Consider the following 57,671-nt stretch of genomic DNA (forward strand, 5'->3'; position numbering starts at 1 on the left):
TGGAGACCATTTCCGGCTGGATCGAGCCCGCTGCCCACCTGGTCTCCTACAATGGCAAGAGCTTCGATGTGCCGTTGCTCGCTACCCGTTACCGGCTGGCGCGGCAAACCGATCCCTTTACGGGTAACGCTGCCGGTAAAAGCACCGGCGCAGGTGCAAGCAAGGGTCATATCGACCTGCTGCATTTGACGCGCCGTGCCTACGGGCATGGCTGGGAGGATTGCCGCCTGCAAACAGCGGAGCAGCGATTGCTGGGATTTATCCGCGAGGATGACTTCCCCAGCCACCTGATTCCTCAAGCGTGGATGGACTTCGTGCGGGGTGGCCGGGTGGAACCGTTGTACGCCATCGCCGAGCACAATCAGCGCGATGTTTTGTCGCTGGCGGCATTACTGGCGATGGTAGCCAGAACTTACACCGAACCCGGCCATGAGGCAGTCAATGCGCTTAAAGTCGCGCAGGTCCATGCGGACCGGGGCGATGTCCAGCACGCCATTGATCATCTCACCGGCGCCTGGGGTGTACTGGATGAAGCGGCACTTTTATTTCTGGCTAAACTGCACCGGCATCAGCGGCAGGATGGGCGGGCCGTCGCCATCTGGATGCATCTCAGGGAGAACAGCCGCGCCCGGGGGGTCGAAGCGCTGGCTAAATACCATGAGCATGTCACGCAAGAGCTGGAGGCCGCCCTGGAGCTTGCCGAGGAGTTGCTGCGGCTGGAGCCGGCGGTGAATATCCACATCAGGCGTCAGGCCCGGTTACGCCAGAAGCTGGGGAAATTCAACCCCGGGAAAAGAAAAAGAAAGGAGCGAGTCATCCTGCGAGCCGGTTGCCAGGGCGCTGACTGACAAGTGAAAGCTCAGCTGCCGGATTCAGGCTCAAGACTATCCCTGGTTATCCTGCGGCAACCGCAGAGTTGCCTCGGGGATGACCTCGGGCGGCGGCTGGGGAGCGGGTTGGGGTGCTACCTGCTGCCAGCCATCGGGGCAATCCTTGACCTCCGGGTAGTAGCCCTCCGGTGCGCGGCAATAATGCCAAAAACCGGTTTGTGAATCAGGAGCGGGCTGGCCGGCATTTTGTTGCTGGAGGTAAACGGGCGGAGCGGTCCGAGCCATCGCGGACGGATACGCGTAATAAGGGAACGGATAAAAAGGCTGCATGAAGCCGGTTGCGCCAAATCCGCCAAAGCCGGGGCCGAAACCCAGCAGCCCCAGGCCCGGACCCGGCCCCCATCCGTCATGATGAGAGTGACCCGCCCGGTGGTCTTGATGATGGCCACTCCCATGATGATCCTGTCCATCAGGAGTATCCGCTCCATTGTGGGTTTCTCCTTCGTCCGGGTCTTCTCCTCCATCGTCGGACCCACCCTCATCACCTCCGCCATTATCACCCCCGCCGTCAAAACTCCATGCCGGGTTCATGGGAACCAGTGCCAGCAGGCATGCGAACCATAGTAACCTGATCTTTTTCATGTAAGCCGTCTTTCCACGCAAAGCGTTTTGCGAAGGTGAGCCTGTCTCGATCCTGTCCCCAGTCATTGAATTCCTTCCATGCATAAACGCACGGCCCTGTTATTCGATGACATCATGCGGAAACGGGATAATGGATTCGGGTCCTATAAACGGACGATGGAGGAGGGTGGGGGAGCCACCCCGACCCTAAGGGATTCCCTTAACATAAAACCAGGGTTTCCCCAATATACTCATAGTGTTGACTGAGGTAGGATGAAGCCACTTTGATTCTAAATGGGTTCATTACTATCATGAAGACACAATCAGGAAACATCTTTGCGGCGTTATCGATAGTATGCCTGCTGGCTTCGCTGAGCCCTTCCGTGACCGCGGCCCAGTCCGTTGACACCCCGGAGATTCGCGCAGCCGCCCAGAATGCCACAACCCGGAGCGAGCATGAAGCGGTAGCGAAGCATTATGAAGATGCGGCTACGCAGATGCAGGCAAAAATGGAAGAGCAAAAGGAACTGCTTGAGCATTACGAGGATAAAAGCTATCTCTATGGCAGGCGGGCCCAGGACCTGCAATCGCATACGGCGGCGCTGGTACGCCATTACGAGAAGGCCGTCAAGGCTAACATCCGGGAGGCCGCCCTGCATCGTCAGATGGCTTCGAAACTCGAAGAAAACCATGCTGTGTCCGGCACTCAAACGGCTAGCGCCGAGGATGGACTATAAGTACATCGATACGCGTCTGATCTCTCAGGATCAGATTCCCTGCCGCTTGCCGTGTCGTAGATTGAACAAACATCATGTCCGACAGGCTATTCCTCCACTGGGGACGGGGTAGCCTGTTTTTGCGTCCGGATCGCTCCTGATTCTACTGAGCCCGGTGGTCGGCCAGCATTAACGCATCCGCAGGACTTCACCGCTGATGCCGGAGAGTCGGCGAGAACCGGCTATCCATCGCTGGGTGCGCTCAGTCCCGGCTTTTGATGCGTGTAATCAATTTTCTTAGTTCGCTCAGCCATAGCACCGAACTTGCCACCAGCGTGCAAAGGAGCCAATCTTCCAGGCCCAGGCTTACCGTGGAAAATGCCTGTTGCAGAAAAGGCACGTAAATCACCGCAATTTGTAGAAGGAGCGCGAGCAGAACCGCGCCCCAAAGCCATTTATTCGAAAATAGTCCAACGAATGCGCTTTGATCGTCGGACCGCGCATTGAAAACGGTGAAGAGCGAAAAGAATACGATGGTCGTGAATGCCATCGTCTGGGCATAGCGCACACTGCCCGAGCCTTCTATGAGACCGCCGGGCAAGCTGGCATCCAGCACCAGCAGCGTACCTGCGGCCATTACTACGCCTACGGAGACAATGCCGGACCACATTTGGTGCGTAATCACACCTTCGCCTTGGGGCCGCGGTGCCTTGCGCATCGCTTGCGCATCCGGCGGATCCACGCCCAGCGCGAGCGCCGGGGCGCCATCCGTGGCGAGGTTTATCCACAGGAGCTGTGTCGCCAGCAATGGCAGTACAACGGCCTGCTCTTCAGCCTTGAGCCCGATAGTATCTGCCAGCAGCACACCAAAGAACATGGTGAGCACCTCGCCGATGTTCGACGAGAGCAGGTAGCGCAAGAACTTGCGGATATTCGAGAAAATGGAGCGGCCTTCTTCGACCGCCGCGACGATGGATGCGAAATTGTCGTCCGCGAGCACCATGTCGGCGGCTTCCTTGGAAACATCCATTCCAGTGACGCCCATGGCTATGCCGATATCCGCGGTTTTCAGCGCAGGTGCGTCATTTACGCCGTCGCCTGTCATGGCCACGATGGCGCCGCCGCGCTGCAAGGCTTTCACGATCCGCAGCTTGTGCTCGGGATTGACGCGCGCATAGACCGACACTTCCTTGACCGCCTGATCCAGGGCTTCGTCGGACAATTTCTCGATTCCGGTGCCGCTAAGCACGCGCTTGTTCCCGGATATTCCGAGCTGGGCGGCAATGACAGTGGCGGTTACGGGATGGTCGCCCGTGATCATTATCGGGCGGATTCCCGCCATCTGCGCGCGGGCCACGGCTTCCCTGGCTTCGGCACGCGGCGGGTCGATCATGCCGATCAATCCGGCGAATACCAGGTCTTGCTCGACCCGTTCATCGACTTCATCGGCTTCGGGTGCGTCAGCAGGCAGGTAGCGGAAGGCGACACCGAGGGTGCGCAACGCTTCACCCGCGAGTTGTTCGTTCGTTTGCAAAATTTCCACACGCCGATCCGCGGTCAAAGGTTTTGTCTCTTCCCCCACCAGTTCGCGCGTGCATCGCCCGAGCAACAGGTCCGGCGCGCCTTTGGTGAAGACGAGCAGATGCTCCTGCTTGTGGGCATCGGTATGAAGCGTCGTCATCAATTTGCGCTCGGACGAGAAAGGGATTTCTCCGACGCGTTCGAAACGGGCATTAAGCGCTTCCGCTTCCAGTCCCGCCTTGCGCGCCGCGACGATAAGCGCGCCTTCGGTCGGATCACCCTGTACTGTCCAGTGCCCGTCATGCTTTTGCAGTACGGCATTGTTGGCACGGTCGGCGACAGCGAGCGCGCGTTCCAGCTCGATCCGCAGCGGGCCGGCGATGATTGCTGTCTCGTTATCGGTCATCGCGCCGTCTTTGTTGCGACCTGCTTCGCGGCGCACCTCTCCTTCCGGCGCATACCCCTCGCCGCCGATACTTACGCGTCCGCTCGCTGTTACGACCGCACGCACCGTCATTTCATTCTTTGTCAGGGTCCCGGTTTTATCGGAAGCAATGACAGTCGCCGAGCCGAGCGTTTCGACCGCCGGGAGATTTCGCACGATGGCGTTCCTGTGCGCCATGCGCTGCACGCCAAGAGAGAGGACGGCTGTTACCACCGCCGGCAAGCCTTCGGGTATTGCCGCTACAGCCAGGGCCACACCCAGGATAAGCACATCGAAAATGGCTGCAAATCCCGTCACATGTTCCACCAGGATGATCGTGGCAATCATCACCACGGCAATCGCGATGACGATTATTCCCAGCAATTTGCCGACGCGGGCGAGTTCCTTTTGCAGCGGCGTGGTCTCCGCCGGTGTTTCCTCCAGCATGCCGGCGATGTGCCCCATCTGGGTCTGCATGCCTGTCGCCACGACCACGCCGCGCCCCTGCCCAAACGTCGCGGCCGTGCCGCTGAAGATCATATTGTGGCGGTCACCGAGTGTGGCTTCTTCGGCAATCGGCAGCGTATCCTTTGATACCGGCAGGCTCTCGCCGGTGAGGGCGGCCTCCGCGGTTTGCAGCGTGGCGGAATGAATCAGCCGCGCATCGGCGGGGATTGTGTCGCCGGGTTCGATGTGGATGATATCGCCGGGCACGAGTTCGGCCGCCGGAATACTCCTGCGCGCCCCATTCCGGATGACGCTGGCATGAGCCGCCGACATCTGGCGCAATGCCGCCACCGCTTCCTCCGCCCGCGCTTCCTGAATGTATCCCATGATGGCGTTGAGCAGCACGACCGCGAAGATGGCGATGGCTTCATAAGGCAATGCCGCATCGCGCTCATACCACCATAGTCCGGCTGAGATTGCCGTTGCGACCAGCAGCATGATGACCAGTACATTCTGAAACTGGGCAAGAAATTTACGCCATCCGGGGAGAGGCTTCTTCGCCGCCAGCTCGTTCCTGCCATATTTTTCAAGCCGCGCCCGGGCGCCGTCCTCGCTCAAGCCGTGCTGCGCGTCCGTATCGAACGCGGCCAGTACTTCATCGACCGGCCGCCGGTAAGACGTTACCGGGTCTTGCTGAAGGGTTACGGGGGTCATCTCGCTATCCCCGGCGCTTTCGTGACGGCGTGCGTTTTCGCATGATGAGTTTTCCGAATAATTAATAGCGTGCAGGTTTGCGCCGTTGTCAGGGAGGTATTGGAGACTTGTCAGCCAGGGAGGCGCTGGAATTGGTGAAGTCCCCTGCCGACGAGGCGGTGCCCGCTCGATGCTGTCGTGCGCGCCCGATTCAGGGTTTCCCTCAACGTCGGGTGTTTTGGTACACGAGCTCAGCCATTTCGTGCTAGCCAGAGCTACAAAAAACCCCGATATTTACGGTCCCAATGCGGCCAATTCTCTTGCTCTCTCGAATCCCCAAAGAGCAAAATCCAATTGTAAAAAATAAAACAATTGTTTCATTAAAAGAGGCGGTAAGCAGCGCTCGATCAGGCGTCCACTCGTGCCTATCCATATTATGGTAACGCCTCACTAACGCTTATTGATTATTTTTGGAAGGCCCCGACCCTTGATCATACCCAGCGAGATTTCTGGCTCACTGAAACCGGGGACTCACCGCGCTTGCGCAGGCGGGGCGGCGGCCGCCAAGCTCTTATTCAGTTCACTACTGTATTCGAGGATTTGCCTTGCTGGCCGATTCGGAAATGGACGTGTCGCCGCGCAAAGCAGAACAGTAGGCGGAAAACATCATTTGTTCGAGATAAAGCCTGTCCGCTCCGGGAAGCTTTCCCATAAGTCAGTCGTCGCTGATTTCATGCGTGTTTCCAGTTGCGAACCTGTCACCGGACCGATCTTTGCAACCTCGGCTCGCACAGCCATCACCCAGTCCCTGTTTGCCTCCACCGGTGGTGCCGGGCAGTCCAGCGCAAGCACGTTGAATGCGGCAGCCAGCATTCCCATAGCGGAACCCGCGAACAAAAATAATCCACAGCGCGCGATGGTCATTGTGCCCCCGCCTTCTTCAGAATCCGCATCATATCCATTTTTTCTTGCCCTTTCAGATCTTCTTCCGCGTAGTTCAACACTGTCTTGCCGTTCGCATCCTCGTCCTTAACCTTGGCACCCCTGCGAAGTAACGTCTGAACGATTTCGACACGACCGTATGAGACCGCCAGCATGAGCGCGGTACTGCCCTCAGCATCCTTTGCGTGCAGATCGGCTCCCGCGTCAAGCAGTGTCCCTACATTTTGCACCGGGCCGTTTGCGGCTGCCAACATGAGCGCTGTTAACCCGTTGTTGTCCTTGGCATTCACGTCAGCATGCTTCTCAAGCAGGGCACGAAGAAGCTCAACGGCATCTGTCTCGGCCCTGGACGCCCCCATGAGCGCTGTTGATCCTTTGGCGTCTCTGGCATTCGCATCGGCCCCCTTGTCCAGCAAGGCGCGCACTATGTCGATATTGCGAGATGCCGATGCTAAGATTAGGGGCGTCTGGCCCACATTATCGGCAAGATTGGGGTCCGCGCCCCGTGCGAGCAGGATTTTCACTATCGGGGCCTTCGTATCATCCCACGCGGCCATCCGCAGGGCCGTCGACCCTCCTTTTTCTTGCGCGTTGATGTCAGCGCCGGCATCCAGCAAGGTCTGCATGATCAGGATACGCCCGTGGGTCACCGCTTTCATCAGGGCTGTCTTGCCGTCATCATCCCTGGCATCGACGTTTGCCCCTTGTTCCAGCAGGAACTGGACCACATCATTGAGATCCGCTTCACTCACGACAATTTGCGATTCGGCGGTACGGATGAGCGCCTTATTGAAGAGGCCTTTGTCCGCTCCCTGTTTCAGCAACATGCGTAACACTGCCGCTTGTCCGCTCTCCGCAGCGCTCAGAAAGGCATCGTTGATCGCAGCGTTATCAGATCCGTGATCGAGCAAAATGCTGAGTATATCCTTGCGGCCAGCCGAGGCGGCCCAGGAAAGAGCGGTACTGCCGTCCGGTTGGTAGTTCCGTTCGTTGACATTAGCTTTCGCTTTCAGCAAGGCTTTGACAATCTCGATGTGGCCGCCTCCGGAAGCATACATTAGAGCAGTATCGTAATCTTCATCTTTCGCATTGGGGTTCATTCCTGCTGCCAGAAACAACCTTACTGCGGAGAGGTTTCCATCGCCTGCGCTCTTGATAAAAGCGTCCGGCGTATACGGCAGCGGAATCCGCGCCAGTGCGGCGCGTGCGGCGTCTTTGGAAGAGGTGCCGCGCTGACCCGAACCGTCTTTTCCCTGGACTGCCTGCAGGGTTTTCTTTAGCTCAAGGTTATAGGCTTTGATGCGAGCGCTCTTCTGCGATTCGTTGAGCGCAGGGTCATCACGCAATGTCGAGCAATAGGTCGCGTACATCATTTGTTCAAGATAGACCTTGTCGGCTTGCGGCAGCTTACCGAGAAGGTCGCGGGTAGTGTCGCGAGTAAGCGTTTCAAGTTCGGCACCCTTGGCAGAGCCAATCCTACCCACCGCGGCCCGAACCTCAATCTGTAAGTTCTGGTGCGCCTGCTCGGGGATGCCGGGGCAGTCCAAAGCATGGCTTTGCAACGGCAGCAGAAGCGCAGCCAACCAAGAGTAAACAGGAATTTTGGTATTTCGCACCTTCAAAATATTCACCGACTTCATTCTTACCGGGAAACGGCAACGGAGTCCATGGTTTCAAGATATTCACGCCGGGCACTTTTTACCATTTCACAATCTCCTTTTCAGTAACCTGTAATATGACGCAACGTTATTTCTTAAAATACCTTTCGGTTACATCTAATGTGGCGCAATTCGTCCAGTCACTGGCAATTGAAACCGTGGTGCTAACCGATGGCCGTTGCCATCGTGGCCGGGTCGCCGGCCGCCGCAAGTGCACCGGTTCGCTTGCTCCAGTCATCGTGATAAAGCTGGTTGGTCGGTTCATCGTAGAAGATGTGGTGGACGGCACCATTGTTGTCACGATAAAAGACGTGTTGCTGGTTGGGCGTAACCATCGTGGCCGGGTCGCCGGCCGCCGCGGGTGCCCCGGTCCGCTCCGTCCAGCTGTCCTGATAGAGCCGGTTGGTGGCCTCATCCCAGAAAATGTGGTGGATGTCTGCGTCCGTGCCGCGATAGAAAATGTGCTGCTGATTCGGGTTGGTGGTCGCCATCGTGGCCGGGTCGCCAGCCGCCACTGGGTGAGCATCCATGAGCCGCTGCAAATCGATAATATACGCCGTATTACCGCCGCAAATGAGCACCCGCGGAACATAGTTGGGCGGCGCCAACGGAAGCAGAACCAAACTCGCGCACTGAGTAAAGAAATTACCCCAATACACGCCGTTCGGCATCACCGGATCTGTGGTGACAGTGTCTTCTGGAGGAGCCGCAGCTGCAAATCGTCTCGATCCGGTCTTGGGATCAATGACTTGGCTTTGGGCTATGCTTCCGAGAGGCGTGGTGCAAAATACCCAGCCATTTGGCAGCACCGTCGCTCGGGGATAGAGTCGAGGTATGTCAATTACCTCGAATTCGACAGGCGGAACGGAGAGGGAAACCCAAGAGCCCGAAGAGGGGATAAACCGCTCAGGTATGTTATTGTTGTGCCGGATGTCGTGGCTGCTGGGATGACCCGACATGGCAAGGATCGACCCATCGCCCAGAGTTAGCAGAGTCGGGTACCAGCGTCCCCCCTCGGGGCCGGGATTCCCAGGGTTAACATACTGTGGAGTTGGATCAGACATCGCCGCAACCTCGTGCCAGACCCGAGTGAACGGATCGTAAATCCACGCGTTGCGCAGACCAGGCATGTGGTCGTGATGAATTGTAGGATCCTGGTGGAAAAAGATCTCTGTTCCACCGGCGACAAGAAGCCGTCCATCAGCCAGCATGGCGTGGCCACAACAGAAGACATCGTTGGTTGGCGAATGGGGGTTGTATGCTTCCACCTGCAAGGTCGAACAGTCGAACAATCGAGTATTGTCGATGTGCCCGCTTTGCCAAAGTTGCTCATCGTGCTCATCGCCGCCGAAATAGATGATTTCGCCGGTCGGAAGCAGGGCGGCGTGGATTGCGAGAACCTGCGCGTAGTTTAACTGTAACTCAGGATCTGCGTCTTCGGGTAAGATAATCCAACGCATAAAAAGTTTGAGCCTCCTTGACTCTTTACTTTACAACCGCTGAAGTTCATCTTTACTAGTATATTTCGCCAAGAATACGGTACGAACGACACGGCCAACCTGCGAAATGCGAAATACAGTTTGTTTTTCTGGCCCGGCGGTTCCTCGCTTACTAAGAGGGTCAATGGTGAAATTCGTCCGGCCCGAATCGATTTCCCCAAGAATAGCTCAGGGTCAGACTCGATATTTGACTTGAACGTATGTAACAGAAAGCGAAAAACATAATCCTACCTACTGACGACCAGTCAAGAAAAAACTTCAAATCTTGATTAGTAAAATATGCCCTATAAGAAACTCGTCGAATAAGCCCTATGATAACGATATTAAAACTGCGATTAGTCAGTTAACCTAACCTTATTTTATTTTTAGTTGGAGAATAGGAAAAAACAAGAAGTATTGTTTTTACGCTTGATGTGCTCCCAATAAAACGTGCCAATAGAATCTGGGTGTTTAGTCCCGCTGTATGCTGGTATAGAATATTGGCAGCTACGGAGGGGGGAATTATGGGACAAATATTCAAGTATCGCGTTTCGGAACATCGAATCCGGAGAAATGCTGGAATACAGGCTCAAATTTAATCATGAAGGAGGTATTTCATCGGATAGCGCAGCGGCATTCGAGCCCGACTTCAATAATTTCGCCTATTCGAATTATGTGAATTGGTGTGGCAGGTGGAGAGGCCGCAGGCGGTTGTGGCGGGTATGCACCGGAGAGGATTGCGCGCTCGGTTATGGAATTTGTTTCCAACGGCGCTTGCCGAACCTTTAGCACGGCCAGAAGGCTGTTGAATCGTCTGGCGGGCGCGTAAGACCGGCGGTTCAATCGCCGGAAGACTCGGAATATGGGTTGCCCGGCCAATCCTGGTATCCGGCTTCCAGTGAAACCATTCACCGTCCCCCGGCATGATGGATGCTGCTCATGCTCCGCGGGCCTACGTCAATATCAACGGCCGCTCATCGCTTCCATTGCCTCCAGCCGTGCCCGCAGGGTTTCGACTTCATCCAGCAGTTGCAGGGCCAGCGCGACCCCGGGAAGGTTGACGCCGAGATCGCTTTGCAGGTGCGAGGCTATCCTGGCCTGGCGTATATGCGTTCCGGTGAAACGCCAGGCATGGGGCTCATCTTTCCCGGTAATGACTTCCGGGGGTTTTTCCGGGGCGATCAAGCCCTCTTCCACCAGCTCGACAATGTATTCGGTTTGCACCGCACAGATGCGGCTGATTTCGGCAATGGTCAACAGATTTTGCTCATCCAGGAGGGTGCCGCTCAGTTCGTCCGGTGTCTCGTCTGTCATGTTTTCACTCCCAGTCTGGCGCGCGGATTGAAAGATTTGAATTGCTCGGCCATGTTGTGGTAGAACTCCCTGGCGGTCTCATTGGCCGCCGGCGGCACCACGATCTGAAGCACTACAAAAAAATCCCCCGGCGTCTTGCCTGGAATGCCACGGCCTTTCAATCGCAGCTTCCGTCCGGTGGCTGAATCGGCGGGTATCTTTAGCTCGACGACTCCATCCGGGGTGGGTGTTTTCACTGTCCCGCCCAAGGCGGCTTCCCATGGCGCCACCGGCAGATCGAGATACACATCGCTTCCATCGACGCGGTAGTGCGGATGGGGCCTGAATTCGATCTCCAGATACAGGTCTCCCGCCTTGCCCTGCCCATGACCCGGGGCGCCTTGTCCCGCGAGGCGAATTTGCTGCCGGGCGCGGATGCCCTTGGGAATCCTTACGTTGAGGCTGTGTTCGCGCGTCGATACATGTCCGTGCGCATCGACCCCGGGCACTTGCAGCGTGATGGCGCGGGTTGCACCCGTGTACGAGTCCTCCAGGTCGATCAGCACCTTGGCATAATGATCCTCGCCTGGACGATGGAATGCTGCCCCGGCAGCGCCATGCCTGCCGGCGGTTCCCTGGCCGCCGCCGAAGCGGGCGCCAAAACCCTGGCCGAACAATGATTCGAAAAAATCGCTGTACTGCGATGCATCGCCGCCGGAAAATTTTTGTCCGGAAAACTCGAAACCCGTATTCCAGTCGGGTGGCGGGCGGAATTCCTGGTTTGCTTTCCAGTTGGAGCCGAGCTGATCGTAGGCCGTACGTTTTTCCGGGTCTTTCAGCACTTCGTAGGCTTCACCCAGGTCCTTGAAGCGAGCTTCCGCGTCTTTCTCCTTACTCACATCCGGATGATATTTGCGTGCGAGTTTTCTATAGGCGCGCTTGATGTCGTCCTGGGACGCGTCACGTGCAACCCCCATTATTTTGTAGTAGTCCTTGAATTCCATCTATGTTCCCGATAAGGAGATGCGGTAAAGGGCAGTAAAAGCAAGCATAACCTTTAATTCTCGCTTGTGACAATCGCTTGCTCGGCAAAACGCCGCCGGCGGGCCCTCAAAGATTCCTGAATTCGCCTGGATGCCATAAAAAAACAGGAGAATGTCAGCGGTCAGGGCATTTTCCGGCGCCGCGCTTGTCTTATGTGCAGTTGCCAGTTTCCGTTGGTCGAGTCACGGCGCATGGGCGAGGACTATTAACTTAATATCAGTTCAGGACTATGACCCGTAGGGAATTCTGTATCATTTGGTTCTTGCCTTTTGGGCGAGTCCGTCCAGCTACCGGATTTAGGTGGAAATCATGCTTCGGACACGCGGCTGTAGAACAGGAGCGCATGTGAAGACAATCAGATTGATGTGGTTCACTCTCTTTATCCTTGGGCCGCTTTCCGCAGGTTCAGCCTGGGCGCGGGATGGGGGAGGTCACCACGGCGGAGGCCACCACGGCGGGGGGCATCATGGGGGTGGCGGACACCACCACGGCGGGCACCATCACCATGGGGGAATAGGTTTCGTTGGCATGGGAGGTTTCTATCCCGGTTTCGGTTTCGGCGGGTATGGGTTCGGTCCGGGTTATTATGGCGGCTATGGTTATGGTGGCTACGGTTTCGGAATGCCTTATTATTCCCCCTATTACGGGTATCCTCCGGTGGTTGCCATGCCGCAGGCGCCACCCGTGTATATTCAGCAGCAACCCCCGCAGGCAGCGGTGCAACCGTCGCCGCCACAGGCACAAACCAATTACTGGCATTATTGCAGAAACCCGGAAGGGTACTACCCGTATGTGAAAAAATGTCCCGATGGCTGGCTGCAGGTGGCTCCTCAGCCTACCCAATAAAGGAGTGTTCATGCTAAAAAACTATGGAAGCTTTTCGTTGTTACCGGTGTTTTTCCTGGCGGCTTGCGCGAGCATACCCAGCGGTCCCAGCATGATGGTCCTGCCGGGGTCCAGCAAGACTTTCGATCAATTCCGGGGAGATGACGCCTACTGCAAGCAGTATGCCAGTGAACAAGTGGGGGGAACGACACCCAATCAGGCAGCCGTCTCCAGCGGAGCCGGAACCGCCGCCATCGGTACAGGGCTTGGCGCGGCGGCGGGTGCCGCTTTTGGGGGCGGAACCGGTGCGGCGATTGGCGCGGGCAGCGGCCTGCTGGTAGGAGGGCTGATGGGAACGAATACCGCCCGCTCGTCAGGCTATGTCGCCCAGCAACGCTACGATATGGGCTATATCCAATGCATGTATGCCAAGGGTCATCGTGTCCCTGTATCAGGCCAAATCGTGGACAACTATCGTGGTCAGGCATACGGCGGCAATACTCCGCCACCTCCGCCGTCCGGCAATCCTCCGCCTCCACCCCCGCAATGAAGTGAAGTGGCCGCTGGTCACGAGAGCCGTCGATTTCGACGGGAGTGAAGCTGTCGTCATATTCATGGAAGATGCCCCTTCCCGCTTATCGCCGGTGCGCAGGTGATGCGATTACGTTTGAGGATGCCGCCCAAGTGTGACATTGGCATTTGCTCGACAGGGACCCTAACGGGTGTGCATTGCGCCTGCAAAAAAGATTATCATCGGATCTTGAGAAAATGGTGTGCGAAACGCAGTGCTGCATTATCCAGGTGTAATGACATATGCATAAAGCGCCATGGCTGTCAACCCGCACCCGTTCATGATCGATGTGCCAGGTTGTGCACGGGTCTCCACGGGTTACGCTACGCTTATCCATCCTGCTCAAATCGTATTAAGGGATACTATTTATGAGTCAAGCCAATTCCGACCATAGCGTGACGGCACACGATACCGCTGTCATGCCTGCCATAGCCGCCATCGACGATAGTCCGGCTCTTGCCGATCTGTGCGACATGCAATTCGACAACAGCTTCGTGCGCGAATTGCCGGGCGACCCGGAGATTCACAATATTCCCCGCGCGGTGCGCAATGCCTGCTATACCCGGGTTGATCCAACCCCGGTGCGGGCGCCACGGCTTCTGGCCTGGGCAGACCCGGTGGGTGAACTGCTTGGCGTTTCGCGCCCGGATTCGCCGGTTGGCCCGGCAGTCGAGGTACTCGGCGGCAATCGCGTCCTGCCCGGCATGCAGCCGTATGCGGCGCGCTATGGCGGGCACCAGTTCGGTCACTGGGCAGGGCAGCTCGGCGATGGCCGCGCCATCACGCTGGGCGAGATACGCGGCCCGGATGGTAAGCGCCGGGAGCTGCAGCTCAAGGGAGCGGGCAAAACGCCATACTCGCGTACCGCGGATGGCCGCGCGGTCCTGCGCTCATCGGTACGCGAATTCCTGTGCAGCGAAGCCATGCACTACCTGAGGGTACCGACTACCCGGGCGTTGAGTCTGGCGGCCACTGGCGAAACAGTGGTGCGCGACATGTTTTATGACGGCAATCCGCGCCCCGAGACGGGGGCCATCGTCTGCCGCGTGGCTCCCTCTTTCGTGCGCTTCGGCAATTTTGAGATCCTTGCGGCACACAATGAATTGGACACGCTCAGGCGTCTGGCCGATTATGTGATACGCGAGCATTTTCCTGAACTGGGTGCGCCTTCACCGTCAACCTACGCGCGCTGGTTCGAGGAAATCTGCCGCCGTACCGGAACGCTGATTGCTCATTGGATGCGGGTGGGTTTTGTCCATGGCGTGATGAATACCGACAATATGTCGATACTGGGGTTGACGATCGACTATGGGCCCTACGGGTGGCTGGAGGGTTTTGACTTTCAATGGACACCCAACACTACGGATGCGCAGGGACGGCGGTATTGCTTCGGCAATCAGCCGGAGATCGCGCACTGGAACCTGACCCGTCTTGCCACTGCCCTTGCTCCGCTGATCGAGGATCACGCGGCGCTGGAGTATGGCTTGGCGGTCTTCGGCGAGACATTCCAGACCGCATGGCGTGGTATGCTGGCGGACAAGCTGGGACTGGTTTCGCTGGCGCATGAAGAGGACGACGCGCTGGTGAGTGACCTTTTCAACCTGCTGCAGCAAGTTGAAACGGATATGACTTTGTTCTTTCGCGGGCTGATGGCGGTTCCGGTGGATGTGCAGGGTGACAGCCCGGCGGATACCATGGATGACGCCGCACTGGCTGCGCCGCTGCGCCGGGCGTTCTATACTGAACCGGCGTCCGCGCAGATGGCCAGGCTGGCCGGCTGGCTGCGCCGCTACATTGCACGGGCGCGCCTGGATGCGGAGGCCACCAGTTTGCCCGAGTTTGCGGATGTGCGTCTGGAGCGCATGAGATGTGCCAATCCCAAATACGTGCTGCGCAATTATCTGGCGCAGCAGGCCATCGAAGCGCTGGAGCAAGATAATGCATCAGTCATTACGCGCCTGATGGAGGTATTGAAACATCCCTACGACGAACAGCCCGGACATGACGAGCTCGCGCACCGGCGGCCTGAGTGGGCGCGCAACAAGCCGGGATGCTCGGCACTGTCATGCAGCTCCTGAACTTCCGGGTAGCGAGAGCATGGGACAGGTACGATAGAATCACGCTATCGAGCAATTGCGCCTGATTCGATAACGGGATTGGGTTAAAGCGGATAAATGGCCCGATAACTTCGCGACGGTATCAGCGCTCAGCCGCCGCCGCATCCACCGCATCCGCCGCAACCACTTTCGCCACCCCCTTCACCGGATGCTGTATCCGCATAGTTATTGTCCAGCGCATGCTTGAATCCGTCAGGAATTTCCAATGCCGTATCAATGGCGAACAGGAATGGCAATCGCAAAGGTGTTTTTTCATCGATTCCTTCCCACTCGCAAGCCAGCAGCCACGCTTTTCCCTTGCCGGCTTTGAGCGTACCCGCTGAGGGAGCCAGCGCCTCAGCCGGCGTATGATGGAGAAAGCGACCCATTCCGTTCTTGCAAAATTCCTCGTAGGCGCGCGTGAGCAGGATGAATTCATGCCATGCAGCATCCACAGCTTGCGAAGGCATCGATACCATTGCAGGGCCAGCCGCATTGCACAGTATAAAATACTGCCGGAGTCCCAGCATGACCAGCGACAGTTGCTCATCCGTGAGGTCAGGATAATGTTTGCCGACTCGGTCTTTGACAAGGGAAGGGAACTGATAGCCCTTGAGAAAGCCGTGTTGACGCTTCTTGCGTTGCGCTGCAGACCATTCGAGCAGGAATATGGGAACAAAAATCAGCGCAAGTAATAGCAATCCCGTCATCTCCTGCCTTGCAATAAAAATATATAGTGGCCAGCCTGCAATACCGCCAAGGATCAGCAAGCCGAGAATTGTTCTACCAACAGACTCATTCTTCAGCTTGTCCAGCGGCGGCGGGCTCAGCAGAATTCCCGTGCCTGCAGATGAGTACTCGTGAATCTCCATGATTTCTCCCCGGTGTATCGCCGGATATTGATAATCCAGCGCAAGCTCTTCGGCCCTCCTGATTTTCCGCTATAAAAATCGCTTCGGGCGAACGGATGCTTTTTGCATGAGTGAGTGCAAGTATTGGGTAGATGCGATTCCCTCGCAACGGTAAAACTACGCCGTGCCGACCCGTAGAAATACGTAGTGCCCTATCTGGAGTGAGTCTCCTGTGTCAATGAAAGCCAATAATTTTGTCCACACTGAAGTACTGGAGGATGACTATCCATTAAGCATGATTTCAAAGGCAAGCATGATGCAATCGCACTGGGCTGAGGAAGGTTTAACCTAAATTCGGCGGTTGGACAGTATGGGGTGCGCGGTTTTGGGGTGCAGAGCAAGCCGCAACAACGCGGAACAGCGCGCCGCCACGCGGGCCGAAGCAGTCCCTTTTGTAGTAAAGGCGTGACTCCGCCCGCGGGATGCGGGCGCCCCATTCCAAAGCGTTGCAACGCTGCCATGCCGGTATTTGGCATCTCGAAGGTGTTTGTGCGCGCGGCACAGGCAGTTCCGCCGCCATAGAAGCGCCATTTGAACCACTGTCCATCGAAACGGCACTCCGAGTATGGGGTGCCCGTCCGTGCTAATCAAAATTACCGGCATTACCAGAGCGGCGCGCTATCTCGGGCGGAGCATGCGACTGACGGCAGACGTGCCCGAATGAGGCCCGTCATGTCCTATCAGGAACGCTTCTGCGACGCTTGGCACGGCATGGTGGAGAGGTTGTCCGGTGTCGCCGGGATTGAAGGGGCCAACCGGGTAGATGGCGCATTACGTACTTTTACGTAGCTTTTAGACGTAGTTATACGGATTCGAATGAAAGTGAACATGACTAAAGTTCAACCTGAACAGGAAGTGAAGTCGACACAAAACCAGTTCTTTGAACCTTAGCCCAAGGAGACTTTCATGACACACCAGAAACGGAATCAGATTTTGCGCGTTGTGTACGCTGCGCTAAACGGCGGCCTGCTGGCAGGCTGCCTGTCATTGGGGACCGCCGCCCATGCCGGGATCACCTTCCAGTTCCAGTATGACGATCCCGCGGGAACCGGGTTCCTTGATCCCGTCTACGGAACGAGCCGGCAGACCGCTCTGGATACAGCGGCCGGCACCTTTTCCAGCATGTTCGGCAGCCATTTCAGCAACTCGGCCACGATCATACTGACGGCAAAATCACAAAACGATCCCTACAGCGGAATGCTGGCATCGGCGGGCAGTTATCTCACCAACCCCGGTAGTGCGGGATTCAACCTTGGGGAGGTCGTCCGGACCAAACTTCAAACCGGAGTGGATCTGAACGGGGACCATGCGGATGGAGTGGTAACCGTCAATTTTGGCGCAAACTGGGAACTTGATTTCAATACGCCACCCGTGTGGGGATGGTATACCGGCACATACGACTTCTACAGTACGCTGTACCACGAATTTACGCATACCCTTGGTTTCAACCCGGCAATGACGCAATCCGGAGCGAGCATATTCGGCACGAAAGATGCGGGGAGCTGGAGCACTTTTGCCAGCTTCATTGTCGACAAGAACGATATCCCGATCATCAATCCGGATACCTTCGCACTGGATCAGGCGGCGTGGGATACCGGCAGTGTCGGCAATTGGGGCGGAGGCGGTTCTGAGGGATTATTCTTTGACGGGCCCAATGCCGTGGCCGCAAATGGCGGGTTTCTGGTCACGCTCTATACGCCGGATTTTTGGAACCCGGGCAGTAGCGTTTCCCATCTGGACGACAGGATGCCGGGCATTTGGGGGACGCTGATGGCACCCGCTGCGGACGTGGGACCGCAGATGCGCGACTACAGCGCGATCGAGGTGGGCATTCTCAAGGATCTCGGCTATGTGGCGGTCGTGCCGGAACCCCAAACCTACGCCATGCTGCTTGCGGGACTGGTCGTTCTTGGTGCGATTGCGCGGCGCCGCACTTCCGGCTTCACCATTGGCTAACGGTTCGGAGTCCGGACGCCGGATCTTCAATTTTTCGTCCGGCTAAGATTGCTGGCAACATTTTTCCAGAAGAGGTGAACGCAAGTGATATCGAAAATCGATACGGATCATGGGGTTTATCAAATGGGTGAGCTTGGGAATGAGAAACTTGTTGCAGGATTCAAGCTCAAGCGTGTTGCTTCCATACGAACACCGTACGGACTCCTCGCAGCCATTCTGCTGATCGTTATCGCGTGCCTTGGGATGACAATGTCCATAGCCGCAGAGCGCAGCCTTGGACCGGGTGGTCCGCCACTGACCTATGGTATCGACGAGGTGCGTATCCGTCTGATTCGTCATCCTGGCAATGCCGCCCTTCCGGCTCAACGGGTCAGCTTGTCCGGCTCCGGCAGCGCAACACTGGAACAGGATGGCAAAACCCTATCCTTCACTTATGAGGTCACGGATTTGCTGGCCGTGATAAACGCGCTCTACAAGATTCGTTTTTTCGACCTGCCTGGTGATTATACCAATCAGTATTCGGTCTTCCTGAAGGATGGCAAAACGGTCGAAACGACCGCACTTCGCATGCTCGATGTCAACGTCATGAATATCTGTTTCACCGTAGCGGGCTATGAAAAATGTGTCAGTTACAGCGATGGGCAACTTCCCGACCTGGAGAATATTGCCAAACGGATTTTCTCCGGAGCCAACGAGTTGCTGAAGAAATAGGATAGGTGCCTGTTCGTGCCGTCTGGAAACCATACCTCCAGCCCGAATATCGTCGCTTCCAGCTGCAGCAATATAAATTACCGTATCGTCATAGGCATTCTTATTAAAAAATAAACCTCGAGAAAATAAAAATCATGACATATAAACTATTGGCAATGCTCCTTTTTGCACCGGTATTGGTCTTAAGCTCAGGGTGCTCGGTCTTCATGGCGGCGAAACAGCCGGACAAGAAAAATGTGGAGTTGTTCAGAGCAGGCACGTCGAGAAGTATGATTCTTGGTGAGTTTGGCCCTCCTGCCGTATCCGAGGCCAGGGATGGCAAGAAATATGAAATTTTCAAATTCATTCAGGGTTACAGTACGGGAACAAAGGCTGGCAGGGCGCTATTTCATGGTGCTGCCGATGTGGTAACGCTGGGTTTATGGGAGGTTGTCGGTACTCCCGCGGAGGCGGTTTTTAGCGGTGACGAAATGGCGTACGAGGTTTCATACGACAAGGACGACAGGGTCGATCAAGTCACTCCATTGAAGAGATGAGGGCAGTTGTCTCATGCATATTTTTAACGGCAAAAAGAGGGAATTTCAATAAAATGTATTATTCAATCAAGGTATTCAGGGTTGGGGTTCTAGCGGCAATAGGTGCCGGATTATTGCTCTCGGGGTGCGCGACAACATCGCCAAAAGCGGCATTCAGGGAAATGTTGCCGAAGGAGCAGCGCCTGGATGCGAACGATACCGCCAATGTGAAAGTGGAAGCGGGCGAGGGCGTTGTTATCGATGAATATGAAAAACAGCGATTAGCCCGGAACATCCTGGGAAAGATCGACATGCAAAAATTGCAGAATCCCGATTCCTCTGGCAAGCGTGAGTATGAGATCGCGATCTTGGTGACAAGATATGAAAAAGGCAATGCTTTCGCAAGATTCATGCTTGCTGGGCTTGGGCAAATTCATATCGATGCCAAAGCATCCGTATTCCTGCTGCCCGAACGCACGAAAGTTTCCGAGTTCGATATCGACAAAACTTTTGCATGGGGCGGAGTCTATGGCGGCATCACATCAATTGAAGACGTGGAGCACGGGTTTGCGGAAGGGGTGGCAAAGGCGGTGACAAGCGCGAAGGAATAGGAGGTGGCCCTGTTGCTCCTTTCACCCAACGTGCGGAAAGCAGCATATGGAAACGGAAGGCTGCGCAGTGTGCATGCTTTCTGCCCCGGGCATCCAACTTCAAGCGTTGCGAGCAATAAAAAAGCATATGCTACAAATACCCGCAGTAACATTTGTACCCGCAGCCTATGCCATGATGCTGGCTGGCCTTGCCTTGATGGATGTTATGGCACGTTCTAAGAAGCAAGCCGTTTGATCCGGTTGAGCCGATCAAATCACGATAATCCCATTCTTGTGATGGGATTTTTTTCGCATATGCGTATATTAAAGCCGTGAGCCGCAAATGCCCTCAATTGGAATAGCGGGAGGGGCCGATTTTTATGCGTGAAATAGCGTGCGGATGCCGTAAATTAATGCTGCCAGGCGGGGAAAGCAGCCATACGAAGATGAGTCCGTGCACGCGCAAAAAGGTTAGCGAGGGAGTCCACCACCCGCTTTGAATCATGAATCCGGATAATGACAGCGCATTCTATATTTTACTGCGTAGATTATTAGTAATGCTGGATTATCAGCCATTTCTACCGGGACCACGGTTCTGAGTTTTTGCAGGATACGGGAGCGGCAGTCTGCTACGGTATGCTCAACGATATCAAATTTTATGGCAATATCCTCATTCGTCTTTACGTCGCCGAGAAGCCAAAATACCTGTTTTTCGCGTAATGTCAGAAGCGACTCGGGTTTCGCTACCTGTGGAAAAACAGTTTGACCGTTAATTATCTTATTGATCGCATTGATAATGATGGACCCTGGTTCTTTTTTATTCACGTAGCCTCGTGCGCCAGCCTCGATTGCACGGAGTATAAATTCCTCCTCGTGATGTAGCGTAAATACCAGAACGGCTATCGCTGGAAATTTGGTACGAAATTTTGTGGTCAATGCGATACCGTCGGTACCCGGCATTTCGATATCCGTTACTACCAGATCTATTGCCATATCGTTTGCGTGGCGCAATGCTTCTTCCGCATCCGCCGCCTCGGCAACCACGCGGAAAGTTGGCCTGGTCTCCAGCCGGCCTCGTAATGCGTCACGCATCATGGGGTGATCATCCACAAGCATGATGTTAATGGGTCGATCGTATATCATGGCAGCCTTGGAAGAAAATAATGTAACAGGGATAGCGGAATGGTGGCGATTACCGTTGTGCCACTGCTTGTGGAGTTGATCTGCAAGTGTCCACCAACCTCTCCCAGCCGTTTTTTCATATTCCGCAAACCCATGCCAAACCTTGGATCGCTGTCGATCCGGCCTGCATCAAACCCTGTGCCATTGTCGCGGATGGTGAGCGTCACCCGGTGCTTGCCGCCTTCCAGCCGCATTGATGCCTGGCTGGCAGCCGCGTGCTTCATGACATTCTTCAGCGCTTCCTGGGCAACACGATACAAGACTTTATTAACAGAACCCGATAAGCCATCTGTATCGCCCCCTGCGGTGAATTCGACGGAGGCCGCTATATTTTCCATATCATGAGCCAGTTGACGTAGCGACGTTGTCAGACCGGGGCCAGAGCCAATCGTACCCGGATAAAGGTCATGGGCAATTTTGCGGATGTCTCCGAGGATATTATTCAGTTCGGCCGCCATTCGCTCGAACGTGCTCTGTGCCGGCGTGAACTGCTCGGGCATTCCCGTCAACTGGATAATTCCCGTTTCAGTTTGAAGTCTGGCAGATATCAACCTTTGGCAGATGTCGTCGTGCAACTCGCCCGCCACTCTGGCGCGTTCCTCCGCTTGCGCGGCCCGGCGCTCCCGGATATTGAGCACCAGGCCGGACGCAATCACCACGATCACCCCAAGGAATGCAATGACGCCAATCCAGCGCATCGTGTCGAAATTATTGCTCCACACCTGTGCCTCGACGTTGGTCAGCACTTCATCGACGTCGTCCAGATAAATGCCGCTGCCCAGAACCCATCCCCAGTCTGACAGCGGAATGACATGCGTAAGTTTAACAGCGGGTTTTCTGGTGGATGGCTTTTCCGTGGAATAGGTTACAAAGCCTCCGCCCTGGCGGGCACGGCTGATCAATTGCTGGATGGTCGGGAAGCCGTTCAGATCTTTATAATCCCACCGGTTCAGCCCGATCAGGTGCGGCCTTCGCGGATGCACAAGCAGCTTTCCCTCGAGGTCGTACACGAAAAAATACCCATCACTCCCATAATCCAGCCTCGCCAGGATCGCTTTCGCATCATCCATCGCAGCGGCATCCTTGCGGCCGGATTCATAAATATGGGCGATCGAGTGTCTGGCCAGCATGACATAGCTCCTCAGTTCCATCTCCTTGCTGGCAAGGTAAGTCTGTCGAATGACCTCTTGCTGAGCTTTGGCCAGTTCTGTTGCGTGGTGATACACAGCGTATGCAATTATGCAAAGCGCCAGAATCAGCGGCACTGTGGCGAATATGATGATTTTTTGCCTTAGCTTCATAAGTGATATTTTATCGCCCGCCTGTCAGGGCGCATACGTAGAATTACGTATCCGCTCTGCGTGTTGGTACGCGGGTTCGAGAGGGTAGAATATCGTCAAATATGGATGACTGAAAAAGCATGCGCCTGATGAGCCGCAAACACGGTTGAGCCAGCAGTCTCCGGCCGGGGTGTCTCGTCCACGCTGAGCTTATCGAGGGCGGTGAGGCAGCTCAAGCTCTGCCATAATTTATGAGGCATAATACCAGCCGGTTTTTTTCCGTTCAATCTTTACGCAAACGCTTGAGAGAATATGGCGGGTGATATTCTGCGATGTTACCGGGAGATGATCATCCGCATTGAACGCGATTTGTCTTCTTCCTGTTTTTCCACTTCATCATTCTTTCGGTTGACGATTACCGCGCCTGTGCGATATGCCTGCGTTCTTAGCGGGTGACCTCCGGTTCAAGATAAGCGGTCATGCCCATTTTTTTCGGAAAATAAGAGAGCAACATGGATTTTCTTTCGGAGCTGGCGATCATTCTGGTTTGTCTGTTTTATGGCGCTCGCAAAGGGGGGATCGCGCTTGGCTTGTTAAGCGGTATCGGCCTTGTCATATTGGTGTTCGTTTTTCAATTGCCGCCGGGGAAGCCGCCAGTGGATGTGATGCTCACCATAATCGCAGTCGTGGCTGCGTCGGCCACGCTTCAGGCCTCGGGAGGGTTGGAGGTGGTGCTGTGGGGAATTGAGAAACTCTTGCGGCGCAATCCAAGATTCATATCGGTACTGGCCCCCTGTACCACTTGCGGATTAACGATGGTGTGCGGCACAGGGCACGTCGTGTACACGATGCTGCCCATCATTTATGACGTGGCAATCAAGAACGGCATCCGGCCGGAGCGCCCAATGGCTGCCTCCGCCATCGCGAGCCAGATGGGCATTATCGCGAGTCCGGTATCGGTGGCAATGGTTTCGCTGGCGGCACTTCTTGCCGTTATTCCCATTGAAGGCAGGTCAATCGACTTCATTACCGTGCTATCGATTACTGTCCCCTCAACGTTAGCGGGCGTATTGATCGTCGGTATTTTCAGCTGGTTCCGGGGTAAGGAACTCGATGAGGATGAGCGGTTCCAGGCGCTTGTTGCTGATCCCGATAATCGGAAGCGCGTGTATGGCAAGGCCATTACATCGGAAAAAAAACGATTGTTACCCGGCCAATGGATCGCAATGAGCATATTCATAGGAGCGATAATGGCAGTATCCATGCTCGGCGCAATCGAATCGCTCCGGCCCATCGTGGATGGCAAACCGTTATCGATGGTGATCACCATTCAGATATTTATGCTGATGGCAGGTGCTCTTATTATCCTATTTACAAAAACGGATTCTGCCGCCATTGCCCGAAACGATGTTTTTCGTGCCGGCATGATCGCTGTAGTTGCAGTATTCGGTGTTGCCTGGATGGCTAACACCGTATTCGAAGCAAACCTGCAGGATATGAAAATTGCACTGTCAGACCTTGTAAGGGCTCAGCCATGGACATATGCAATCGCGCTGCTAGTGGTTTCCAGGCTGGTGAATTCCCAGGCGGCTGCCATCACCGCAATGGTGCCGATGGCTCTATCGATGGGCGTGGCACCCGGATATATCATCGCTTTTGCGGCTGCGAGCTATGGTTATTTTATTTTACCCACTTATCCAAGCGACCTGGCAGCCATCCAGTTTGATCTCTCGGGTACCACCCATACAGGCAAATATCTTATAGATAATAGTTTTATCCTGCCTGGGCTGATTGGCGTAGCCACCTCATGCATGTTCGGCTACCTGCTGGCTACTACACGCAGCCTGATATAAGGCATTATCAGCCATGCGCTGATCTGCCAAGCCGTTTCCCGATATAGGCGGAGCGGCGATATGTGAATTTCACCTGTCGAAGCGTAACATGTCACTTACAGGTATGAAGAGAACAGGCTTCGCTTGCGCGTTCCTGTTCGTCCAAAGGACGGATGATATCCATCCTTCCATTCGAAATGCGGCCACGTGATCCGGTTTCGCCAACGCGGTGAAAATAGCAGGTGTCCCCGCCGGGAGCTCCGGGAACCGGCTAGCAGGTTTTTTTAAAGCTTGCGTGCGGACTTTATTCCGCGCAGGGTTTTGTCCAGTAGAAGACGCGTTTTTTTGGCGGCTTGCTCTTCATTCTTAGTCAATTCTTTCTGCACCATTTCCGCAAAAACGACCAGATCCTGCCGAGGGTAGGCATCCTGCACGCCGCAGTCCTGAAAGAATTCGGCAATCCAGCGAGCATTCAGTTCGGTGCGTCCCGTTTCCTCCAGATACTCGTTAGCCGCCATCTTGACGTAATGGGTCAGTTTGGGCATGGTGTCTCCTTGGTTGAGCCAGCAAAGGCAACGATAGCTGAAATCCGCTGAATTATATAGAGACAGCAGCGATATGATTCCCCACAATTGGCAGCGAACCAAGATCGTATGTACGCTGGGCCCGGCGACGGATCCTCCCGGCGTTATCGAGCAACTGATCGAGTGCGGCATGGATGTTGCGCGCGTGAACGCATCGCATGGGGGTCATGCCGATCACGCGAGGCGCATTGAGCGGGTGCGCAACGCCGCGAATATGCTCGGCCAGCCGGTAGCCATACTCATCGATCTGCCGGGTCCGAAATTCCGCATTGGCGACCTGCCGGATAATTTTTACAAGCTGGCCGAAGGCGAGATGATCACGCTGATTGCGGAGGACAGCTTCGTGAAGGAAGTGGGGGGTAATGCGGAAGAACGCAGCCGCCTTTTGCCGGTGCGGGATCCGGAACTGCTCCCGGCGCTTCGTGCGGGAGAGTCGGTGTTCCTGGCCGATGGCTCGATCGAGCTGTGCGTGAGGATCACGGCCGCCGCCGGCGTGCATTGTGAAGTGATCATCGGTGGCACCGTGCGCTCCGGCTCCGGGATCAATGTTCCCGAATCGGTCCTGAGCGAAATGGTGCCTACCGATGACGACCGGCAGCATCTTGCATTCGCGGTGGCGCAGGAGGTGGAATGGGTCGGCGTGTCGTTTGTGCAATCGGCCGGCGATCTTGCGCGGGTGCGGGCATGCCTGCCCTCCGGGGCGGGGGAACGGCCGCTGCTGATGGCCAAGATAGAGAAGCGCCAGGCCCTCGCGGATCTCGATGCGATCGTGGAAGCGTCGGACGGCGTGATGGTTGCGCGCGGGGATCTGGGGGTCGAGACCGATCTCGCCGAGATACCGGTGGTGCAGAAGCGCATTATCGCGGCGGCCAATGCGCGCGGCCGCCCGGTGATCACCGCCACGCAGATGCTCGAGTCGATGGTGGAGCGCGAGCATCCGACGCGGGCGGAAGCCACCGACGTGGCCAACGCGGTCCTCGACGGAACGGATGCCGTGATGCTTTCCGCCGAGACGGCCATCGGCCGATTTCCTGTCGCCGCAGTGCGATTTCTTGCCCGCGTGCTTGCTGCGACGGAGAAGGGATACAGCTTGCGCATGGCATATGACCGGATGCGGGCGACGGATATTCCCAGTTCACCGGACAACCCGGACAATGCCCTGAGCTTCGCTGCATGCCAGCTCGCGGCGCGCCTCGGCGCCCGAGCCATCGTCGTGCCCGCCCATACCATGGCGGCAGCATTGGCTATTGCCCGTTTTCGTCCCCAGGCGCCGCTTGTCGTCGTGGCGAGCTCCATGAGATTGTATCGGAGCCTGGCACTGGTGCGCGGAGTTTCGCCCCTTCTTTCCATCGCCGCATCCGACACTGGAACCGGCACTGGAACCGGCCCGCAGGCTTGCCTGATTCAAGCCGGAGAGTGGCTGGTCGCGCAGGGTCTGGCGGAACCCGGCGACCAGGTTGTGCTGGTTTCCGCTTCCAGCAGCGCTTGCGAAAGAGCCGACACGCTCCGGACGATACGCTTGAGCCGGGATGGGGGAACCGGATAGGCGGTTTTTCCCGCTACAATTCAGGAAGCGTACCTGAATCCCCGGTATCCTTGGCGAGCATTACCCGATTACGTCCCGCATTTTTCGCTTCATACATTGCCTTGTCCGCACGCTCAATCAATGCCTCCTTGCGTTCGCCTGACCTCAACATCGCAACGCCCACGCTGATTGTTATCGGGATGCTGAATTCCTTCAAGTGCAGGGGAGTATCCATCACCCCTTTGCGTACCCGCTCCGCGATGACTTCCGCCAATTCCAGAGGAGTGTTCGTCATGATAATAACGAATTCCTCCCCTCCGAATCTGCCGATCATGTCGAAGTCCCGCACCGCCGCCTGTAGCCGGCCCGCCACATGCTTGAGTACGAAGTCGCCCACCACGTGTCCGTAGGTGTCGTTGATTTTCTTGAAGAAATCGAGATCGATCATCGCCACGCATAAAGGTTTGCCACTCCGGCCATCGTGACCCCTGTGCGCGATATCGATATGATGATCAAGGGCTTCCATGAGCGTGTTATATCGCATCAAGCCCGTGAGTTGGTCGGTCGAGGCTTCCTGGTGCCAGTGGGATGTTTCCTTGCGCAACTTGGTAAGCGCCTTTCGCAGTTCATCAATTTGCGGAAGATGGTAACCTTCCGCGCTCAGGTATACATTCAGGGAGGTGAGTTTCACAACGCAGTCGATGAGGGGCCCCAAGGTTGCCGTATCATCGGCAAATTTGACCGATAGATTGTTTATCAGGGTTTGCTGCGTGAGGCTATGCTGTAACTGCAGAAGGCCTTGGGGAATTTTTGCGCGCACGAAAGCGGCGGCGATGGCCAGCCGTTCTCCAAAATACTTCGGGGTATCGAAATCCTGGCCGTAGCATTGCAAATGCAGCGTCCATGTTTGCGTGAAGCATTCGATACCGATATTCCGCTCGATCAGCGCGAAGCCCCGATCCCGCGCCAGCGCGATGCAGCAGGAATGGACCATCGCCTTGGCTTCTCCCCCTGTGGTTTCTCTCCGTATACGCTCCGCCAGTTTGGCATGCTCCGCTTGCAGACCCAGTATCGATAGTGTTTCCCGGATTCGCGCGCTGTCAAATCCAAACGCCGCGCAATCGAAAGTGGTATCAGTATTCATGAGATATGGAGCGCGTGGCGCATTCATTGGTTCCCATAAGTGTTTGCGATGGAGGCAGGATGATTTTCATGGGATGACGGCATCCTGCAGGTTGCAGCTTAAAGCATAATGCACTACGCTCAACAATTCCGGCATTGATGACACAAAATGGTAAAAAATTAATCATGAAACAGTCATCGAGCACCAGTTTCCGGAGCATGCGTCATATACCATGAACCCGTACGGAGTCACCATGAACCTCTGCCCCCGCGTGATACTGGCATCTGTCATTGTTTCCTCCGCATTGATGGGATGCGCGTCGCCCCGCTCTTTTCTGGGCGCTTCGTTGCCCAAGATGAAATATGAGGATGTCAAAAAGAGAGAGACACCGTATCGCCTGCAGCTCGTTGTCGAGTTTCAGCGAAATGGCGCGCATTTTCCCAAGGGAGATATCCCATTGCGGGATTATGCCGCAAAGATACTTGGCGACACCGGTGTTATTACCCCGGTTGATGTGGTCTCCGCGGTTGACAACCAGGGCGATGGCGCCGTCCGGATAGTCCTGAACAATATTGCCGACAGCGGCACCGTTGCCGCGGAAGCGGCCCGCTCGGGGTTTCCGCTGTGGATGGTTGGAAAAACCATTACCGATGCTTATACCATGTCGATGGCCATCACCATGAAAGGGAAGACGATCAGGCGGACCGGCATAAAACACGCATATCACACCGCCCTCGGCAATATGGAGATACCGGAGGGAATCGAGGTTTTTCCTTCGAACGAGGCCTTCGGACGAATGCTTGAGCAGATGATTCTGCGGGGGTTGCAGGATATGCAAGGAAGTGGTGAATTGTCATGGCTGGGTGAGCCGGAAGCGATTGTTTTTTCCTGGGCAGCTTTCCGGCCGGGTTACGCCGCGCTCATCCAGTCTGTCGATGCCGGATCGTTTATTGCCCAAGACCATTCGGGAATGGCTCGTCCCATCTAATCGGAATAGCCGGCATTCATCCTCCGCTCTTCGCGGGAGTAGTAACGCACGTCGCCCAAGGGCACGACCACCAATCCGCCCTCGGTCACGTGATATTTCTCCCGGTCGCGCTCGGGATCGAAACCGATTTCGGCACCGGGAGGAATCACGTTATGCCGGTCAACGATCACGTGGCGCAGCTTCGCTCCGCGCCCGATGCGCACATAATCCATGATGATGCAGTCTTCGATCTGCGCGCCCGGCTCAACCATCACTTCGCGCCGGAGGATCGAATTGCGTATCTTCGCGTTTCTTATGATATTCGCCGCGCCCAATAGAACATTGTCGAGTTCGCCTTGCATCACCCAGGAGGTGGGTCCCTGGTAATGGCTGGAAAAAATCGGCCACTGAGGGTTAAAAAGATCAAAGTGGGGCTTCAGGCCGAGCATGTCCCGGTGTGCCTCGAAATAGGTGTCCAGTGTTCCCACATCGCGCCAGTAGCTTTTTTCCTCATAAGGCTTGGTATCAGGCACCACGTTGGTTGAAAAATCGTAGGCATACACCCGATGGGATCTGGACAGGCGCGGGAGCACATGATGGCCGAAATCAGTCGCGCCCTCTTTGTGCGCTTCCTCCAGCGCTGTCCTCAGCAGGTCCGCGTTGAACAGATAATTTCCCATGGACGCATAAGCATGCTGCGAATCGTTGGGCATGGGCTTCGGTTGCTCCGGTTTCTCCTGAAAATCCCTGATTCGTTGCGACGCATCCGCTTCGATAATGCCGAAGTTCGAAGCCTGCTCCAGTGGCACGGGAAGTGCAGCCACGCTGATATCCGCGTTGTTCTCGCAGTGAAAGCGTACCATCTGCCGGACGTCCATGCGGTAGATGTGGTCCGCGCCGAATACCGCCACCAGGTCCGGCCGGTGCATGTCCATCAGGTTCAGGCTCTGATACACCGCATCCGCCGTGCCACCGAACAGGGTATGTTCCGTCATCATCTGCGGCGGCACCACCGTTACGAACTGCTCGGAAAACAGGGTGGAAATTGTCCATGCTTTGCGGATGTGCTCGATGAGGGATTGCGGTTTGTACTGCACCAGAAGATAGATTGAACGAATGTCGGAGTTCACCAGATTGGTGAGGACAAAATCCACGATGCGATAGCGGCTGCCGAAGGGTACCGCCGGTTTGCAGCGCTCTGTCGTCAATGGCCGCAGGCGCGAACCCTCGCCACCCGCCATCACAAAAGCCATGACTTTTTTCCGGCCTCTTCTCTCCCACATATCGTTCTTCCTCCTTAACCTGAATCCGGCCTTTGGATGGGAAGAAGCACGCCGTCCGGGGAGGCAGGACAAGGCGTCCCAACGCAGCCATGCGCCCCCAGAACAGTGCAACCTGCCCGAGGGTGGACTCGCCGGGAAGCGAGCATCCAGTGGCATGAAAATTGTTTAAAAATCATGGTGGCAGACTCTCAAATAAGCGCTCAACCCTCAGATCCAGGTTTAATCACCGGTCAGCACGCTGGTTTAGTTATAGCCCATATCGTTGCGGTTTTCTGCTAGAGTGAAACAAGCCAAAAGAAAAAATTCGAATCCCTTTACTCAATCCATGCCGATCGTTCCTCTCCTTCATATGCTCTGCCAGTTCGCGGGGCGCCGGATATTGCCGCACGGCCATTGCTTCCGATGAAAGTCTGGCCCGGAAATCCCTATCCGCTCGGCGCTACCTTTGATGGCGCGGGAACAAACTTCTCGCTGTTCTCGCATATGGCTGAGCGTGTTGAGCTGTGCCTGTTCGATGAACAAGGCCGCGAAACCCGGGTCGATCTGCCTGAAAGCACCGGCCGCTGCTGGCACGGCTACTTTCCCGGCATCGAACCGGGGCAGCGCTATGGCTTCCGCGTACATGGGCCATGGGCACCCGAACAGGGCCATCGCTGCAATCCGGCCAAACTCCTGCTCGACCCCTACGCCAAGGGCATTGACGGTGATATTCGCTGGGATGAGGCGGTATTCCCTTACCCTTTCAACGGGGATGAAAGTGCGCAAAATGGTGCGGACAGCGCACCTTTCATGCCCAGGTGCACCGTCCAGCAACCCTTCTTTGACTGGGCCGGAGACCGCCAGCTGCGGCGTCCATGGAATGAAACCATCATCTACGAACTTCACGTCAAGGGTTTCACGGCGCAGCATCCGGACATACCGCCCGAATTGCGCGGCACCTACGCCGGTCTTGCTCATCCGGCCGTGATCGCGTATCTGAGACAGCTCGGCGTCACGGCTGTCGAGCTGATGCCGGTGCACTATTTCGTGCAGGATAAACGCCTGGTGGACCAAGGGCTGCGCAACTACTGGGGGTACAATTCCATTTCCTACTTCGCGCCGCACGGCGGCTACGCGGCGGACAAACGTCCGGGTGCCGCCAGCGCCGAATTCAGGCAGATGGTCAAGACGATGCACCAGGCTGGCATGGAAGTCATCCTTGACGTAGTCTACAACCACACCGCCGAGGGCAACCACCTGGGGCCGGTGCTGTCCTTCAAGGGCATCGACAATGCCTACTACTATCAGTTGATGGCGGGGGATCGCCGTTACTACATGGACTACACCGGCACCGGCAACAGCCTCAACATGCGCCAGCCGCACGTGCTGCAACTGATCATGGATTCGCTGCGCTACTGGGTACTGGAAATGCACGTGGACGGTTTTCGCTTTGATCTGGCCGCTACCCTGGCGCGAGAACTGCACGAAGTGGAAATGTTGTCCGCCTTCTTCGACATCATCCAGCAGGATCCCGTCATCAGTCAGGTCAAGCTGATCGCCGAACCCTGGGATCTCGGCGAAGGCGGCTACCAGGTCGGCAATTTCCCGTCGGGTTGGTCCGAGTGGAACGGCAAGTATCGCGATTGCCTGCGCAATCTCTGGCGCGGCCAGGAAGAAACCCTGAGCGAATTCGCCTATCGCTTCGCCGGAAGCCCGGATCTTTACGCCGATAACTCGCGCATTCCATTTGCCAGCATCAATTTCGTCACCGCGCACGACGGCTTCACTCTGCGCGATCTGGTGTCTTACAATTGCAAACACAATCAGGCCAACGGTGAAGACAACCGCGACGGCAGCGACGATAACCGCTCCTGGAACTGCGGCGTAGAAGGTCCGACGGGTGATACCGAGGTGCTTGCCCTGCGCGCACGGCAGCAACGCAATTTTCTGGTCACGCTGATGCTGTCGCAAGGCGTGCCCATGCTGCTCGCGGGGGATGAAATCGGCCGCACCCAGCAGGGCAACAACAATGCCTATTGCCAGGACAATGAGATCTCCTGGCTTGACTGGGCGCACACCGATGAGGATTTACTGGAATTCACCCAACGCCTCATTGCCTTCCGTCATACCCATCCAGTCTTTCGCCGGCGCCGCTGGTTCCAAAGCCGGGCCATCCATGGAGCGGATTGCAGCGATATCGCCTGGTTTAGTCACACCGGCGAACAGGCGAGCGAAGAGCCATGGGGAGGGGGGCTCGCCAAAAGCCTGGGAATTTTCATCAATGGCGAAACCATTCCCAATCCCAATGCGCGCGGCGAACCGGTTACCGACGACAGTTTCTATCTGATCTTCAATGCCCACCACGAAGCGCTGGATTTTATTCTGCCAGCGACCCGCTGGGGACCAAGCTGGCTCCGGGTGCTCGACACCACACAAGGCTGGGCCGAAGATGCCCCACCGCTTCAGGCTGGCGCCACGCTGACCGTGGCGCCGCGGTCGATAGTGCTGTTGCAGCGCCAGGGCTGACCGACTGTTAAAGTGTCTCAGCCGATATTTATGGGCTTTCAAGTTTTATCCGAAAAATCTGTTTTGCCAGACAACCCCAGCGCGTTGTGTTTTGTGTTATCATGTTGTTATTAAATATTAATTGCGCATGTTGCAAGCTTATGGGCGGTAAAACCATGGCCTCAACAAGGGATGTCAAGATAGATGAACCAACTTGCGACTGCCTAAACTCTTCAAAGCGTTCTCGTCTTCCGGAATACCGTTGCGGAGATCCTCGGTTTTAACCACGAGGGGGAGAAGAACCATAGCCCCCTATCCCACGAATGAGGTTAAATACCCCGAGCCCCGAGGGGCAGGGTGCTTTGCTTAATGGATACATGGAACGTATACATGGTGCGCTGTTCAGACAGCAGCTTATATACTGGCATTGCCATGGATGTAGCGCGACGCGTGGGCGAACACAATACGAATGATGTGCTTGCCGCCAGATACACCCGCGCCCGGCGTCCAGTGACGCTTGTGTACCAGGAAAAATACGATACGCGCTCAGAAGCCAGCATACGCGAGTATGAAATCAAACAAATGGGCAGGAAAGAAAAATTGATGCTGCTTGACGCCCACCTGGCCTTGAAATAATAACTGGCGGGGCCAAAGACTCCCCGGGATTTTCGGTGGTTCTCCAAGAACCATGTCATTCGCAATGCCACGAATCACGCGCTCGGATATGAATATGGGGAAAGTAAGGATTCCTTCGTAAATGTGTCACATCAATAGAGCGGTCCCGGGTTATGCGTGTCCATTGGGGCATTTCTTTGAGATTTTATCTACCCATCGCAGTTCTGTTTAAAAATGCCTTGCCCTGCCGCCTTCACCCACTCATCGCGGTTAGCGTTGGCATGTAGTCGTAATCCCAAGTCCTTTGGATATCACTCGCATTGGATTTTCTGCCCAATGCCCCCTGTAAAATTCTACAGCTATTCAGAAACCTGACAGAATGATCTGATAGCGTGCCATCAGTTATCATTGCCGACCATGTCTCCGATTTAATGACAGCGCATCACCGAAGACTAGCAGTACTATTTTTACGGAGGCTAGGATTGTTACGACACCAGATAATTAATAGTCTCCTGGCAGAGTCCACCGGGAAAGTTGCGGATGCCGCGATTTACGCATGGGAGCGCCTGGCGACCCAAATTATTTCAATCGTCGGTGAAGATGGTTTCAATTCACTTTACGCGAGAAGCCTATTTCTGAGCCAGTCAAAATTTCCCTGGCTCGCGGCTAGCCAATTCCCACCACAGATTGATCACCGGTTTGCAGGACTCAAAGCGAGCCTTGAAGGACAAGCGCCTGCGCAAGCCAGTGAAGCAAACCGTCTGCTGCTGATCACTTTTACCGACATCCTGGCGTCATTGATTGGCGAGCAGTTAACCACCCGTATTTTAAGTTTAGCTTGGGATACTGATATTTCGAATAGCACTGGCACGGAGTTCAAAAATGAATGAGAAACTATGCATACGCCGCCTGGCAACGGGCGTTCCCGGTCTGGACAACCTGTTGGGCGGCGGCCTGCCAGAATTTTCCTTCAACCTGATTGCCGGCACGCCGGGAACCGGGAAAACTACGCTCGCTCATCAGATCATGTTCTCCCTGGCAAATCCTGATAATCGAGCGTTGTTCTTCACGGTACTGGGCGAACCCGCTTTGAAGATGCTTCGTTATCAACAACAATTTCCGTTTTTTGACATCAATAAAATCAATGAGTCGATCCGCTTTGTCAACCTGTCTGCAGACCTCATGGAGGGAAGTTTTGACCGCGTATTGTCACGCATCGACGAGGAAGTGAAAGGCTATGCCGCCAGCCTGGTATTTGTCGATTCGTTTCGATCCGTCGTCAGGTCAGTAAAGCGTGGGGAACAGGGCGTGTTCGAATTACAGCGGTTCATCCAGCAATTGGGCATGCAAATGACGAGCTGGCAGGCAACAACATTTCTGATCGGCGAATACTTGTCGCCGGAATCAGAATCAAGTCCTGTCTTTACCGTGGCGGATGGCATCCTGTCGCTTTCACAGAATTTGCATCGCAATTCAGTGGTGCGCAAGATGCAAGTAGTCAAGATACGGGGTCAAGCCCAGGCGCAAGGTTTGCATACGTTTCGTATCACGGATCACGGAATTGAGGTTTTCCCGCGGGTGATCATCGAGCAAGGCGAAGCGGTTGAATCAGCAAAAAAGCTGCCCACCCGCGACGAACGTGTTTCCATGGGGATACCCGGCCTGGATGAAATGCTGGGTGGCGGCTTGCCGGTGGGCTATTCGCTGCTCGTGGTGGGGCCATCCGGTTCCGGAAAAACCATATTGGCGACGGAATTTCTGGCCGAAGGCGTGCACAAGGGCGAACCCGGTGTCATTGCGGCGTTTGAAAAGAGCCCCAGCCAACTGCTAAGCACCAAGCTGTCATCGCTGGTGAACACTGGGCAGGTTGGGGTGATCGACACGCGTTCCCTGGATTTGTCGATTGATGAAACCCTGCATGATTTGATCGAAATGATTGATCGAATGCAGGCAAAGCGCCTGGTGATTGATTCTTTGTCTGGCTTCGAACTGGCATTGGCGCCCGAATTAAGCGAGGATTTCCGTGGCTCGCTGTACAGGATGATCGCCAAGCTGACCGGCATGGGCGTGACCATCTTAATGACCTCTGAACTGGAAGACCGTTTCACTGATTTGCGCTTTAGCCCATTTGGGAGTGCTTTTCTTGCTGACGCAATCATCGTGCAGCGCTATACCGAAATCGGGGGCCAGCTCAAACGCGTCTTCTCGGTGGTAAAAGTGCGTGGCAGTGAGCACAGCAAGGACATTCGACTGTTTGACATTACAGATGGAGGCATCGTTATTGGTCAGACCTTGGCCGGGTATGACGGAATCATGTCGGGCCATCCTAAGATCGACCCAGCTAAAAGATCTGGGTAACGGAAGGGATGGCCATAATGAGCAGAAATGACGATGACGGCGTTTCTGATACCAATGATTCGGAGACCGGTAACCCAGGTCAAATGGACCTACCCAGCGAGCACAAAGACAAGTTGCTAGCTTCCCGGGAAAAAGACATTACACGCCGGGAAGGTGCTGTCGTTGACGACAAGGCAACCCTTCTCCAACGCGAGAAGCTGGTTACGCGGCGTAAAGATGCCGTGGAACTTCGTGAGAATGCCGCTGACTTGCGGGAAGACACTGCCCATCGGCGCGAAGAGACAGCCTTCGTGCGCGAGAGTGTGATTCACGGAGTAGATACGGGACAAACACAACGGCAAGAGGTCGTGGAACTTCGTGAGAATGCTGTTGATTTGCGTGAAGATACGGCCCATCTACGCGAAGGGACTGCCTCCTTGCGGGAGGAGGTAATTCGCAAGACCGATATGGGACAGGCCGCGTCCGACGACCACCTGATGATGATGCAGCAAGCGAACGCCAGGTTGGTAGTCTCTGTAATTGAAGCGCATAAGCTGGCGGAGCAAGTCGAAACGGTTGCCACCAAACTGCAATACTTGGCCCATCACGATGGTCTTACCAGCTTGCCTAATCGAATGCTCCTGCAAGACCGGCTTAACCAGGCGATTGAGTTGGCTCGCCGTCAAGGCAGGCGATTTGCAGTGCTATTCATGGATCTGGATCGATTTAAAAAAATCAATGATTCCCTGGGACACGGAGTTGGCGACCAGTTGCTGCAGTCGGTGGCACAGCGCCTCCGGGGTTGCGTGCGCCACTCGGATACCATCGGCCGCCAGGGGGGAGATGAATTCGTGGTACTCCTGTCGAATATCATGCACGCAGAAGATGCGGCGCTCATTGCACAAAACATGCTCACCGCACTCGCTGCTCCACATCTCATCGATCATCATGAGCTCTTCGTTTCAGTGAGTATCGGCATCAGTATTTACCCCGATGATGGCCAGGAGGCGGAAACCCTGCTCAAGAGTGCGGATAGCGCTATGTACCATGCCAAAGAAGGCGGTCGCAACAATTACAAATTCTTCGAGCCTGAAATGAGTGTGCGGGCTGTCCATCGTCAGTCCATCGAAGTTAGCCTGCGCCTTGCGCTGGAGCATCAGGAATTCGTGTTGTACTACCAGCCGAAAATAAATGTTCACAGCAATCGGATTATCGGGGTTGAGGCGCTCATTCGTTGGCAGCATCCGCAATGGGGGTTAGTGCCTTCGTCACAGTTTGTACCCATCGCTGAAGATTGCGGCCTGATCCTGCCAATTGGCCGCTGGGTACTGCGCGAAGCCTGTCTCCAGGCCCGGACTTGGCGACAAGCTGGTTTGCCGCCCATCACCGTCGCGGTGAATATCTCTGCACTCGAATTCAACGCCCCGGATTTTCTGAAAAATGTACGCATGACGCTTGAGGAAACAGGCCTGAAGCCGCATTATCTGGAACTCGAGCTGACTGAAAGTGTACTGATGCAGGACCGGGAGTTGACCGATTCCGTGCTGCATGCACTCGCAAATTTGGGTGTAAAGCTTTCGATCGATGACTTTGGCATCGGCTATTCGAGCTTAAGTTATTTGCGGCGGTCTCCGATCGGTACTCTGAAGATAGCCAGGTCATTCGTGCGTCAGATGACCACCACTTCCGACGATGCCGACATCGTCAGTGCCGTAATCTGCATGAGTAAAAAGCTCAAACTGCGCGTCATAGCGCAAGGTGTGGAAACTCCAGAGCAGTATGCATTTCTTCTGGCTCGGCATTGCGACGAGGGCCAAGGCTACTATTTCAGCCGTCCCGTTGTCGCAGAGACGTTCGCCACCTTATTGCAAACCGGTATTCCCCCCGCACTCCCCAGGTGATGAGGGGGAGACTTCCCTTCACTTCTTCAGGCCCTGCCTCATCTGGAGAGCCCGAAGCATGAAGTCATAAATAACCGATTCATGAAAATCATTTCAGACCCTGACCTCTCATTGGCATCGGCTCACAAGCCCTCCTTATTGGAAAAAAATAAAAAAGGCTCGATAACACCTTGTTTCTTCAGGAATAGCGCATTAGGATGATCGTGAGGGTTCCTCCGTAAATGAGGAACATCAAGTTTTCATTCCATCTTGAATGTCACGCCGTAGATTGCACTAAAAAGGAGTTGGCCCCGTCTTCTGTGCCCTCAATAACGCATAGGGAAATGTATCGAAGAGTTGATCCAGCGCGAGTCCATGCGCTTCCCCGAGCGCCTGCAAGCTGAAGGTCTCGTCCGTCAACGTGTTAGTCCAACTCTCATGTATGCGTTCCGGCGGCAATTCGAACCAGGTGTTGCCCCACACGAGCTTGCCGGCCGGGATCCGGCCATGGTCTCCCATGAGTCCGCCAAGCAGACGCGGCACTACGACCAGCAGGGTTTCGTCGCCATGATGCCGGGCGAAGGCACATACCTGCTCAGTGCGTTCCCCATGCGTTTTCAAGGGCAGGTATCCGCCGTCCCGGAAAAGTGCTTCGCATTCGCGCCGGAATGCCAGTATCCGCCAAGTCAGATAGAGCTTGATCCGGCCGTCCGGCAGATTCTCAAGCAGACGCTGCGCGCACGTGGCGGCACCCTCGTTGGCATAGAGGATCTTGATCGCTTGCAGGGCCGCATGCCGTCCCGCGTAGTCGACGGGGCGGCGGTTGTCCGGATCGACCAGGCTGAAGTCCCATACTTCATTGCCTTGATAGATGTCCGGCACACCCGGCGAAGTAAGTTTGAGCAGCAGTTGCGACAGGCTGTTGAAAGCGCCCACGCGTGCGATACGCTCCTGGAACGGCAAAAAATCACGCAAGAACAGATTGGCGGATTCAGGGGATAACAGCCGGCGCACGAAATCGCGCGTCGCTTCCTCATATTCCGGGTTGGGATTGATCCACGAACTGTATACCTTCGCCTCGCGTCCGGCCTTGAGCATGTAGGCTTCCACGCGCTCGGCTAGCCGAGCCAGTTCCGCCGAATCTGGTGGACCCGGCTGAGCCTGACCGGCGGGCCACACGCCAAGCAGCGTCTGGTAAAGCAGATACTCGTCGTTGCGGCTTGGCGCGTATTCGCCGGTATTCAACTTGCGGCGGTTTCCGCGGTTGAGTTGGCTCCAGCGGGAAAGCGCGCGCTTCCATGCGTCCGGTATCTCGGAGAGCACGCTGATGCGCGCCCGCACATCCTCTGAGCGCTTGTTGTCGTGAGTCGATGTGGCCAGCATGGCGTGCGGCCAGCGGCGTGCACGTTCCTGATTCTCTCGGTGGAATGCCGCGAGCGACACGCCGAAGCGCTGCGGTTCGCCACCGACCTCGTTCAGGGACACGAGCCGGTTGTACTGGTAGAAGGTCGTGTCTTCCACCGCCTTGGCCATCACCGGGCTGGTGTACTGCTGAAACTTCATGGCAAAGGCGCGCACTGCGTCATGCTGCGTCTCGCTCTTTCCCTGCGCATGCAGCGCCAGCAGCACGTCATGCACAAAATCAAAAATGCTGGTGTCCGCCACCTTGCTGTGTTTCTTCGCGACTCCCACCGCCCAATCCACATAACGGGTGTCTTCCGCCGAAGCCTCGCGATCGGCGATATAGGTACGGTAGACCGGGAAGCTCGCCACGATCTCGGCCAGCGCGCCGCGCAGGCTGTTGAAGGTAAAGTCGCAGGTGCGGCGGCTGCCTTTCGCGATACGCATCAGTTGAGTGGCCAGCACCTGCAGTTCGCCCGCCAGTGAGGTTTCCATGATCAGGTGCTTGTTTGCCCGTATGATCTTGTCCAGGTCCGGTTTTTCCCGGATGAAGCCCTGATAGAGCCGGGTAAAATGATCGGTGGCGGTACCGTCGACAAACAGGCCGCCGCACGTCGCCACGAAGTCATAGCCCGTGGTGCCATGGATCGGCCAGGAGTCCGGAAGATGCTCATGGGACGCGAGAATCTTTTCCACGACCATATACAGTGGCTTGGGATCTTCCTCCGCCGTTTGGGGGGAAAGCTCCGCCGCCATGGCCTGCAAGCGCTCAAAGTATTCCTTCGGCGCGTACAGCCCGTCCGGATGATCGATGCGGAGCCCGTTTACATCGCCGCGCGCCAGCCACTTGCGCACCAACTGGTGGGTGTGCTGGAACACCTCCGGATCTTCCATGCGTAGCGCCGCCAGATCATTGATGTCGAAGAAGCGGCGATAGTTGATCTCATCCGCTGCCGCGCGCCAGAAAGCCAGGCGGTAGGCCTGGGCCTCCAGCAATTCGTGCAGTGGATCAAAATTCACGGTATCCGGCGCCGTGCCATTGAAAGCTGCCACATTTTCCTGAATGAAGTGCGCGATGTCGGCACTGCTTGCAGATAGCGAGGCCAGGTGACGCTTGTGCATTTCCTTATCGCGGGCGCGCTCCTCGACTGCGCCGGGAGCCGCACCGTCGCGTGGCGGCAGGTGGCTAAAGGCGGTGATCAGGGACTGGAGCTGCAAAAACTCCGCATGCTCATCCCCCAGCCGCATTCGCAGGCGTTCCAGGCCACGGCCCAGAATGCGTGGATATTCCCGAGGGTCCACGGGGAAACGATGCTCATAGTAGAACACACTGAATGCGCCTTGCCCGGCATCGAATGCAAGCTTGAGCTCACCATTTTCCAGAATCGTGCCGTAATGGTCGCCGAGTACCGGCAGCAGGACCCGGCCCGGCAGATCCCCGGCGATGAGATACCAGTCGATGTCGAAATAGCTGGCGAACCTGGATGCCGGACCATTTTCCAGCACATCCAGCCACCAGTTGTTGTCGGCACCCATGATGCCCATGTGATTGGGCACCACGTCCATGATCTGACCCATGCCGTGCCGTTTCAAAGTGGCAACAAATTGTTCGAAGTCTTCGGCGCTTGTGATCTCCGGATTAAGGCTATTGTGGTCAGTGATGTCATAACCGTGGCGGCTGCCGGGGCGGGCCTCGAGCAGTGGTGACAGATAGCAGTGGCTGATCCCCATCTCATCCAGATACGGAATCAGCTCCGTTGCCTGCTTCAGGTCGAAGTCGCGATTCAATTGCAGCCGGTATGTCGCGCGGGGTATCCACGATTTCACGCCGTTCGCAACGTCTCCTCCGGATGGAGTAGCATGCAAAACCGGCCGCTCCCGCTGCAGGGCGAGTGTTAACCCTTGCAGGAAGGCACTGCCCTGCCACTCCTCCAGATTGAGCGGCATCTTGAGCCGCCAACTAGGGTAGGCCGGTTCCACCGTGCCCGGCAAATTCGGCTGCTCCCGCACGCCGAAACCATCTTCCATCTGCACCAGCAGCAGTTTGGACGGTGCCCGCGCCAGGTAGGTGTACACAGCCGCCGCCAGCTCCGCCGTCATCTCGGGGAAGCCGACCTGATGCAGGCCACCGCTAGCCGGCAGCACGCCTTCGCTCTCCAGCGCCACCAATATCTGCGCGCGATCCGCGGCACGCTCGACGATCTGCCGGTTTCGTGCCGCATCGTCGGGAAACAGATGCCTCTGCTGGCGCAGATCAATGTCCAGCCCTTGCCAGAATCCCGCCAGCGTTGGCAGATCGTGCGTCGTAACCGCTGTTACGGCATTCACCGGATATTCTTGTGGCGGCTTCAGCCGGCCGTCGTCGCGCCGCTCGAAATACAGCAGCCGCGTCGACATCACGTTCATGGGCTGCAAAGCCTGGCGCACTTCATCGGGAACGGTACCCAGGTCTTCGCCCACCACCAGGCAGCGATTGCGCTGGCTTTCCAAAGCGAGAATACCCAGCAGATCTTCGAATGGATAACGCACGTAGGCGCCTTCCGCAGCGGGCAGGCCGCGCGCAACCCAGAAAAGGCGGTACAGACCCATCACGTGGTCTGCGCGCAGCGCCCCGGAATCACGCATGTTGGCCCGCAGCAGCTCAATGAAAGGTGCGTAGGCCGCGGCGGTCAGTTGATGGGGAATCCACGGCGGCAGTCCCCAGTCCTGACCAAGAGAGTTGAAATCGTCCGGCGGGGCGCCGGTGCTGGCGCGCAATGCATAGAGTTCGCGCCGTGCCCACGTGGCGCCACCACCTTCCGCCACGCCGACCGCCAAATCGAACATTACGCCTACACCCAGCCCCAACGCCGATGAAGAGGCGCCTATAGCCCCCAGTTGCGCGGCAGCCTGCCATTGCAAGTATTCGAAGTACTCAACCCGCTCCAGATGGTCATCGCAGAATGCCGCCACCTCCGGCGCATGCGGTTCACGGTAGGCTTCCGGCCACGCGGGCCAGCCCCACACCGTGCTGTCCTGAACGCGGAAATGCTCCTGTAGCGCCTCGAATAGCGCCTGTTTGCGCAGGCTGTCGCCGTGTTCGGCCTGGAAGGCGCGAAAAGCCTGCGCCCGGCCAGTGTCGCGACTCAAGTGATGGGTGCGGAAATATCGGTAAAGGTGCTCGCAAACGTTCGATTTCGCCTCCGCGGCAGCGCGATAATCCACTTGCTCCGTGGCGCGAAGCGCGCGCAGCCGAGCCTGGAAGCGAGGTGCCGCCACCATCGCGCGCCCTTCCTCGCACTCGGCAAAATCGGCGATGGCTTCCACGTCCAGGTACAGGATGTTGAACCAGGCACGACTGGACGGGCTGTATGGACTCGCATGCTCGGGTGCATCCGGGAAGAGCGCATGCAGCGGATTGAGCAGCAGCGTGCTTGCGCCGGCCTGGGCACAAAATTCGATCAGGCGGCGCAAGTCGCCGAAGTCACCGATACCATAGTTGCGCTCGGAGCGGATGCCGTAGAGCTGGGCCGCGAAACCCCACACCCGCCCTTCGCCGTGAATTGCCGGTGGTTCGTAGCAGGTGGCGGGCGCGACAATAAGGGGCATCTCGCCGCTGAGGCCAAGCCGATCCGCGCGCTCAATCGAGAAACGGTGATAGCCCGGCTCCACGGCGAGATCCAGCGCCAGCATCCGCCGCGCGAATTCCTGGCCGTCGAGATGGCCGCGCTCTACGTCATTCAGCGTGGCCGGGATAAATTCACCCCTATCTTCGATGCCGGATTCCCGGCGCAGGCACCAGCGATAGGGCTGCCTGTCCTCGCTCACCGGCAGAGCGATGGCGATGCGGTGCGGCTGCGCCGGTTCACGCACCACCTGTACCGCCGATAATGGCTGTTCCCACTTGCCCCGCTCGAAAGCATGCAAGGACGAGGCGGCTTCTTCCGCGGTGTTCGCCGTTATTCCCATGGCGCCGAGCAGGGCGCGTTTTGCGGCTTCGGAGGTATGATGGGCATTGCCCCAGATATCGCTGTACCACGGCATGACGCCATACCGGTCGCATAGTTGATCAAGCGGATTGCTCATGCATCTCCTCGTAGGCCCGATATTCCGCAGGCTGACAGAACAAGCCGGATGCCAGCTTTGTTCATTCGTGCCACCCGCCAGCTGGAGGTTCGAGTGTCCAGACTACTGACCATGGACCGAGCACGCCTTGCGCCGTCGCTGCTGACGAGGCGAACACAGTTTGTCCGGCCGAAACGGCTGCGTGAACCTTTTCTACCGAGAAATTCGCCAGCAGCCGCAGCGTCGAACGATCTCCCAGATGCCACTCGACCCGCAAGCCGACGGACGCAAATACTTCAAACTTCGCGGAATATCCTCCCATGCCGCGCAGGCGCGGCACTATGATTTCCCGGCGCAGCTTCAGGAGGTTCCGGTAATACGCCAGCCAGTCCGCCTGCGTGCCGTCGGCGAGCGAATCCCAGTCGAGCTTTGAGGCAAGAAAAGTCTGGATCTCATTCGGGTCCGGTATGGCGGCCTGCATCGCCGCATCGGCGAAGCGCGCGAATCGGGCAAATTCGCGCCGCCGGCCTTGCGTCACCGCTGCGCGCAGCTCGCCGCTAAAGTCACAAAAGAACCGGAACGGCGATTGCGCGGCGAACTCCTCGCCCATGAACAGCATGGGGATGCTCGGCGCCAGCAGATAGACAGCGGCCCCGGCGCGCACGGCGGCGGCCGGCGCAATATGCGCAATGCGTTCCCCGAAAGCGCGGTTGCCCACCTGGTCGTGACATTGCAGGAAGGACACGAAGGCTTGCGGAGGCAGATGCGCGCTCGCTTCGCCGCGCTGCGCATGGCCGCGATAGGCCGACGCTTCTCCCTGGTAAGCAAATCCTTCCGCCAGGCAGCGGCCGAGATGGCGGATCGGCTCATCGGCGTAGTCCATGTAGTATCCATCCGCCTCCCCGGTTGCGAGGACATGCAGGGCGTGGTGCATGTCATCATTCCATTGGGCCGCATATTGGACGCCAGAAGCGTGGCGCCCGAGATAGCGCGCCACGTTGGCGTCGTTCTCCAGAATCAGGTGCACCTGGCGTTTCCCATCAATGCTTGCGTGCGCGCGCTCCGCCAGTTCGGCGAGAACGTGTAGCTCGGAGTCGTCGACGATCGCATGCACCGCATCCAGACGCAGGCCATCGAAATGATACTCGTGCAGCCAGTACAGTGCATTGTGGATGAAAAATTCACGCACGTACCGGCTGTGCGCGCCGTCAAAATTGATCGCCGCACCCCAAGGGGTATGATGGCGCTCGGTAAAGAATTCCTTCGCGTAAACATGGAGATAATTTCCCTCCGGCCCGAAGTGGTTGTACACCACGTCCAGCAGCACCATCAGGCCTTTTGCGTGCGCGGCCTGAATCAACGCCTTGAGGTCTTCCGGGCGGCCGTAGCGGCTATCCGGGGCGTAGGGCAGTACGCCGTCATAGCCCCAGTTGCGCGTTCCGGGAAAGTCGGCCACGGGCATCAGTTCGAGCGCCGTCACGCCCAATTCCGCAAGATGGTCGAGCCGTTCCATCACTCCCGCGAAGGTTCCCCCGGGCGAAAAGGTACCGATGTGCAACTCATAGATCACGGCTTCTTCCCATGGGCGCCCGCGCCATGCCGCATCCCGCCATTCGAAGTCCGCAGGATCGATCACCTCGCTCGCGCCATGCACATCGTCCGGGTTGAAACGCGAGGCTGGGTCGGGAACACGCAGGCCGCCGCCCACCTCGAAACAATAGCGCGTGCCCGCACCGGCATGGGATGCAATGAATTCGAACCAGCCGCCGCCGCACGAGTCCATCGAAAACGCCTGCTCATCTTGCCCGGCATTGATCCACAGCGTTACCCGGCCGCAGCCGGGTGCCCACAGACGGAAGCGTACGCCCCGTTCCGTGATGCGCGCGCCATAAGGCATGTCATGGGATCGTGCAAGCGGGCCTGGATCTGTCATCGTTGCTTATTTTCTTCGCTGGCTGAGCTGGATCAGACGCCGCATGGCGGCGCCGGTCGTTTTCGAACGCTGCGTGAGCGCGTTGCTCACGGCGGCGGCGGCCTTCTCTATCATGAACAGCGTGATCAGTGCGTCCGCAGTCCGTACATCGGAAGGAAACAGGGCGTACCCCTTCATTGCCCTGCGATAACTCTTGAAGAAATCACGGTTTGCCAGTGCCTGCCAGCTCTCCACCTGCTGCCGCAGCGCGGTGCCCATTTCAATTGAATCAGCCGCCACATGGTCCAGCGCCGCCGCTGACGCCTCCGAAAATGAGAGCAGCATCCTCGCCACATCCCGCAGCGGCGTATGCTTCCAGCGGCGCTCCGCCCAGTCCCGTCCAGGCTCGCCACCATAGTGGGTAATCAGAAAATCGTTGTTTGACAGCCATACCTGGCCGAGATGATAGTCACCGTGATAGCGTGCCTTGGCGCCGGCCGCCTCGGGGTGCGCGTTTGCCGCATGCATGATGCGCCGGGAGAGCCTGGGCCGGGCCGCCACCAGACTGTTGCCCGCCGGCTGTGTTACATCGGGCAGCGACGGCAATTCCGCTTCCAGCAATTTGTACATCGCGCCCAGTTGCATGTGCGCACTGCTCACCCATCCGTCAACGTCGTCGGCCGTGACGGGCTCGCTGCCAAATGCACCAGCGGCATCCGGCAGCGCCAGCGCCCGATGAAATTCCGCCGTGCGCAGGCCCAAGGTCCTGATCAGGTCCATGTAGGCGGCGTGCCGCGTGTCCGGAGGATGCTCCGGCCGTGCCAGACACTCGTCCAAGAAGCGCTCCAGATAATTCAGCGTATAAGTCCAGGCATTACCCTGGTTTTCCCCATAGCGCTCCAGGATCGCGAGCGTTGAGCGATGCCCCTCGTTATCCGAGTACTCCACCGTGCCGGCCAGCTGGGTCATGTGGGTAAACTTTGCCGTCTCCGTGAGAAATCTCGACACCTCCAGCTCCGGGTGCACGCCCGCAAGCAGCCAACGGTAGTTCTTCAACACCAGATGATTGCCGAGATTCACCACCAGGCGCCCGCGCTCGGATGCGGTACGCGTCACCGTGGCTGTACTCGCTGGATCCGTGAAGCCCGGAAAGGCGAGAGTTGCCTGGAACTGCAATTGCCCGCCGCCAAACGGCACGGTCGAGCCACGCTCCATGCTCGATACCACCGTACGGCAAAATGCATCGTCCCAAAACGCGTCGAACAGAATCCCCATGCGCGCGCGCCGCCGCACCTTGGCCAGCGTGGCGTGCAGCAGCGCGCCGATACGGCTTTCATCTTCGTCTTCCCATGCCAGCGCGAGTGGAATGGCGTAGCGATGCGATTCACCACCGGTGAGCGTCAATACCGCGGTGGCCAGCAACCAACTGCCGGATTCCGTGGCCCACTCGTTCATCTCGCCAAGCTCGAATTTCTCCGTTGCCGCATCTTTATCCAGGAACCATGGCTGGGAGCGGAAGTAGCGCGGAATGATCTGCCGCTCCAGCTGATCCCGCGCACGGCGCACCATCAGCTGGTTCACGCCCTCACGGTCCTCGGTGTGTCCAAAGAGGGTATGCCATCCCAAGTCTACCAGTATCAGCACGGGCAGATCCGGTGGTACCGGGCGCTCTTCGTGCCAGGCCGGCGCCTCCACATCCGTGGCCAGACGGAAGGCATAGAATCCATGGCCACTCAAGGTGAGCACATACGGCAGCTGGCCGATGGGGGGAAACTTGCTGCGGCCCATCAATTCCACCGGTACTTGACCCTTGAAAGGGCTCAAATCCAGTTCTACCGCCTGTGGCGCGCGTGACAGATTGGCCACGCACAAGATTATTTCATCCTCGTACTCGCGCAGATAAGCAAGTATCTTGCGATTGCCCGGCCGCAGAAAAACGAGCGTGCCACGGCCGAAGGCGCGTTGCGCCTTGCGCATCGCAATCAATCGCCGCATCCAGCTGAGCAACGAGGAGGCATTGCGTTGCTGGGACTCCACATTCACCGCGCCGAAGCCATAGACGGAGTCGATGATGGGGGGTAGAAACAGGCGGCTGGGATCAGCAGTGGAAAAGCCGCCATTGAGTCCCCCGCGCCACTGCATGGGCGTGCGGACACCATTGCGGTCGCCGAGCAGGAAATTGTCACCCATGCCGATCTCGTCGCCGTAATAGAGAATCGGCGAGCCCGGCATGGTCATGAGCAGCAGATTCATCAGTTCAATGCGGTGCCGGTCGTTCTCCAGCAGCGGCGCGAGCCGACGGCAGATGCCCAGATTGAGGCGCGCCTCAGGGTCGATCGCGTAGGTCTGGTTGAGATAGTCCCGTTCGCGATCGGTGACCATCTCCAGGGTCAGTTCGTCGTGATTGCGCAGGAACACCCCCCACTGGCAATTGTCCGGGATGTCCGGCGTCTGCTCCATGATCTCCACGACCGGATGCCGGTCCTCCTGTGCGATGGCCATGTACATGCGCGGCATGAGCGGGAAATGGAAGGCCATGTGGCATTCGTCGCCCCCACCGAAATACTCGCGCACATCTTCCGGCCACTGGTTCGCCTCCGCCAGGAAAATGCGATTGCGGTAGTGTTTATCCAGTTCCGCGCGCATGCGTTTGATGATCGTGTGGGTTTCCGGCAGGTTCTCGTTGCTGGTACCCTCACGCTCGCACAGATAGGGCATTGCATCCAGGCGCATGCCATCCACTCCGGCATCGAGCCAGAATCTCATCACATGCATGATCGCCTTGAATACATCGGGGTTGGCAAAATTCAGGTCCGGCTGGTGCGAGAAGAAGCGGTGCCAGTAAAAAGCCTTTGCTTCTTCGTCCCACGTCCAGTTGGATTTCTCCGTGTCGCTGAAGATGATGCGGGTTCCGCTGTATCTGGAATCGGTATCGCTCCAGACGTAGAAGTCCCGCTTGCTTGAACCCGGCGGCGAACGCCGTGCCGCCTGGAACCAGGGATGCTGATCGGATGTGTGGTTGATGACCAGCTCGGTGATCACGCGCAAGCCGCGGCGATGCGCTTCGCCGATAAACTTGTGAAAGTCCGCCATTTCGCCGACGGCGGGATGGATATTGTGATAGTCGGCGATATCATAGCCGTCGTCGCGCCCCGGCGATGGATAGAACGGCAGCAGCCAGAGTGTGTTGACGCCCAGTTCCTGCAGATAGTCGAGCTTGGAGATCAGGCCCGGAAAATCTCCGATGCCATCGCCGTTGCTGTCGAAGAACGTCTTGACGTGCAACTCGTAGATGATGGCATCCTTGTACCAAAGCGGATCGTCTTCTTGTTCCATGGCGTGCTTTCTTTCCGTACCGGAGTGTCGCCTTCCTGAAAGAGGCGGGGTCTATTGCACAGCTTCCATGCCAGGACTGCAGGGTTATGCTACGCCAGCCCCTCGCTGGAGGTACCGCGGGTGCTTCATGAACCGGACGTTTTGCGATGCAGGAGAAAACGCAGCATGGCATCCGTTATCGCGCCTTTTCCGGCACGGTCGAATGCGACAAACATCGGCGCGGTATTGACTTCGAGAAACTTCAATTTTCCGGTGTCACCGCACGTTTTATAGTCCGCCGCCGCGAAATCAAGACCGATACGATCGGTTAATCGTTTCAATTGCCGGGCCAGCCGTTTTGATGGACTCGCGATCATCCATAATCTGCATGCACTATCCACCCGGTAATCGATTTCTTTTGATTCAATTCCGAATGCCAGAAATTCCTTGCCTATACGGAATACCCTGATGTCGGGTGACACCAGCCGCTCCTGGATAATGGCGGGCGCCGCCGCCGCGCCACCGCGCTGCGCGACTTTCCCTATCAGATCGCCCAATACCTGTGTGTATTCGCCTCCGCAGACCGGCTTTCCGATCCACTTCCCGAAGTCGTCGCCGGCTTCTTCATTAATTCTCTGAATGTCATTCGATACCAGCGAACGCGGAACGTTCATGCCTGCCTCCAATGCCATGCGCAGAATGGCCGGCTTGAGGACATTGGGTTCCCCATCCCTGTTGAAGGCGCGGATATCGGTGCGCGAGGCAATCCAGCCTGCAATCGCGGCGTACCAGGCATGGGCACGAAAAGCTGTCTGTTCGCGGGCATCCGCCATGTGATTGAACACGTCATAGCGCAGGAACGCCGCATCCGGTTCGAGCCGCATGCCATCAAGCAGCAACCGGTTGGCCCGGATATCCCAATGTATTGATGGATGCGTACTGGGTCCAAACAGGACTTTTGTGACGGATATCTTGCGCTTGCGCGCAACCTCGAGCAAATGCGCAATATTGGGGTCCTGTTCTCCACCCGAAATAAGCAGCATCAGTATTCGCCGAATGGATTGCCTTCGCCAGGCCCCCCCTTGGAACCCTTGCCTTCCTCTCCCATCACCAGTGTCGTGAGACCTTCCTCGCCCTTCAGTTTTGTCGTGGGGGCGGGTATTCCCTCACCCTTTTCCCCGGTCGATGGACTCTCTTCTCCTTTCAGGAGTGTGGACGGACCTTCCTCGCCGAGAGCGAAGGTCGTTTGTGGGCCTTCTTCGCCTTTGGCCTTGGTGGTCGGATTCTCCTCTCCCTTGAGAAGGGTGGTAGGCCCTTCTTCGCCTAGCGCTAGGGTCGTGGGCGTCGGTCCCTCTTCACCTTTTGGCTTCGTTGTCGGCAACGGCTTGCCCTTGGTTCCCTTCGGAGGCTTGGTGGCCGGACTTTCCTCACCCAGCGCCAGGGTCGTAAACTGGTCTTTTTCCTTCAAGCTCTTGTCCTCTTCGCCTATCGCAAGTGTGGTCATCGGCACTTCTTCACCCGCCGCCCTGGTTGTCAGTATGTTTTCTTCACCCAGGATCAGCGTGGTGACATTTTCTGAATTTTTTTTCTTTGCCATTGATTATCTCCCTTTGAAATAAAATGACATTAACATGGATTGGCGCAACAAGCATCAGTATAGGAGAGATCTTCAGGAAATCAAGTCAAGGCACTGGGTGAATTGTGCTGATTGGATCGAATGCAGCGGGAAACCCGGACATAACGTGGCGCCCAGATTCCCGATTACCCAGGCACGCCTGCCGCAGCGGTTTCTATTGCGATTTCCCGCGGCGGCAGGGTCACCGCCGATTGGCTGCATGCGTTTTCTTGACAATGCCTTCGAAGATACTAAGCTGAAATCACGATCAATCCTGCAATGCCGGACAGTCTCGGCGCGTTTTTACTTCCTTTCCAGCCATCATATCGAGGAGAGCTACCATGACAGCATGCAAACACGACGAACCTTATCTCAACCCGGATTATGAAGGCGATGCCGGGCATGAGCATGACCATACGGCGCCGCCGGACAATCCCCGCTATCCGGATTCGCGCATCTATGGAAAGTATGCATCCAAGGAACCGCCACGCTATGTTCCGCATCCCTATGAGCATATATGCTTCAAACCGCGCAAGGAGGACTACAAGCCGCCCATGCCATGTGATGGCGACGAGGGTAATGGCGACGGATTATGTTTGCGCAGGAATCAGCGTTCACTCACCGTCGATCAGCAAAACCGGTTCCTGAATGCCTTTACCCAGATAAACGCGGTAAATGCCCTGGGGCCGCTGGTGGATATCCATTCTAACGCCATTCATCAAATGCACTCGAATCCCCGTTTTCTGCCGTGGCATCGGATCTACCTGATACGCATGGAGGAGCTGTTGAAAATGGTGGATCCCACTGTGTGCATCCCCTATTGGAAATCGAGCGAGGATCAATCGTTCCCCTCATGGCTGGCTGGTTTCACCCCGACCGTGAACCTGATGAACGGGCCGCATACGGTAACCCGCAACATCGGCGCATTCGCAACCTTGCCAACCATGGCGGACGTAACGGCGGTAATGGGCAATGGCACCTACAATTCGTTTGCGTCTGCGCTCGAAGGCATTCATAACTCGGGACATGTCTGGGTTGGCGGATCAATGGGGGGCATACCGACCGCGCCCACGGACCCGGTATTCTGGATGCACCATGCGGAGATAGACCGGATCTGGGCGGAATGGCAAGCGGCAAATCCCGGCCAGAATCCCGGTCTTGCCGGCGCCGCGGCGATTATGGACCCCTGGACCGAGGATGAGGCAGCCACGCGCGATATCGCCGCGCTGGGGTATACCTACGTGTAAATCATGTCATGTGTGCTTGCCGGCTGCCGGGTTACGCTATGCTAACTCGGCCTGCCGGTACCTGAGTCCAGACACATCGCCATCATCCATTTCAAGAATTGTGCCGCCGGGAAGCCGGCAGGGGGAATACTTCGAATACTGAAATGGAATAATCCAGAAAAAGTTCGATTTTTTGCTTGAGACCAGTGGACATCGTTATCTGTCTGGAGCGGAGATCTTCCGGATCCGTATGCTCGATGAGCAAGCCATGATCAATTGCAATCTGAACATACTTGATGGCGGTGCGTTGACTGATGTTTGGCATGAGTTGAGGCAACTCGGATTTATAAAAAGTATCACGCGTAGCCCCGTCCAGCCGTAGCCACATCTGCGTAAAAAGATCGTAGTAGTTCAAGTCATGGAAGAGCTTGTCTCCCAAAACATCCATCCAGTATTGATCCGTGCTGTTAAGTAACTGAATAAACTGGCGCCGTCTCGCGTTCGCGGAGCTATCGGGTTTGCTCATTCTTCATCCTGATTGGTAATTCCAAGTTATCACAAAAGATATAATTATATCTCTTTTTTACATGTAATTTTACATGTATAATTACATCGTTCTCGCAATATTGCGGGATTATCGGAATACCTTCGCAAAGGACGCCGGGACCATGATTAACAGCATCGAGAAAACCTGGTTTCGCCATCAAGGCAGCCTGCTGCCAAACATTTCAGCACTGTTTTACTGCCACCTGACTTATTTTGGTGGAGCCGGGCTCATTTTGTCTCTGAATCCTGTCCTAATGGCGGCCGGCACGCTCGCCATGGCGCATGGCATGGTGATCGCCGCCTATCTGATTCACGACTGCGGACACAACACCCTGTTCAAATTGCCGCGTCACAATGCCATGATGGGGGGGGCGCTGAACTGGCTTACCGGCGGCTGTTATAGTACCTACGCGGATCTGCGTACGGCTCATATGCATCACCATGTGGATAATGCGGATGTGACCACGCTCGACTATAGAGGCTATCTTGCAAGGCATCCGGTCCAGCGCAAAATTGTGGAGGCATTGGAGTGGCTGTATGTGCCCGCCGTGGAATGGATCATGCATGGCGTGCTTGTCCTTGCCCCATTCGTTCTCAAGGAAAAGAAGGATCAACGCAGGCGTGTAACGCGGGTAGCAGTAATCCGCTTCGGCCTGTTTCTGGCGCTGTTCCTCTACTCGCCGATAGCCTGTCTGTGCTATCTGCTGGCTTACACCATCCTTTTGACCGTGTTGCGTTTCATGGATGCGTTCCAGCATAACTATGGCGTCGTCGCCCTGGCGCTGGCGGATGAAGCTGAGCTGATAAAGCACAGGGGCGACCGGGACTATGAGCAATCCCATACGTTCAGCAACCTGATTTCGGTGCAGCATCCATGGCTGAATCTCCTTACCCTCAACTTCGGCTATCACAATGCGCATCACGCCAGGCCCACCACGCCCTGGCACATGCTGCCAACATTGCATCAGGCGCTGTATGGGAACGATACGTCCGCTGTCATCCCATTCCGGAAGCAATTATCAAGCTTCCATAAGAACAGGGTCACACGCGTACTCGGCGACGATAGCGAGATGCAAGGAAACCGGTTTGCGCAGCGCCTGTGGAATGGTTCAGCAGTGGGTGTTGCCGGAGTGTCTTTCCTGACCCCGTTCTAAGAAACGCCCAACGGCCTCTGATTTGACCGGGGGCGTTCGTGGTTACACAAATTGCAGTGAACTCGTGTACCGCCATGTTGCGCTCCCTGGTGCCGTAGACTAAGCTACGATTTCCACCGCCTTTATCCCACGCCTGCGATCATCCCGATTCCATAGCAGCGCGCTCCGCGGAGGACTTGTTCAGGGGTTTCCTAATATGAATAAAGTTTGCTTGGTTGCTGGGGTGGGTCCGGGGAACGGTACCGCGATCGCAAGCCAGTTTTCCGCCAATGGTTACCAGGTAGCTCTTTGCGCGCGTAACCAACAGAAATTGAATGACATTGCGGCGACTATCAAGGGTTCCAGCCCATTCGGGTACGATGTCCGGGACCCGGAAGCCGCACCCAAAGTTTTTGCCCAAGTCCGGCAGCAACTTGGCCCGATTGACGTTCTTGTGTACAACGCGGGTGCGGGCACTTTCGCCAATATCGACGATGCCACGCTGGAGGATTTTCAGTCCGCGTGGGAAGTTAATTGCAGGGGGTTGTTTCTCGCGGTAAAGGAGGCGCTCCCCGATATGCGCGCTGCGGGAACCGGTCATATCATCGCCATCGGTGCGACCGCATCCATCAAGGGTGGGGCCAATTTTGTTCCCTTCGCATCCGCGAAGGCCGGTCAACGGGGACTCGTCCAGTCTCTGGCAAGATATCTCTGGCCCGAGAATATTCATGTCAGCTATGTAATACTCGACGGGATCGTGAATCTGCGGCGAACCAGGCAGCTGATGCCTGACAAGCCGGATGAATTCTTTATGGAACCTTCCCGGATTGCGGAATCTGTCTACTTTCTCACACAGCAGAACAAACAAGCCTGGACATTCGAACTCGATCTTCGGCCTTACGCCGAGAAATGGTAGGTATGGCAGCCTGCTATCCGGTAGCGTTCGCAGCGCTCACCACTGGTGGGCCGGATCCCGGATCAAACCGAAATGACAAATTCGTAGTATTTTCGCGCCATAGTTAAACATGAGGGTTGTATGAAACTGGAATCGCTGGCACTGCACCATGGATACAAATCCGAACCGACGACGAGAGCTGCGGCGGTTCCCATTTATCAGACAACATCCTATACGTTCGACAACACGCAACATGGCGCCGATCTATTTGATCTAAAGGTGCCGGGAAATATTTATACGCGCATCATGAATCCCACCAACGCGGTGCTGGAGCAGCGAATTGCGGAGATGGAGGAGGGGGTCGGTGCGCTGACCGTGGCCTCGGGCATGGCGGCAATCACCTATGCGATCCAATGTATCGCCAGCACCGGCGACAATATTGTGAGTACCAGTCAGCTTTATGGGGGCACCTACAATTTGTTTGCCCATACGTTCCCGAGACAAGGCATCACATCGCGCATGGTGTCGTACGATGACTATGAGGGCATCGAGCGGAATATCGACAACAATACCCGGGCCGTTTTTTGTGAATCCATCGGAAATCCCGCGGGGAATATCGTCGATATCGAAAAATTGGCGGACATTGCCCACAGGCACGGGGTGCCTCTGATTGTCGACAGTACGGTTTCCACCCCCTATCTTTGCCAGCCTTTCAGGTTTGGCGCGGATGTCGTGGTGCATTCGCTGACGAAATATATCGGAGGTCATGGCACGACGGTGGGGGGAATGATCGTGGATTCGGGGAAATTCGATTGGGTGAAGCACAAGGAACGCTTTCCCCTCCTGAATGAAGCCGATCCCTCGTACCATGGTGTGGTGTATACGGAAGCGTTTGAAAATGCCGCCTTCATTGGCCGCTGCCGGGTCGTGCCGCTGCGTAATACCGGGGCGGCTCTATCACCGCATAGCGCATTCTTGATACTGCAAGGCCTGGAAACGCTGGGTTTGAGGATGGAGCGGCACTGTGAGAACGCCCTGAAAGTCGCGCAGTACCTGGAAGGCCATCCAAAAGTGGAACGGGTCAATTATGCAGGATTGCCCCGCAGCAAATATCACGACCTGTGTATCAGGCTAAGCAAGGGAAAAGCCTCTGGGATACTGAGCTTCGAGATCAAGGGTGGAGCAGCCGCGGGCGGCCGCTTCATCGATGCGCTGAAGATGATCTTGCGTCTGGTCAATATCGGCGATGCAAAATCACTCGCCTGCCATCCTGCATCAACCACCCATCGGCAATTGAGCCCCGATGAGTTGACGGCCTCGGGGGTGTCGGAGGGCTTGGTCAGAATATCGGTGGGCATAGAGCATATCGACGATATCATCGAGGATATTGCTCAGGCGCTGACCAGATGTTAGATACCGTTGTTTGAGTGTGCCCGCTGATGGGTTGCGTCTTGATCCATCCATCCATCTGCCCCCCTCTCGTGCATATAAGGCTCAAGAAAATCCAGGATGTGGCCTTCATATTCCTTGCCCGCATAGGCGTGCATGTTGAAGTGTCCGCCTCCCGGCACTATCCACATTTCTTTTGGCTGCCGGGCGGCCTCAAACAACCGTCCGGTTTCCGCGACTGTCGTATGGCGGTCGTCGGTGCCGGAAATCAGCAGTAAGGGTGCATTGAGGTTGCCTATGCGGGTAATGGGATTCAACGCCTCGGGCGGAACATTCAGACGAAATGTTAGCTGCCATAGCAGGAGTGGGGAAAGCACCCGTCCCGCCTCGCCAAGGTGGAGCCTCAAGCGGTTTTCGACAGCTTCTTTAATAGTGGGGTGCATCGATTCCAGCACTACGGCATCAAGCCTTAACGGATGGCCTGCCAGTACGATAGCTGCCGCACCCAGCGAAACGCCAATGGCGGCAATCCTTTCAGACGGGAAATTTTTCCGCAGAAAGGCCACGGCAGCCTCTACATTCTCTGATTCACGCGCACCAAAGGTGATCCGTTCGCCAGGTGTCTCGCCATGCGCCTGAAGATCGATGAGAAGAACGCCGTATCCCCGGGCATTCAGAAACCTGGCCCGGCTCAGCATCTCGACGCGATTGCTGCGGATCGAATGAACCAGTAATACCACGCCGCCGCCATGTTCACCGCGCCTCAGCCAGCCGTGCACACCCGAATCGCCATCGCTGGAGCCGGCATCGGAGGGAATCTGCACGGACTCGACCGGGAAATCGGATGATACCGTGCCCGACAGGGAATCCACAGAGGTGGGCGCCGCGCCACTCAATAATTCGCCCACTCCCACGGCACCGATCATTATGGCGCTCACGCAGGCGGGTATTGCGATCGGAATCCAGCGGCGCATGTGTGTTTAGTTTAAGGGAAAAGCTGATTTGCTGGTTATCTGTGGGGTCACGCCATTGGCAACCTAACCCGTTCCTGCTGAAAAAGGCTCGCCATCCCGGCTTGGATTTTTCGCGTGGATTATCAGCACCTGCGGAAACCGTTTCAATCGATAATACTTTGTCACGGTTTTCCGGCGAGCATTTTCGATGCGAGGGCGGTGCCGAGCACGCGTGCCTGTATCTTCTCGAAGGCTGTGTCGCGGCTTGTGGAGGTATCATCGCAGAAGGGGGAGAACCCGCAGTCATCGGTGGTGCCTAGCTGATCAATGGGAATATATTCAGCCGCCTCGATAATGCGGTCGCGTATCTGTTCGGGGTTTTCGACGTGCGGATCGATAGGATCGACGACGCCGATGAAAATCCGATGGTCCGGTTTCATATGGGCACGGATGATCTTCAGCACTCGCACGTAATCGCGCTCCGCCGCCAGCGCAATATAAAAATTTCCTGCTTTCAATTGAAACAGGCTGGGTAACAACTCGGCATAATCGACATCGGCACTGTGTGTCGAATCCCGGTCGCCGCCCGCGCATGTGTGGATTCCAATCCGCGCAAGTTCTTCGGAGGAAAAACGCGAAAGCGCCAGGTTATTCAGATCGATAAAACTGTTGAGGAGCTTGCCCGTGGGATCAAGCTTTAATGCCAGCCGTCCCTCGGTGAAATCGATTTGTACTTTGTGCGCGCCCTTGTCAAGACAGCGGCGAACCTCGATTTCGTGTTCGTGAAGAAGATCGTCGATAAATTCCGCGCGCGAGTATCCGGGTATCTCCGTGGCGGGGTATATGAGACTTAGTGCGGAAGGTGAGATGACCGCCTGCTTCACGGGAACGCGCGTGTGCCGCATGGCCTTTTCCAGAAAACGATCCGCGTAGATCCGGTAACGGAATGGCCCCGAGGTGAGCTGCGGCAGGCGACGGGTATGGCCGGCGTCGAAGGGAATGATGAAACCATCGGGCGTCGTATTTTCGAGCCCGTCCACGCAATAAGTGACGAAATTATGGTATTTCCGCTGCTCGCCATCGGTAATGACCGGCGAACCGGTCGCCTCGAACCTTTGGATGGTATCCCGTATCGCGATATCGTAGAGCGGTTCCAACTTGGGGTCCATATGGTTACCCTCAGCGAATGCCTCGATCAATTCGGGAGGTCTCGGAATGCTGCCGATGGGCTCGGTGGGTATGGTCATCATCATGATTTCTGATAATTCAAGTTTCTCCATCTAGTCCACCCGAGGCTTTCGCGTCCATTTGCTCAGACTCCCGATGGTGGCAATCAGTTCGTGCGATTCGACGGGCTTGGAAAGATGCATCTGGTACCCGGCAATCATCGCGCGGGTCCGATCTTCGGCCCGGGCAAAAGCGGTGAGGGCGATGGCGGGTGTATTTCCGCCGTGAGCTGCAGGAAGATTTCTTACCTCGCGGATGAGCTGGTACCCATCCTTTCCAGGCATGCCGATGTCACTTATCATGACATCTGGTCTCCTGCTTTTCAGAAGCTCCAATCCTTCCACGGCATTGGCGGCGGTGATTACGTCGGCTTCGTATTCGGTCAGCACTTCATTGATGAGCTCAAGGGAATCCAGTTCGTCGTCAATGACCAGAATCTTTACGCCCGCGAGCGTGACGTATCGGCTGCCCGGCGCGGTGGCTGCCGATGCGGGGGCGCGCTGATCTTTTCTGTCCTTGATGGATGCAAGCGGCAGGCTCACGCTAAACGACGCGCCCAATCCTTCACCGGCGCTTTCCGCATGAACCGTTCCGCCATGAAGCGCTACAAGCTGCTTCACGATCGAAAGTCCCAGGCCGAGGCCCCCGTGGTACCGGGTAAGCGAGGAGTCGGCCTGCCGGAAGCGGTCAAAAATGTATGCCATGAACTCAGGCTTTATTCCGATGCCCGAATCCTTTACCGTGATCTCCAGATGCGCAGACTCTCGCCTGACGATAAACTCGATATTGCCCTCCCTGGGAGTAAATTTGACCGCATTGGAAAGAAGATTCCAGATTATCTGCTGGAGCCGGTTAGGGTCACCCGAGATAAATCCGGCGTCGGGGTCGATCTTTTTTATCAGATGAATATGTTTGGCCTCCGCCGCAGGAGCCACTGACTCCAACGCCGCCTCGGCTATCCCGGCAAGGTTTAGCCGCTGCACATCCAATTTTATTTTCCCGGAGATTATGCTGCTCATTTCAAGAAGGTCTTCAATAAGCTTGTTTTGCACACGCGCGTTTCTTTCTATGGTCTCCAGCC

The 57,671-nt window shown here is 56.4% G+C and carries 45 protein-coding genes (2 of these 45 running past the window's edge); 23 read left to right on the forward strand and 22 right to left on the reverse strand.

Annotation, left to right across the window (positions count from 1 at the left end):
• A protein-coding gene (locus tag EBAPG3_RS08260) for a ribonuclease H-like domain-containing protein (protein WP_004174209.1) crosses the window boundary here: on the forward strand, positions 1-848 show its 3' portion. 499 nt of this gene lie to the left of the window's left edge; 848 of the gene's 1,347 nt are visible here — the last part of the coding sequence; its start codon lies off the left edge, out of view; it ends in the stop codon at positions 846-848.
• A 36-nt stretch (positions 849-884) separates the two neighbouring features.
• Here the strand turns inward: EBAPG3_RS08260 and EBAPG3_RS08265 are convergent, their stop codons facing one another.
• Positions 885-1,538 (reverse strand): hypothetical protein, encoded by a 654-nt coding sequence (locus tag EBAPG3_RS08265; protein WP_051048879.1) that lies wholly within the window; start codon positions 1,536-1,538, stop codon positions 885-887.
• A 224-nt stretch (positions 1,539-1,762) separates the two neighbouring features.
• Here EBAPG3_RS08265 and EBAPG3_RS08270 point away from each other — a divergent pair, with 224 nt between their 5' ends.
• Positions 1,763-2,188 carry a hypothetical protein gene (locus EBAPG3_RS08270; protein ID WP_004174212.1) on the forward strand — a complete coding sequence of 142 codons (426 nt, stop codon included), beginning with the start codon at positions 1,763-1,765 and terminating at the stop codon, positions 2,186-2,188.
• A 241-nt stretch (positions 2,189-2,429) separates the two neighbouring features.
• On the opposite strand, the gene EBAPG3_RS08275 is transcribed toward EBAPG3_RS08270, so the two are convergent.
• From EBAPG3_RS08275 to EBAPG3_RS08290, 4 genes are all read right to left on the reverse strand, one after another.
• The gene (locus EBAPG3_RS08275; RefSeq protein WP_004174214.1) at positions 2,430-5,273 is read right to left on the reverse strand and encodes a cation-translocating P-type ATPase; all 2,844 of its coding nucleotides are present in this window, start codon (positions 5,271-5,273) and stop codon (positions 2,430-2,432) included.
• Positions 5,274-5,918: 645 nt separating this feature from the next.
• Complete coding sequence (locus EBAPG3_RS08280) at positions 5,919-6,176, reverse strand: hypothetical protein (protein WP_004174217.1); 258 nt, start codon at positions 6,174-6,176, stop codon at positions 5,919-5,921.
• A complete protein-coding gene (locus EBAPG3_RS08285) occupies positions 6,173-7,825 on the reverse strand; it encodes an ankyrin repeat domain-containing protein (RefSeq protein WP_161493781.1) in 1,653 nt (550 codons plus the stop codon). The genes EBAPG3_RS08280 and EBAPG3_RS08285 overlap by 4 nt, the downstream gene beginning before the upstream one ends.
• A gap of 191 nt (positions 7,826-8,016) precedes the next feature.
• Entirely contained in the window at positions 8,017-8,916 is a 900-nt protein-coding gene (locus tag EBAPG3_RS08290; RefSeq protein ID WP_161493782.1) for a PLL family lectin, read from the reverse strand.
• 72 nt (positions 8,917-8,988) lie between these two features.
• Here EBAPG3_RS08290 and EBAPG3_RS15170 point away from each other — a divergent pair, with 72 nt between their 5' ends.
• Positions 8,989-9,267: a hypothetical protein gene (locus tag EBAPG3_RS15170; RefSeq protein WP_161493783.1), complete on the forward strand. Its 279-nt coding sequence runs from the start codon at positions 8,989-8,991 to the stop codon at positions 9,265-9,267.
• 1,026 nt (positions 9,268-10,293) lie between these two features.
• On the opposite strand, the gene EBAPG3_RS08300 is transcribed toward EBAPG3_RS15170, so the two are convergent.
• Both EBAPG3_RS08300 and EBAPG3_RS08305 read right to left on the reverse strand, forming a co-directional pair.
• Entirely contained in the window at positions 10,294-10,644 is a 351-nt protein-coding gene (locus tag EBAPG3_RS08300; RefSeq protein ID WP_004176508.1) for a chaperone modulator CbpM, read from the reverse strand.
• Positions 10,641-11,627 (reverse strand): DnaJ C-terminal domain-containing protein, encoded by a 987-nt coding sequence (locus tag EBAPG3_RS08305; RefSeq protein WP_004176507.1) that lies wholly within the window; start codon positions 11,625-11,627, stop codon positions 10,641-10,643. Before EBAPG3_RS08305 ends, EBAPG3_RS08300 begins: the two co-directional genes overlap by 4 nt.
• Positions 11,628-12,012: 385 nt before the next feature.
• Here EBAPG3_RS08305 and EBAPG3_RS08310 point away from each other — a divergent pair, with 385 nt between their 5' ends.
• The 3 genes from EBAPG3_RS08310 (at position 12,013) to EBAPG3_RS08320 (ending at position 15,141) form a co-directional block, all read left to right on the forward strand.
• Complete coding sequence (locus EBAPG3_RS08310; protein WP_040851855.1) at positions 12,013-12,513, forward strand: hypothetical protein; 501 nt, start codon at positions 12,013-12,015, stop codon at positions 12,511-12,513.
• Between the two features lie 10 nt (positions 12,514-12,523).
• Entirely contained in the window at positions 12,524-13,042 is a 519-nt protein-coding gene (locus EBAPG3_RS08315; RefSeq protein WP_004176502.1) for a YMGG-like glycine zipper-containing protein, read from the forward strand.
• Between the two features lie 389 nt (positions 13,043-13,431).
• Positions 13,432-15,141 carry a protein adenylyltransferase SelO gene (locus EBAPG3_RS08320; RefSeq protein ID WP_004176500.1) on the forward strand — a complete coding sequence of 570 codons (1,710 nt, stop codon included), beginning with the start codon at positions 13,432-13,434 and terminating at the stop codon, positions 15,139-15,141.
• 128 nt (positions 15,142-15,269) lie between these two features.
• Here EBAPG3_RS08320 and EBAPG3_RS08325 read toward each other — a convergent pair whose 3' ends face one another.
• On the reverse strand, positions 15,270-16,031 hold the full coding sequence (locus tag EBAPG3_RS08325) for a glycine-rich domain-containing protein (RefSeq protein WP_004176499.1): 762 nt from the start codon (positions 16,029-16,031) through the stop codon (positions 15,270-15,272).
• A 945-nt stretch (positions 16,032-16,976) separates the two neighbouring features.
• Here EBAPG3_RS08325 and EBAPG3_RS08330 point away from each other — a divergent pair.
• The 5 genes from EBAPG3_RS08330 to EBAPG3_RS08350 all read left to right on the forward strand — a co-directional run bounded on the left by EBAPG3_RS08330 (position 16,977) and on the right by EBAPG3_RS08350 (position 20,098).
• Positions 16,977-18,026 (forward strand): PEP-CTERM sorting domain-containing protein, encoded by a 1,050-nt coding sequence (locus EBAPG3_RS08330; protein ID WP_004176492.1) that lies wholly within the window; start codon positions 16,977-16,979, stop codon positions 18,024-18,026.
• A 123-nt stretch (positions 18,027-18,149) separates the two neighbouring features.
• Entirely contained in the window at positions 18,150-18,737 is a 588-nt protein-coding gene (locus tag EBAPG3_RS08335) for a hypothetical protein (RefSeq protein ID WP_227869182.1), read from the forward strand.
• A 134-nt stretch (positions 18,738-18,871) separates the two neighbouring features.
• Positions 18,872-19,273, forward strand: coding sequence for a hypothetical protein (locus tag EBAPG3_RS08340; protein WP_051048963.1), 402 nt, complete (start codon positions 18,872-18,874; stop codon positions 19,271-19,273).
• Positions 19,274-19,326: 53 nt separating this feature from the next.
• A complete protein-coding gene (locus EBAPG3_RS08345; RefSeq protein WP_004176485.1) occupies positions 19,327-19,863 on the forward strand; it encodes a DUF4410 domain-containing protein in 537 nt (178 codons plus the stop codon).
• A 46-nt stretch (positions 19,864-19,909) separates the two neighbouring features.
• Positions 19,910-20,098, forward strand: a complete 189-nt coding sequence (locus EBAPG3_RS08350) for a hypothetical protein (RefSeq protein WP_004176483.1) — start codon at positions 19,910-19,912, stop codon at positions 20,096-20,098.
• A 245-nt stretch (positions 20,099-20,343) separates the two neighbouring features.
• On the opposite strand, the gene EBAPG3_RS08355 is transcribed toward EBAPG3_RS08350, so the two are convergent.
• Positions 20,344-20,985: a response regulator transcription factor gene (locus EBAPG3_RS08355; RefSeq protein ID WP_040851840.1), complete on the reverse strand. Its 642-nt coding sequence runs from the start codon at positions 20,983-20,985 to the stop codon at positions 20,344-20,346.
• Complete coding sequence (locus EBAPG3_RS08360) at positions 20,982-22,325, reverse strand: cache domain-containing protein (RefSeq protein ID WP_004176478.1); 1,344 nt, start codon at positions 22,323-22,325, stop codon at positions 20,982-20,984. Before EBAPG3_RS08360 ends, EBAPG3_RS08355 begins: the two co-directional genes overlap by 4 nt.
• A 491-nt stretch (positions 22,326-22,816) precedes the next feature.
• Here EBAPG3_RS08360 and EBAPG3_RS08365 point away from each other — a divergent pair, with 491 nt between their 5' ends.
• Positions 22,817-24,157, forward strand: a complete 1,341-nt coding sequence (locus EBAPG3_RS08365) for an anaerobic C4-dicarboxylate transporter (protein WP_004176474.1) — start codon at positions 22,817-22,819, stop codon at positions 24,155-24,157.
• 263 nt (positions 24,158-24,420) lie between these two features.
• Here the strand turns inward: EBAPG3_RS08365 and EBAPG3_RS08370 are convergent, their stop codons facing one another.
• Positions 24,421-24,681: a hypothetical protein gene (locus tag EBAPG3_RS08370; RefSeq protein ID WP_004176473.1), complete on the reverse strand. Its 261-nt coding sequence runs from the start codon at positions 24,679-24,681 to the stop codon at positions 24,421-24,423.
• Positions 24,682-24,754: 73 nt separating this feature from the next.
• On the opposite strand from EBAPG3_RS08370, the gene pyk reads away from it, so the two are divergent.
• The gene (gene pyk / locus EBAPG3_RS08375; protein ID WP_040851838.1) at positions 24,755-26,266 is read left to right on the forward strand and encodes a pyruvate kinase; all 1,512 of its coding nucleotides are present in this window, start codon (positions 24,755-24,757) and stop codon (positions 26,264-26,266) included.
• A gap of 13 nt (positions 26,267-26,279) precedes the next feature.
• Here the strand turns inward: pyk and EBAPG3_RS08380 are convergent, their stop codons facing one another.
• The gene (locus EBAPG3_RS08380) at positions 26,280-27,389 is read right to left on the reverse strand and encodes a GGDEF domain-containing protein (RefSeq protein ID WP_151898896.1); all 1,110 of its coding nucleotides are present in this window, start codon (positions 27,387-27,389) and stop codon (positions 26,280-26,282) included.
• A gap of 232 nt (positions 27,390-27,621) precedes the next feature.
• Here EBAPG3_RS08380 and EBAPG3_RS08385 point away from each other — a divergent pair, with 232 nt between their 5' ends.
• Positions 27,622-28,356 (forward strand): hypothetical protein, encoded by a 735-nt coding sequence (locus EBAPG3_RS08385; RefSeq protein ID WP_151898897.1) that lies wholly within the window; start codon positions 27,622-27,624, stop codon positions 28,354-28,356.
• Here EBAPG3_RS08385 and EBAPG3_RS08390 read toward each other — a convergent pair.
• A complete protein-coding gene (locus EBAPG3_RS08390) occupies positions 28,353-29,618 on the reverse strand; it encodes a glucose-1-phosphate adenylyltransferase (protein WP_004176462.1) in 1,266 nt (421 codons plus the stop codon). The genes EBAPG3_RS08385 and EBAPG3_RS08390 overlap by 4 nt on opposite strands.
• Positions 29,619-30,020: 402 nt before the next feature.
• Between EBAPG3_RS08390 and glgX the strand changes: the two genes are divergently transcribed.
• The 5 genes from glgX to EBAPG3_RS08415 all read left to right on the forward strand — a co-directional run bounded on the left by glgX (position 30,021) and on the right by EBAPG3_RS08415 (position 36,955).
• The gene (glgX, locus tag EBAPG3_RS08395; RefSeq protein ID WP_004176459.1) at positions 30,021-32,123 is read left to right on the forward strand and encodes a glycogen debranching protein GlgX; all 2,103 of its coding nucleotides are present in this window, start codon (positions 30,021-30,023) and stop codon (positions 32,121-32,123) included.
• A 369-nt stretch (positions 32,124-32,492) separates the two neighbouring features.
• Positions 32,493-32,738 (forward strand): GIY-YIG nuclease family protein, encoded by a 246-nt coding sequence (locus EBAPG3_RS08400; protein ID WP_335582677.1) that lies wholly within the window; start codon positions 32,493-32,495, stop codon positions 32,736-32,738.
• A gap of 461 nt (positions 32,739-33,199) precedes the next feature.
• On the forward strand, positions 33,200-33,607 hold the full coding sequence (locus EBAPG3_RS08405; RefSeq protein ID WP_004176451.1) for a hypothetical protein: 408 nt from the start codon (positions 33,200-33,202) through the stop codon (positions 33,605-33,607).
• A complete protein-coding gene (locus EBAPG3_RS08410; RefSeq protein ID WP_004176449.1) occupies positions 33,600-35,075 on the forward strand; it encodes an ATPase domain-containing protein in 1,476 nt (491 codons plus the stop codon). The genes EBAPG3_RS08405 and EBAPG3_RS08410 overlap by 8 nt, the downstream gene beginning before the upstream one ends.
• A 17-nt stretch (positions 35,076-35,092) precedes the next feature.
• Positions 35,093-36,955, forward strand: a complete 1,863-nt coding sequence (locus tag EBAPG3_RS08415; protein WP_227869183.1) for a putative bifunctional diguanylate cyclase/phosphodiesterase — start codon at positions 35,093-35,095, stop codon at positions 36,953-36,955.
• Between the two features lie 273 nt (positions 36,956-37,228).
• Here the strand turns inward: EBAPG3_RS08415 and EBAPG3_RS08420 are convergent, their stop codons facing one another.
• The 5 genes from EBAPG3_RS08420 to EBAPG3_RS08440 form a co-directional block, all read right to left on the reverse strand.
• Entirely contained in the window at positions 37,229-42,400 is a 5,172-nt protein-coding gene (locus tag EBAPG3_RS08420; RefSeq protein ID WP_085921995.1) for a malto-oligosyltrehalose synthase, read from the reverse strand.
• A 61-nt stretch (positions 42,401-42,461) separates the two neighbouring features.
• Positions 42,462-44,276 carry a malto-oligosyltrehalose trehalohydrolase gene (gene treZ / locus EBAPG3_RS08425; protein ID WP_004181212.1) on the reverse strand — a complete coding sequence of 605 codons (1,815 nt, stop codon included), beginning with the start codon at positions 44,274-44,276 and terminating at the stop codon, positions 42,462-42,464.
• Between the two features lie 42 nt (positions 44,277-44,318).
• Complete coding sequence (treS, locus tag EBAPG3_RS08430) at positions 44,319-47,627, reverse strand: maltose alpha-D-glucosyltransferase (protein WP_004181210.1); 3,309 nt, start codon at positions 47,625-47,627, stop codon at positions 44,319-44,321.
• A 125-nt stretch (positions 47,628-47,752) separates the two neighbouring features.
• On the reverse strand, positions 47,753-48,649 hold the full coding sequence (locus EBAPG3_RS08435; protein WP_004181209.1) for an ATP-grasp domain-containing protein: 897 nt from the start codon (positions 48,647-48,649) through the stop codon (positions 47,753-47,755).
• Positions 48,649-49,203 (reverse strand): hypothetical protein, encoded by a 555-nt coding sequence (locus EBAPG3_RS08440; RefSeq protein ID WP_004181207.1) that lies wholly within the window; start codon positions 49,201-49,203, stop codon positions 48,649-48,651. The genes EBAPG3_RS08435 and EBAPG3_RS08440 overlap by 1 nt, the downstream gene beginning before the upstream one ends.
• 359 nt (positions 49,204-49,562) lie before the next feature.
• Between EBAPG3_RS08440 and EBAPG3_RS08445 the strand changes: the two genes are divergently transcribed.
• Complete coding sequence (locus EBAPG3_RS08445) at positions 49,563-50,468, forward strand: tyrosinase family protein (RefSeq protein ID WP_004181204.1); 906 nt, start codon at positions 49,563-49,565, stop codon at positions 50,466-50,468.
• A gap of 91 nt (positions 50,469-50,559) precedes the next feature.
• Here EBAPG3_RS08445 and EBAPG3_RS08450 read toward each other — a convergent pair whose 3' ends face one another.
• On the reverse strand, positions 50,560-50,973 hold the full coding sequence (locus EBAPG3_RS08450) for a MarR family transcriptional regulator (RefSeq protein ID WP_151898898.1): 414 nt from the start codon (positions 50,971-50,973) through the stop codon (positions 50,560-50,562).
• A gap of 142 nt (positions 50,974-51,115) precedes the next feature.
• Between EBAPG3_RS08450 and EBAPG3_RS08455 the strand changes: the two genes are divergently transcribed.
• The 3 genes from EBAPG3_RS08455 (at position 51,116) to EBAPG3_RS08465 (ending at position 54,434) form a co-directional block, all read left to right on the forward strand.
• Complete coding sequence (locus EBAPG3_RS08455; RefSeq protein ID WP_040853293.1) at positions 51,116-52,147, forward strand: fatty acid desaturase; 1,032 nt, start codon at positions 51,116-51,118, stop codon at positions 52,145-52,147.
• 196 nt (positions 52,148-52,343) lie between these two features.
• On the forward strand, positions 52,344-53,042 hold the full coding sequence (locus EBAPG3_RS08460; RefSeq protein WP_040853284.1) for an SDR family NAD(P)-dependent oxidoreductase: 699 nt from the start codon (positions 52,344-52,346) through the stop codon (positions 53,040-53,042).
• Positions 53,043-53,162: 120 nt separating this feature from the next.
• Positions 53,163-54,434: an O-acetylhomoserine aminocarboxypropyltransferase/cysteine synthase family protein gene (locus tag EBAPG3_RS08465; protein ID WP_004181197.1), complete on the forward strand. Its 1,272-nt coding sequence runs from the start codon at positions 53,163-53,165 to the stop codon at positions 54,432-54,434.
• On the opposite strand, the gene EBAPG3_RS08470 is transcribed toward EBAPG3_RS08465, so the two are convergent.
• From EBAPG3_RS08470 to EBAPG3_RS08480, 3 genes are all read right to left on the reverse strand, one after another.
• Positions 54,431-55,384: an alpha/beta hydrolase gene (locus EBAPG3_RS08470; protein ID WP_151898899.1), complete on the reverse strand. Its 954-nt coding sequence runs from the start codon at positions 55,382-55,384 to the stop codon at positions 54,431-54,433. The two genes, EBAPG3_RS08465 and EBAPG3_RS08470, sit on opposite strands and share 4 nt — an antisense overlap.
• Before the next feature lie 161 nt (positions 55,385-55,545).
• Positions 55,546-56,643 (reverse strand): cobalamin-independent methionine synthase II family protein, encoded by a 1,098-nt coding sequence (locus tag EBAPG3_RS08475; RefSeq protein ID WP_004181192.1) that lies wholly within the window; start codon positions 56,641-56,643, stop codon positions 55,546-55,548.
• A protein-coding gene (locus EBAPG3_RS08480) for a PAS domain-containing hybrid sensor histidine kinase/response regulator (RefSeq protein ID WP_004181190.1) crosses the window boundary here: on the reverse strand, positions 56,644-57,671 show its final stretch. It continues 1,072 nt past the right edge of the window; the window shows 1,028 of its 2,100 coding nt (coding positions 1,073-2,100); its start codon lies off the right edge, out of view; the stop codon is at positions 56,644-56,646.

Origin of the sequence: Nitrosospira lacus (assembly GCF_000355765.4) — a bacterium.
Taxonomy (GTDB): Bacteria; Pseudomonadota; Gammaproteobacteria; order Burkholderiales; family Nitrosomonadaceae; genus Nitrosospira; species Nitrosospira lacus.

Coding starts and splice junctions, on each gene's coding strand:
- EBAPG3_RS08265 (WP_051048879.1), bottom strand. CDS start 1,538: ATGACTGGGGACAGGATCGAGACAGGCTCACCTTCGCAAAACGCTTTG.
- EBAPG3_RS08270 (WP_004174212.1), top strand. CDS start 1,763: ATGAAGACACAATCAGGAAACATCTTTGCGGCGTTATCGATAGTATGC.
- EBAPG3_RS08275 (WP_004174214.1), bottom strand. CDS start 5,273: ATGACCCCCGTAACCCTTCAGCAAGACCCGGTAACGTCTTACCGGCGG.
- EBAPG3_RS08280 (WP_004174217.1), bottom strand. CDS start 6,176: ATGACCATCGCGCGCTGTGGATTATTTTTGTTCGCGGGTTCCGCTATG.
- EBAPG3_RS08290 (WP_161493782.1), bottom strand. CDS start 8,916: ATGTCTGATCCAACTCCACAGTATGTTAACCCTGGGAATCCCGGCCCC.
- EBAPG3_RS08300 (WP_004176508.1), bottom strand. CDS start 10,644: ATGACAGACGAGACACCGGACGAACTGAGCGGCACCCTCCTGGATGAG.
- EBAPG3_RS08305 (WP_004176507.1), bottom strand. CDS start 11,627: ATGGAATTCAAGGACTACTACAAAATAATGGGGGTTGCACGTGACGCG.
- EBAPG3_RS08315 (WP_004176502.1), top strand. CDS start 12,524: ATGCTAAAAAACTATGGAAGCTTTTCGTTGTTACCGGTGTTTTTCCTG.
- EBAPG3_RS08320 (WP_004176500.1), top strand. CDS start 13,432: ATGAGTCAAGCCAATTCCGACCATAGCGTGACGGCACACGATACCGCT.
- EBAPG3_RS08325 (WP_004176499.1), bottom strand. CDS start 16,031: ATGGAGATTCACGAGTACTCATCTGCAGGCACGGGAATTCTGCTGAGC.
- EBAPG3_RS08330 (WP_004176492.1), top strand. CDS start 16,977: ATGACACACCAGAAACGGAATCAGATTTTGCGCGTTGTGTACGCTGCG.
- EBAPG3_RS08335 (WP_227869182.1), top strand. CDS start 18,150: ATGGGTGAGCTTGGGAATGAGAAACTTGTTGCAGGATTCAAGCTCAAG.
- EBAPG3_RS08340 (WP_051048963.1), top strand. CDS start 18,872: ATGACATATAAACTATTGGCAATGCTCCTTTTTGCACCGGTATTGGTC.
- EBAPG3_RS08345 (WP_004176485.1), top strand. CDS start 19,327: ATGTATTATTCAATCAAGGTATTCAGGGTTGGGGTTCTAGCGGCAATA.
- EBAPG3_RS08350 (WP_004176483.1), top strand. CDS start 19,910: ATGGAAACGGAAGGCTGCGCAGTGTGCATGCTTTCTGCCCCGGGCATC.
- EBAPG3_RS08355 (WP_040851840.1), bottom strand. CDS start 20,985: ATGATATACGATCGACCCATTAACATCATGCTTGTGGATGATCACCCC.
- EBAPG3_RS08360 (WP_004176478.1), bottom strand. CDS start 22,325: ATGAAGCTAAGGCAAAAAATCATCATATTCGCCACAGTGCCGCTGATT.
- EBAPG3_RS08365 (WP_004176474.1), top strand. CDS start 22,817: ATGGATTTTCTTTCGGAGCTGGCGATCATTCTGGTTTGTCTGTTTTAT.
- EBAPG3_RS08370 (WP_004176473.1), bottom strand. CDS start 24,681: ATGCCCAAACTGACCCATTACGTCAAGATGGCGGCTAACGAGTATCTG.
- pyk (WP_040851838.1), top strand. CDS start 24,755: ATGATTCCCCACAATTGGCAGCGAACCAAGATCGTATGTACGCTGGGC.
- EBAPG3_RS08380 (WP_151898896.1), bottom strand. CDS start 27,389: ATGAATACTGATACCACTTTCGATTGCGCGGCGTTTGGATTTGACAGC.
- EBAPG3_RS08385 (WP_151898897.1), top strand. CDS start 27,622: ATGAACCTCTGCCCCCGCGTGATACTGGCATCTGTCATTGTTTCCTCC.
- EBAPG3_RS08390 (WP_004176462.1), bottom strand. CDS start 29,618: ATGTGGGAGAGAAGAGGCCGGAAAAAAGTCATGGCTTTTGTGATGGCG.
- glgX (WP_004176459.1), top strand. CDS start 30,021: ATGAAAGTCTGGCCCGGAAATCCCTATCCGCTCGGCGCTACCTTTGAT.
- EBAPG3_RS08400 (WP_335582677.1), top strand. CDS start 32,493: ATGGTGCGCTGTTCAGACAGCAGCTTATATACTGGCATTGCCATGGAT.
- EBAPG3_RS08410 (WP_004176449.1), top strand. CDS start 33,600: ATGAATGAGAAACTATGCATACGCCGCCTGGCAACGGGCGTTCCCGGT.
- EBAPG3_RS08415 (WP_227869183.1), top strand. CDS start 35,093: ATGAGCAGAAATGACGATGACGGCGTTTCTGATACCAATGATTCGGAG.
- EBAPG3_RS08420 (WP_085921995.1), bottom strand. CDS start 42,400: ATGAGCAATCCGCTTGATCAACTATGCGACCGGTATGGCGTCATGCCG.
- treZ (WP_004181212.1), bottom strand. CDS start 44,276: ATGCCTTATGGCGCGCGCATCACGGAACGGGGCGTACGCTTCCGTCTG.
- treS (WP_004181210.1), bottom strand. CDS start 47,627: ATGGAACAAGAAGACGATCCGCTTTGGTACAAGGATGCCATCATCTAC.
- EBAPG3_RS08435 (WP_004181209.1), bottom strand. CDS start 48,649: ATGCTGCTTATTTCGGGTGGAGAACAGGACCCCAATATTGCGCATTTG.
- EBAPG3_RS08440 (WP_004181207.1), bottom strand. CDS start 49,203: ATGGCAAAGAAAAAAAATTCAGAAAATGTCACCACGCTGATCCTGGGT.
- EBAPG3_RS08445 (WP_004181204.1), top strand. CDS start 49,563: ATGACAGCATGCAAACACGACGAACCTTATCTCAACCCGGATTATGAA.
- EBAPG3_RS08450 (WP_151898898.1), bottom strand. CDS start 50,973: ATGAGCAAACCCGATAGCTCCGCGAACGCGAGACGGCGCCAGTTTATT.
- EBAPG3_RS08455 (WP_040853293.1), top strand. CDS start 51,116: ATGATTAACAGCATCGAGAAAACCTGGTTTCGCCATCAAGGCAGCCTG.
- EBAPG3_RS08460 (WP_040853284.1), top strand. CDS start 52,344: ATGAATAAAGTTTGCTTGGTTGCTGGGGTGGGTCCGGGGAACGGTACC.
- EBAPG3_RS08465 (WP_004181197.1), top strand. CDS start 53,163: ATGAAACTGGAATCGCTGGCACTGCACCATGGATACAAATCCGAACCG.
- EBAPG3_RS08470 (WP_151898899.1), bottom strand. CDS start 55,384: ATGCGCCGCTGGATTCCGATCGCAATACCCGCCTGCGTGAGCGCCATA.
- EBAPG3_RS08475 (WP_004181192.1), bottom strand. CDS start 56,643: ATGGAGAAACTTGAATTATCAGAAATCATGATGATGACCATACCCACC.